At 60.9% G+C, this 56107-nt stretch carries 59 protein-coding genes and 4 tRNA genes (1 of these 63 cut by a window edge); 53 read left to right on the plus strand and 10 right to left on the minus strand.

Features of this window, described 5'->3' with window-relative positions:
* The first annotated feature begins 205 nt into the window (after positions 1-205).
* From QD280_RS16460 to rplQ, 47 genes are all read left to right on the plus strand, one after another.
* Positions 206-3169: a DUF2339 domain-containing protein gene (locus QD280_RS16460; RefSeq protein ID WP_279840036.1), complete on the plus strand. Its 2964-nt coding sequence runs from the start codon at positions 206-208 to the stop codon at positions 3167-3169.
* Positions 3170-3260: 91 nt separating this feature from the next.
* Positions 3261-4241, plus strand: a complete 981-nt coding sequence (locus tag QD280_RS16465; RefSeq protein ID WP_192839468.1) for a biotin--[acetyl-CoA-carboxylase] ligase — start codon at positions 3261-3263, stop codon at positions 4239-4241.
* Positions 4238-5077, plus strand: coding sequence for a type III pantothenate kinase (locus QD280_RS16470; protein ID WP_054556896.1), 840 nt, complete (start codon positions 4238-4240; stop codon positions 5075-5077). The genes QD280_RS16465 and QD280_RS16470 overlap by 4 nt, the downstream gene beginning before the upstream one ends.
* Before the next feature lie 109 nt (positions 5078-5186).
* Positions 5187-5270: transfer RNA gene (locus QD280_RS16475), tRNA-Tyr, on the plus strand.
* Positions 5271-5316: 46 nt separating this feature from the next.
* A tRNA-Gly gene (locus tag QD280_RS16480) sits at positions 5317-5390 on the plus strand.
* A gap of 35 nt (positions 5391-5425) precedes the next feature.
* Positions 5426-5500: transfer RNA gene (locus QD280_RS16485), tRNA-Thr, on the plus strand.
* Between the two features lie 163 nt (positions 5501-5663).
* Positions 5664-5739, plus strand: a tRNA-Trp gene (locus tag QD280_RS16490).
* Positions 5740-5816: 77 nt separating this feature from the next.
* Positions 5817-6185, plus strand: coding sequence for a preprotein translocase subunit SecE (gene secE, locus QD280_RS16495; RefSeq protein ID WP_043334897.1), 369 nt, complete (start codon positions 5817-5819; stop codon positions 6183-6185).
* 10 nt (positions 6186-6195) lie between these two features.
* The gene (gene nusG / locus QD280_RS16500) at positions 6196-6729 is read left to right on the plus strand and encodes a transcription termination/antitermination protein NusG (protein ID WP_043334895.1); all 534 of its coding nucleotides are present in this window, start codon (positions 6196-6198) and stop codon (positions 6727-6729) included.
* A 120-nt stretch (positions 6730-6849) separates the two neighbouring features.
* Entirely contained in the window at positions 6850-7281 is a 432-nt protein-coding gene (gene rplK, locus QD280_RS16505) for a 50S ribosomal protein L11 (protein WP_043334893.1), read from the plus strand.
* A gap of 2 nt (positions 7282-7283) precedes the next feature.
* Entirely contained in the window at positions 7284-7976 is a 693-nt protein-coding gene (rplA, locus tag QD280_RS16510) for a 50S ribosomal protein L1 (RefSeq protein ID WP_054556897.1), read from the plus strand.
* 261 nt (positions 7977-8237) lie between these two features.
* A complete protein-coding gene (rplJ, locus tag QD280_RS16515; protein WP_054556898.1) occupies positions 8238-8744 on the plus strand; it encodes a 50S ribosomal protein L10 in 507 nt (168 codons plus the stop codon).
* A 92-nt stretch (positions 8745-8836) separates the two neighbouring features.
* Complete coding sequence (gene rplL, locus QD280_RS16520) at positions 8837-9202, plus strand: 50S ribosomal protein L7/L12 (protein WP_054556899.1); 366 nt, start codon at positions 8837-8839, stop codon at positions 9200-9202.
* A 206-nt stretch (positions 9203-9408) separates the two neighbouring features.
* Positions 9409-13485: a DNA-directed RNA polymerase subunit beta gene (rpoB, locus tag QD280_RS16525; RefSeq protein ID WP_043334884.1), complete on the plus strand. Its 4077-nt coding sequence runs from the start codon at positions 9409-9411 to the stop codon at positions 13483-13485.
* A gap of 88 nt (positions 13486-13573) precedes the next feature.
* Complete coding sequence (gene rpoC / locus QD280_RS16530) at positions 13574-17815, plus strand: DNA-directed RNA polymerase subunit beta' (RefSeq protein WP_279834934.1); 4242 nt, start codon at positions 13574-13576, stop codon at positions 17813-17815.
* A 137-nt stretch (positions 17816-17952) separates the two neighbouring features.
* Complete coding sequence (gene rpsL / locus QD280_RS16535) at positions 17953-18327, plus strand: 30S ribosomal protein S12 (RefSeq protein ID WP_043334880.1); 375 nt, start codon at positions 17953-17955, stop codon at positions 18325-18327.
* 101 nt (positions 18328-18428) lie between these two features.
* Complete coding sequence (gene rpsG, locus QD280_RS16540) at positions 18429-18899, plus strand: 30S ribosomal protein S7 (protein ID WP_043334878.1); 471 nt, start codon at positions 18429-18431, stop codon at positions 18897-18899.
* Between the two features lie 18 nt (positions 18900-18917).
* Positions 18918-21035: an elongation factor G gene (gene fusA / locus QD280_RS16545; RefSeq protein WP_043334876.1), complete on the plus strand. Its 2118-nt coding sequence runs from the start codon at positions 18918-18920 to the stop codon at positions 21033-21035.
* A 29-nt stretch (positions 21036-21064) separates the two neighbouring features.
* On the plus strand, positions 21065-22258 hold the full coding sequence (tuf, locus tag QD280_RS16550; RefSeq protein WP_043334873.1) for an elongation factor Tu: 1194 nt from the start codon (positions 21065-21067) through the stop codon (positions 22256-22258).
* Between the two features lie 147 nt (positions 22259-22405).
* Positions 22406-22717 (plus strand): 30S ribosomal protein S10, encoded by a 312-nt coding sequence (rpsJ, locus tag QD280_RS16555; protein ID WP_024950650.1) that lies wholly within the window; start codon positions 22406-22408, stop codon positions 22715-22717.
* A 146-nt stretch (positions 22718-22863) separates the two neighbouring features.
* Positions 22864-23502 carry a 50S ribosomal protein L3 gene (gene rplC, locus QD280_RS16560; protein WP_024950651.1) on the plus strand — a complete coding sequence of 213 codons (639 nt, stop codon included), beginning with the start codon at positions 22864-22866 and terminating at the stop codon, positions 23500-23502.
* 13 nt (positions 23503-23515) lie between these two features.
* Positions 23516-24121, plus strand: a complete 606-nt coding sequence (gene rplD / locus QD280_RS16565; RefSeq protein WP_054556901.1) for a 50S ribosomal protein L4 — start codon at positions 23516-23518, stop codon at positions 24119-24121.
* Complete coding sequence (gene rplW / locus QD280_RS16570) at positions 24118-24414, plus strand: 50S ribosomal protein L23 (RefSeq protein WP_043334865.1); 297 nt, start codon at positions 24118-24120, stop codon at positions 24412-24414. Before rplD ends, rplW begins: the two co-directional genes overlap by 4 nt.
* Positions 24415-24430: 16 nt before the next feature.
* A complete protein-coding gene (gene rplB, locus QD280_RS16575; RefSeq protein ID WP_043334862.1) occupies positions 24431-25258 on the plus strand; it encodes a 50S ribosomal protein L2 in 828 nt (275 codons plus the stop codon).
* A 22-nt stretch (positions 25259-25280) separates the two neighbouring features.
* Positions 25281-25556, plus strand: a complete 276-nt coding sequence (gene rpsS, locus QD280_RS16580; protein WP_024950655.1) for a 30S ribosomal protein S19 — start codon at positions 25281-25283, stop codon at positions 25554-25556.
* A gap of 19 nt (positions 25557-25575) precedes the next feature.
* Complete coding sequence (gene rplV, locus QD280_RS16585; RefSeq protein WP_043334859.1) at positions 25576-25908, plus strand: 50S ribosomal protein L22; 333 nt, start codon at positions 25576-25578, stop codon at positions 25906-25908.
* A gap of 10 nt (positions 25909-25918) precedes the next feature.
* Complete coding sequence (rpsC, locus tag QD280_RS16590) at positions 25919-26611, plus strand: 30S ribosomal protein S3 (RefSeq protein WP_043334856.1); 693 nt, start codon at positions 25919-25921, stop codon at positions 26609-26611.
* Between the two features lie 11 nt (positions 26612-26622).
* Positions 26623-27036: a 50S ribosomal protein L16 gene (gene rplP / locus QD280_RS16595; RefSeq protein WP_043334854.1), complete on the plus strand. Its 414-nt coding sequence runs from the start codon at positions 26623-26625 to the stop codon at positions 27034-27036.
* Complete coding sequence (rpmC, locus tag QD280_RS16600; RefSeq protein WP_024950659.1) at positions 27036-27227, plus strand: 50S ribosomal protein L29; 192 nt, start codon at positions 27036-27038, stop codon at positions 27225-27227. Before rplP ends, rpmC begins: the two co-directional genes overlap by 1 nt.
* A gap of 1 nt (position 27228) precedes the next feature.
* The gene (rpsQ, locus tag QD280_RS16605) at positions 27229-27489 is read left to right on the plus strand and encodes a 30S ribosomal protein S17 (RefSeq protein ID WP_043334852.1); all 261 of its coding nucleotides are present in this window, start codon (positions 27229-27231) and stop codon (positions 27487-27489) included.
* Positions 27490-27539: 50 nt separating this feature from the next.
* Positions 27540-27911, plus strand: a complete 372-nt coding sequence (gene rplN, locus QD280_RS16610; protein ID WP_043334850.1) for a 50S ribosomal protein L14 — start codon at positions 27540-27542, stop codon at positions 27909-27911.
* 15 nt (positions 27912-27926) lie between these two features.
* Complete coding sequence (gene rplX, locus QD280_RS16615) at positions 27927-28244, plus strand: 50S ribosomal protein L24 (protein WP_043334846.1); 318 nt, start codon at positions 27927-27929, stop codon at positions 28242-28244.
* Positions 28245-28261: 17 nt separating this feature from the next.
* Positions 28262-28801 (plus strand): 50S ribosomal protein L5, encoded by a 540-nt coding sequence (gene rplE / locus QD280_RS16620; protein WP_043334844.1) that lies wholly within the window; start codon positions 28262-28264, stop codon positions 28799-28801.
* A 9-nt stretch (positions 28802-28810) separates the two neighbouring features.
* Positions 28811-29116 carry a 30S ribosomal protein S14 gene (gene rpsN / locus QD280_RS16625; protein WP_043334842.1) on the plus strand — a complete coding sequence of 102 codons (306 nt, stop codon included), beginning with the start codon at positions 28811-28813 and terminating at the stop codon, positions 29114-29116.
* A gap of 32 nt (positions 29117-29148) precedes the next feature.
* Entirely contained in the window at positions 29149-29541 is a 393-nt protein-coding gene (gene rpsH / locus QD280_RS16630) for a 30S ribosomal protein S8 (RefSeq protein ID WP_043334840.1), read from the plus strand.
* Between the two features lie 9 nt (positions 29542-29550).
* Complete coding sequence (gene rplF, locus QD280_RS16635; protein ID WP_216060035.1) at positions 29551-30081, plus strand: 50S ribosomal protein L6; 531 nt, start codon at positions 29551-29553, stop codon at positions 30079-30081.
* A 9-nt stretch (positions 30082-30090) separates the two neighbouring features.
* Positions 30091-30441 (plus strand): 50S ribosomal protein L18, encoded by a 351-nt coding sequence (gene rplR / locus QD280_RS16640; RefSeq protein WP_024950667.1) that lies wholly within the window; start codon positions 30091-30093, stop codon positions 30439-30441.
* Positions 30442-30452: 11 nt separating this feature from the next.
* The gene (gene rpsE / locus QD280_RS16645) at positions 30453-30953 is read left to right on the plus strand and encodes a 30S ribosomal protein S5 (RefSeq protein ID WP_054556902.1); all 501 of its coding nucleotides are present in this window, start codon (positions 30453-30455) and stop codon (positions 30951-30953) included.
* Between the two features lie 6 nt (positions 30954-30959).
* Entirely contained in the window at positions 30960-31142 is a 183-nt protein-coding gene (gene rpmD / locus QD280_RS16650; RefSeq protein WP_024950669.1) for a 50S ribosomal protein L30, read from the plus strand.
* Between the two features lie 3 nt (positions 31143-31145).
* Positions 31146-31580, plus strand: coding sequence for a 50S ribosomal protein L15 (gene rplO / locus QD280_RS16655; protein ID WP_043334834.1), 435 nt, complete (start codon positions 31146-31148; stop codon positions 31578-31580).
* Complete coding sequence (gene secY, locus QD280_RS16660; protein ID WP_043334831.1) at positions 31581-32915, plus strand: preprotein translocase subunit SecY; 1335 nt, start codon at positions 31581-31583, stop codon at positions 32913-32915. It begins immediately after the preceding gene.
* Between the two features lie 34 nt (positions 32916-32949).
* The gene (gene rpmJ, locus QD280_RS16665) at positions 32950-33063 is read left to right on the plus strand and encodes a 50S ribosomal protein L36 (protein WP_077373351.1); all 114 of its coding nucleotides are present in this window, start codon (positions 32950-32952) and stop codon (positions 33061-33063) included.
* Between the two features lie 131 nt (positions 33064-33194).
* Positions 33195-33551 (plus strand): 30S ribosomal protein S13, encoded by a 357-nt coding sequence (gene rpsM, locus QD280_RS16670; protein ID WP_024950672.1) that lies wholly within the window; start codon positions 33195-33197, stop codon positions 33549-33551.
* 30 nt (positions 33552-33581) lie between these two features.
* A complete protein-coding gene (rpsK, locus tag QD280_RS16675) occupies positions 33582-33965 on the plus strand; it encodes a 30S ribosomal protein S11 (RefSeq protein WP_043334827.1) in 384 nt (127 codons plus the stop codon).
* 12 nt (positions 33966-33977) lie between these two features.
* Positions 33978-34598: a 30S ribosomal protein S4 gene (gene rpsD, locus QD280_RS16680; protein ID WP_043334824.1), complete on the plus strand. Its 621-nt coding sequence runs from the start codon at positions 33978-33980 to the stop codon at positions 34596-34598.
* A 74-nt stretch (positions 34599-34672) separates the two neighbouring features.
* Positions 34673-35671, plus strand: a complete 999-nt coding sequence (gene rpoA / locus QD280_RS16685; protein ID WP_043334822.1) for a DNA-directed RNA polymerase subunit alpha — start codon at positions 34673-34675, stop codon at positions 35669-35671.
* A 46-nt stretch (positions 35672-35717) separates the two neighbouring features.
* Positions 35718-36104 carry a 50S ribosomal protein L17 gene (rplQ, locus tag QD280_RS16690; RefSeq protein ID WP_043334820.1) on the plus strand — a complete coding sequence of 129 codons (387 nt, stop codon included), beginning with the start codon at positions 35718-35720 and terminating at the stop codon, positions 36102-36104.
* A gap of 184 nt (positions 36105-36288) precedes the next feature.
* Here rplQ and uvrA read toward each other — a convergent pair whose 3' ends face one another.
* The gene (gene uvrA / locus QD280_RS16695) at positions 36289-39168 is read right to left on the minus strand and encodes an excinuclease ABC subunit UvrA (protein ID WP_279840037.1); all 2880 of its coding nucleotides are present in this window, start codon (positions 39166-39168) and stop codon (positions 36289-36291) included.
* A 207-nt stretch (positions 39169-39375) separates the two neighbouring features.
* Here uvrA and QD280_RS16700 point away from each other — a divergent pair, with 207 nt between their 5' ends.
* The 5 genes from QD280_RS16700 (at position 39376) to QD280_RS16720 (ending at position 46213) form a co-directional block, all read left to right on the plus strand.
* The gene (locus tag QD280_RS16700) at positions 39376-40791 is read left to right on the plus strand and encodes an MFS transporter (RefSeq protein WP_054556904.1); all 1416 of its coding nucleotides are present in this window, start codon (positions 39376-39378) and stop codon (positions 40789-40791) included.
* Between the two features lie 87 nt (positions 40792-40878).
* Positions 40879-41535, plus strand: coding sequence for a single-stranded DNA-binding protein (gene ssb, locus QD280_RS16705; protein ID WP_131432841.1), 657 nt, complete (start codon positions 40879-40881; stop codon positions 41533-41535).
* 443 nt (positions 41536-41978) lie between these two features.
* Positions 41979-44486 (plus strand): bifunctional diguanylate cyclase/phosphodiesterase, encoded by a 2508-nt coding sequence (locus QD280_RS16710; protein WP_279840038.1) that lies wholly within the window; start codon positions 41979-41981, stop codon positions 44484-44486.
* A gap of 62 nt (positions 44487-44548) precedes the next feature.
* Positions 44549-45433, plus strand: coding sequence for a sugar nucleotide-binding protein (locus QD280_RS16715; RefSeq protein ID WP_213114260.1), 885 nt, complete (start codon positions 44549-44551; stop codon positions 45431-45433).
* A gap of 60 nt (positions 45434-45493) precedes the next feature.
* Entirely contained in the window at positions 45494-46213 is a 720-nt protein-coding gene (locus QD280_RS16720) for a lysophospholipid acyltransferase family protein (RefSeq protein ID WP_279840039.1), read from the plus strand.
* A gap of 154 nt (positions 46214-46367) precedes the next feature.
* On the opposite strand, the gene fabB is transcribed toward QD280_RS16720, so the two are convergent.
* A complete protein-coding gene (gene fabB, locus QD280_RS16725) occupies positions 46368-47585 on the minus strand; it encodes a beta-ketoacyl-ACP synthase I (RefSeq protein ID WP_043334810.1) in 1218 nt (405 codons plus the stop codon).
* 13 nt (positions 47586-47598) lie between these two features.
* Positions 47599-48114, minus strand: a complete 516-nt coding sequence (gene fabA / locus QD280_RS16730) for a 3-hydroxyacyl-[acyl-carrier-protein] dehydratase FabA (RefSeq protein WP_043334808.1) — start codon at positions 48112-48114, stop codon at positions 47599-47601.
* Between the two features lie 297 nt (positions 48115-48411).
* Between fabA and QD280_RS16735 the strand changes: the two genes are divergently transcribed.
* Entirely contained in the window at positions 48412-50250 is a 1839-nt protein-coding gene (locus tag QD280_RS16735) for a GGDEF domain-containing phosphodiesterase (protein WP_279840040.1), read from the plus strand.
* A 5-nt stretch (positions 50251-50255) separates the two neighbouring features.
* Here QD280_RS16735 and QD280_RS16740 read toward each other — a convergent pair whose 3' ends face one another.
* From QD280_RS16740 to phrB, 7 genes are all read right to left on the minus strand, one after another.
* On the minus strand, positions 50256-50795 hold the full coding sequence (locus QD280_RS16740) for a DUF2878 domain-containing protein (protein WP_279840041.1): 540 nt from the start codon (positions 50793-50795) through the stop codon (positions 50256-50258).
* Positions 50783-52066 carry a cyclopropane-fatty-acyl-phospholipid synthase gene (locus QD280_RS16745; protein ID WP_279840042.1) on the minus strand — a complete coding sequence of 428 codons (1284 nt, stop codon included), beginning with the start codon at positions 52064-52066 and terminating at the stop codon, positions 50783-50785. The genes QD280_RS16740 and QD280_RS16745 overlap by 13 nt, the downstream gene beginning before the upstream one ends.
* Before the next feature lie 10 nt (positions 52067-52076).
* Entirely contained in the window at positions 52077-52895 is an 819-nt protein-coding gene (locus QD280_RS16750) for a DUF1365 domain-containing protein (RefSeq protein WP_279840044.1), read from the minus strand.
* A complete protein-coding gene (locus QD280_RS16755; RefSeq protein WP_279834910.1) occupies positions 52892-54238 on the minus strand; it encodes an FAD-dependent oxidoreductase in 1347 nt (448 codons plus the stop codon). Before QD280_RS16755 ends, QD280_RS16750 begins: the two co-directional genes overlap by 4 nt.
* 96 nt (positions 54239-54334) lie before the next feature.
* Positions 54335-55147: an SDR family NAD(P)-dependent oxidoreductase gene (locus tag QD280_RS16760; protein WP_279840045.1), complete on the minus strand. Its 813-nt coding sequence runs from the start codon at positions 55145-55147 to the stop codon at positions 54335-54337.
* A gap of 152 nt (positions 55148-55299) precedes the next feature.
* Entirely contained in the window at positions 55300-55800 is a 501-nt protein-coding gene (locus QD280_RS16765; protein WP_279840046.1) for a nuclear transport factor 2 family protein, read from the minus strand.
* A 66-nt stretch (positions 55801-55866) separates the two neighbouring features.
* On the minus strand, positions 55867-56107 hold the final stretch of the coding sequence (gene phrB / locus QD280_RS16770; protein WP_279840047.1) for a deoxyribodipyrimidine photo-lyase. The gene runs 1256 nt beyond the window's last position; the window shows 241 of its 1497 coding nt (coding positions 1257-1497); its start codon lies beyond the right edge, outside the window; its stop codon occupies positions 55867-55869.

Below are 56107 nucleotides of genomic sequence, written 5' to 3' on the forward strand. Positions count from 1 at the left end.
ATGTGAGAGTAGGTCATCGTCAGGCACTTATCCCGAACCGCCCCTGTAGCCTTGCTGCAGGGGCGGTTCTCTTTGTGCGCAGAAAAAGAAAGCCCGGCTCCCCCAGGAGTCGGGCTTTTTGCGTTCAATGTGCAAATACGGTGCCGAGAGACTGACAGCATGAGGTGCCAGGCAAAATGCCGTAGTCTCTGAGCACGACTCTTCGATGACGGGCTGGGCGATGGATGAGCTGATGTTGGTGGGCGTCATGATGGCGTTGCTGGTACTGGGTGGTTCCTTGATGGGGTGGCTCAGCATGCTGCGCATCAAGGCGCTGGAGCAGCGACTGCGCGATATGGAGGCCAGGCTTGCTCGCGAGCTTCCTGCTCATGGCGCTCCGGTTATGCACACCCCCTTGCAAGAAGGGGGTGTGGACAAATCGCCTGCCGAAGTGCCGCCCCGGGAAGGACTGGCAGCAGTCGATGCAACGCCATCGATCAGTGACTCGCGGACCACTGCATCATCCAGTGGCGGCCACTCTCTGTCCTACCGGCTACTTCAGCGCTTGTTGCATGGCGCTGCCTCCAGTCGTTCAGGCGAGAAGGGGCAGGGCGCAGATGCTGCAAGAAAGGCATCAGAGGTGCTGCCGGGGGGCATGCCACGTCTGCTGACGGTCCTTCAGGAACACTGGATGATTCTTGTGGGTGCCTTGTCTCTGGTGATGGCAGGCATCCTGCTCGTCGGGTACTCCCTTGAGCAGGGCTTGCTGGGGCCGGGGGTACGGCTGGCACTGGGTCTCGGGTTCGGCCTGAGCATGACGGTACTGGCCGAGTGGCTGAGACTGCGTACGTCCCAGTCATCGAGTCTGACAGGCGCCGTCAGCGGTGCCGGCAGTCTGGTGCTCGCGGCGAGCCTGCTGGCTGGTCACTTTCTGCTTTCGCTGGTGTCCATGCCGGTCACCTTCGCACTGCTGGCAGCCTTGAGCCTGTGGATGCTGGAGCGTGCGCGGCATCATGGGCCGTGGCTGGCAGCATTGGGCATGTTGGGCGGATATGCTCTGCCCTTGGCGCTGCCCATTCACCAGCAGTGGCAGGAAGCCTCGACCTTGCTGTTGCTGGGGTATGCGGGTGTGATAGCGGCAGCGTGTCGTGTGCTGTACCGCCAGGTCGCGGTGAGCTGGCTGTATTGGGGCGGTCTGGTGGGAGCGCTCGGCTGGTGGTTGCTGTTGATGCCCTTCGGTATCACCCCTGGTACGACATTGCTGGTGGGGCTGTTGCCCTGGGTGGGTGGTGTCTGGCTGGCCGTGCTGGCGTTGGGGTATCTGTGGGAGGAGGCGTGGGAGTCATCCACGGGCGCCGTAGAAAAGGATGAGCGACAGGCGCAGGCCTCACTTGCGACATGGTTGCCCTGGCGCGCATCTCTTGAGCTGCGCCGGCACTGGCTTGCCGGGAGCCTTGTCTCAGTGAGCGTCGTGCTGGGACTCTGGCTGCCCTGGCTGGGCAGTCTCGTGCATGGCGTCTCCTTTGGCTCATTGGTGGCGCCTTCCGATATGGCCGGCTCCGGTGTGTCCCTGTGGCATCGGGGGTGGCTGGCTAGCCTCATGCCGATGCTGGTGATTGCCTGGTCTAGTCGCCGCCATGCGGTGCTGTGGTCGATGGTGGTTGCTGGCAACGGACTCTGGTTGCTGGTGTGGGGGCTTGCTCTGACGGCATCGCTGTCGAGCAGCGCGATGTTCAGCCCGCTGATACTGAGTGTCGGCCTGTTGTCGCTGGCGAGTTGGCGACCACGTCATGATGCGGGTGAAGGAGCAGAGAGGCCGCTTGCAGCCTGCTGGTGGGCATTGGCGACCATGGTGCCGCTGCTGGCATGGGCTCTGGCCCTCTGGCAGGACGCCATGCCATGGGCGGCCGAGGCGAACGATGCAGGGAGGCTGATCAACACAGGGCTGGTCAACACAGGATTGCCGCCATTGGTCTGGGGGCTGGTGTGCTGGGCAGGTGCCATGCGCTTCCAGGCGCGCGAAGGCGCTCAGCTTGCCGCAGGACTGTGGCTGCCGGCGCAGGCCGGAATCTTCCTTGCCCTGGTGGCAGTGCTGGAGGGGCCATCGCTGACCCTGGCGCTGGCGTTGCAGCTATTGGGTTTGACCGCTTGTGAATGGCGCTGGTATCGCGAGGGGCATACCACGGCGCGCTCCGTGTTTGCTGAGCTGTCACGCTTGCTGGCGTGGGGTGTCGTGGCTCGCTTGATGTATGGCATGGCGCATGACGACTATGCCGATATCGCGCACTGGCCACTGCAGATACTGCTGCCGGTATTGGCCTGTGTTGCCATGACCAGTCTCGGCATGCGCCACCGACCGCGGACACAGCGCTGGCTGGAAGGTGCCGTTGTCCAGCTTGCCGTCGCGACGGTGGTGATGGAAATCCGCTATGTGTTGACCGGTGGAAAGCCCTTCGAGGGCAGCCTCACCCTGGCGGAGCTTTCCCTGCAGGTATTGGCGCTGGCCGGGGTGGCGGCAAGCTACGCCTGGCGTGCTCGTGGCGCCGGTGCTGAGGCGCGGAGAGGGACGCAGCTGTATCGCGTGCTGGCACTGGTGGTTGGCGGAGCGGCTGTGATCCTCTGGAGTGTCGGCGTGCTGGGCATCTTCAATCCGCTCTGGCACCCGGCGGATGTCGGGAGCTGGCCGCTGGTCAATTGGCTTCTGCCGGCATACGGCCTGCCTGCACTCGGCGCCGCTATGCTCTGGCGCATGACATCCAGGCGCGCACCGGACGTGGATACGGGAAGCGCCGCGTCACGCTCACGAATGCGCGGGCTGAGCGAAGTGCTCGGTCTGTTGTCAGCCGGCTTGTGGTTGGCGCTCAACTTGCGTCACTGCTGGCATGGCGCTGGGCTGGGGCTATGGCAGGGCATCGAGCAGGCGGAGCTATATGCCTACAGTGTGCTGATGCTGGTCGTTGCGGCGGCGCTGGTCGTGAGTGGTGCCAAGGTGGGGCAGCAACACTGGCAGCGTATCGGACAGGGCATTCTGATCCTCACCGTGATCAAGGTGGGGGTGTGGGATACCGCCACCCTGGAGGGGCTGTGGCGAGTAGGTTCATGGCTGGGACTGGGCAGTGTCCTGATGCTGCTTTCCGCCTTGTTCAATCGCCTGGCGGGGGCGGGAATGCGTGCAGGGGAGCGGAATTGACGAAAAGAGCGTTATCTTTGGTCGTTGTTCTTGGCTCGCAAGCCCATGAATCCGATAGAATGTGCGCTTTTGCACAGGGACAGGCCTCCGCATGACCATCCGTGATCTCATTCGTCTGCTTGGAGATGGTGGCTACCACTCCGGAGAGGCCCTGGGCGAAGAGCTCGGGGTGTCGCGTACGGCGGTCTGGAAGCAGCTCAAGAAACTTGAGGCGCTCGACATTCCGCTGGAAGCCATCAAGGGGCTTGGCTATCGACTGGCCAACCCCATCGAGTTGCTCGATGGTCAACAGATCATCGAGGCGCTGCCGCGCGAGACTCGCAAATACCTGACGCGCCTGTTCGTCGAGGAGTCGGTGGACTCGACCAATACCTTCATCCGCGAGCGCTTTCGTCAGGGAGCCGGTCATGCTGAGGTCTGTCTGGCGGAGGTGCAGTCGGCTGGGCGTGGCCGTCGTGGGCGTGAGTGGGAGACTCCCTGGGGGCGCAGCCTGGTCTTCTCGCTTGGCTGGCGCTTCGAATCAGGCGCCGCATCGCTTGAGGGCCTGAGTCTGGCGATCGGCGTGGCGGTGGCGGAGGTGCTCGAGGCCGATGGCCTGCCCGCGCGCCTCAAGTGGCCCAACGATGTCCTGCTGCAGATACAGAAGGATCAACCCAAGATCGCCGGTATTCTGGTCGAGGTCACAGGTGATGTGTCCGGTCCCTGTGACGTCGTCATCGGTATCGGCATGAACATCGAGTTGCCGGCCTCTAGGCGCGAGGCGATCACCCAGCCGGTGGCTGCGGTACGTGACATCATTCCCGGTGCTTCGCGCAATCGCTATGCCGCGCGTCTGATGGAGTCATTGCTGGCGCTGTTGCCCGAGTTCGAGTCGCAGGGCTTTGCCGGATGGCAGGCGCGCTGGAATGAGCGCAATGCCTTCAAGGGGCGTGATGTGGTGATTCTGCGCGGAGACAGACGAGAAGAAGCCGTGGCAGAAGGTGTCGATGTCAATGGAAATCTCGAGGTGCGCATGAATGGCGAAACCATCACTCTCGCCGGTGGCGAGATCAGTCTGCGCGCCGTCTCATGATTCTGGATCTTGATATCGGCAACACCTTGTCAAAATGGCGTCTCAAGGACACCGTTTCCAGCGAGATCCGCTCGCGCGGCGCCGTCTGGACGCGAGAGGAGTGGCGGCCGGGCGCGGACATTCCTGACCTGGATGTCGTCACGGCCGTGCGTATCTCCAGTGTGGCGCGCAAGCAGGTGCTGGATGAGACGGTGGAGTTGCTGCGCAAGCAGGTCGGCGTCGTGCATGTCGCGCACTCGACGCGGGAGGCGCTGGGCGTCACCTGCGGCTATGAAGAGCCGCAACGCCTGGGCGTCGATCGCTGGTTGGGCGCACTCGCCGGCCATCATCTCACCGGGGGCTGTTGCAGCGTCGATTGCGGTAGCGCGATCACGGTGGATTTCGTGCTGCCGGGTGGCAAGCATCTGGGGGGGTATATTCTCCCGGGACTGCGTCTGATGAAGGAAAGCCTCAAGCTGGGTACGCGCAATGTGGCCATCGACCCGGATACCGAGGTGGATACGCTGCTCGCGCCGGGTCGCAATACGGTAGAGGCCGTCAATCACGGCATCTACATGGCGGCCGTCAGTGCGGTCAATCGTCTCTATGCCGAGGTCTGCGATCGTGAAGGGGTAGCCTTGCCGCTGCTGCTGACCGGCGGTGACGCGCGGGTGGTGGCGCGCGGTCTGCGGGTGCCGCATGCGCTCTGGCCAGACATGGTGTACGCCGGCCTGGAGGCGCTGTATCCACTGACCGCTGCCGAGCGGGCAGGGCGCCTGTCAGGTGCGCCCGACCAGCCGCGAGTGCCTGATCTAGAAAAACTTCGCTCAGGGCTTGCGCTCACCCAGATGCTTTGACATACTACGTCCCGTTCTGAGGCGATACATTCCCTCAAGCGCTTGAAGTAGAATGAAATCAAGCACTTGACAGCGTATCCCAAGCGACGTAAGATGCGTCGTCACAGATGGTGGGGTTCCCGAGTGGCCAAAGGGAGCAGACTGTAAATCTGCCGCGAAAGCTTCGAAGGTTCGAATCCTTCCCCCACCACCAGATTCGCTTATGATGCCGCGTGCATCAGGGCAGCAAGAGTTGGAAAGCGGGCATAGTTTAATGGTAGAACCTCAGCCTTCCAAGCTGATGACGCGGGTTCGATTCCCGCTGCCCGCTCCAGTTCATCTCGCCAGTCGAGATTGCGCAAAGGTTTTGCTCGTGTAGCTCAGGGGTAGAGCACACCCTTGGTAAGGGTGAGGTCGGCGGTTCAAATCCGCCCACGAGCTCCATACAACGGAAAGGCGAGTCGTAGTTTGGCTCGTCTTTTTCGTTTCCGACGACCTCCCAGGTCGCGGTCAAAGATAAGGCTTGTCAGTTTGGGTTGTCTCAGCTATGATGGCGCCCGCTGTTCATTCAGCCTTGTTTTTAGTCTCTGGAACACGCAAGTGTTACAGGCCAGTAGCTCAATTGGCAGAGCAGCGGTCTCCAAAACCGCAGGTTGGGGGTTCGATTCCCTCCTGGCCTGCCATCCTTCCCCAGGATGGTATTCGACTTCTTACCGATTCTCGATTCTAGCGATCGCTGCACCCTTGAGGAGTCTCTTTGATGAAACAGAACGCCGAGGTGCAGGAAGCGCGCCACGACGGGTTCAAGTGGTCGGTCGTTGTCATTCTTCTTGTGCTGGCTGTTGCTGGCAACGCCTATTTTGCTGACCAAGCGCTGCTTTATCGCGTGCTTGGCGTCGTCGTGCTTGGTGTTGCAGCGGCTGCTCTGGCGATCACGACCAACAAAGGCCGTGATGTTGTCGAGCTGGCAAGTAGTGCGCGCCGCGAGATCCAGCGCGTCGTTTGGCCGACCCGACAGGAAACTGTCCAGACAACTGCCATCGTGCTGGGTGCCGTGCTTATCGTGGGCCTGTTGCTATGGCTCATCGATACCACCCTCGGCTGGCTGATGTCCGGCATCGTCAGTTAACGGAGTTTCCATGTCCAAGCGTTGGTATGTCATACACGCCTATTCCGGTTTCGAAAAGCAGGTCATGCGTTCGCTCAACGAGCGTGTGAAGCTTTACGCCATGGAAGATCACTTCGGTGAGATTCTCGTGCCGGTCGAAGAAATCGTCGAAATGCGTGACGGCAAGCGCCGCAAGAGCGAGCGCAAGTTCTACCCGGGCTACGTGCTGGTCGAGATGGACATGAATGATCAGTCCTGGCACCTGGTGAATGAAACCCCGCGCGTCATGGGTTTCATTGGCGGAACCCCGGAGAAGCCGGCAGCGATTACCCAGAAAGAAGCCGACGCCATGCTGCGTCGCGTTCAGGATGGCACCGACAAGCCGCGTCCGAAGACTCTCTTCGAGCCGGGTGAAACGGTGCGTGTCACTGATGGTCCGTTCGCGGACTTCAATGGCGTAGTCGAAGAAGTGAATTACGAAAAGAGCCGTCTGCAGGTCAGCGTGCTGATCTTCGGGCGTGCTACGCCGGTGGAGCTCGAGTTCTCCCAGGTCGAGAAGGACTGATCTCAGGATCATCATCTCACCTGTTTGAATACGAGCATCACGGCAACACGACGGGTCGCCTGAGGCGGCCCGGTTTTACGGGGAGCCGCAAGGCGCTACCACCCATACTGGAGTCCTATCATGGCCAAGAAAGTACAGGCTTACATCAAGCTGCAGGTTGCAGCCGGTAAAGCTAACCCGAGCCCGCCCGTGGGTCCTGCCCTCGGTCAGCACGGTGTCAACATCATGGAGTTCTGTAAAGCGTTCAACGCCGCTACCCAGAACGTCGAGCCGGGTCTCCCGACTCCCGTGGTCATCACTGTCTACTCCGACCGTAGCTTCACTTTCGTCACCAAGACGCCGCCTGCGGCCGTCCTGCTGCTGAAAGCGGCTGGTCTGAAGTCCGGTTCTGGCGAGCCGAACAAGAAGAAGGTCGGTACCGTGACTCGCGCTCAGCTCGAAGAGATCGCGACCACCAAGGAACCGGACCTGACAGCTTCCAATCTGGACGCTGCTGTTCGCACCATCGCCGGTACTGCCCGTAGCATGGGCCTGAACGTGGAGGGTCTTTGATCATGGCCAAGATTTCAAAGCGCGCCCAGGCGATCAACGCGAAAGTTGAATCCGGCAAGGTCTACAGCGTCGAAGAAGCTGTTGCTCTGCTGTCCGAGCTGTCCACCGTCAAGTTCAAGGAGACCATCGAAGTCTCTCTGAACCTGGGTGTTGACCCGCGTAAATCCGATCAGGTCGTTCGCGGCGCTACCGTGATGCCGAATGGCACCGGTAACGAAGTGCGCGTCGCTGTCTTCACCCAGGGCGCCAACGCTGAAGCAGCGAAGGAAGCCGGTGCAGACGTGATCGGCATGGATGACCTGGCAGAACAGGTCAAGAAGGGCGTGATGGACTTCGACGTCGTCATCGCCTCTCCGGATGCCATGCGCGTTGTCGGTCAGCTGGGCCAGATCCTCGGTCCGCGCGGCCTGATGCCGAACCCGAAAGTCGGTACCGTGACCCCTGACGTCGCGACTGCCGTGAAGAATGCCAAGGCTGGTCAGGTGCGTTTCCGTACTGACAAGAACGGCATCATTCACGCCGGTATCGGCAAGATCGACTTCAGTGCTGACTCCATTCAGGGTAACATTGACGCTCTGGTGGCCGAAGTCAAGAAGCTGAAGCCGAGCACTTCCAAGGGTATCTACCTGAAGAAGATCACCCTGTCCAGCACCATGGGCCCGGGTCTGACTGTCGATCACGCCAAGTACGCGTAAGGCAGTCTCAGAATGTTTCACTTTGCGGTCCCCGTGCTCAGCCGCGGGGCGCCGTCAAAGACCGCAGGCGCTGGCCTTGTCACCTCGGTGACAGGGCCGGCTTAATCGCGCCGCGATGCTTGCATTGCGCGTAGCCTGCGCAGATGGTGTCCCAGCCCTGCTGGTGGCAGCCATCCTCCAAGACTCTCCCGCGCAGTTCTGGTGAGAGAGATGGTAAACCACTGGGGAATTCGTTCCCCGGCACGAAATGGAGTCAACACCGTGGCTTTAGGTCTCGAAGACAAGAAGGCAATTGTTGCTGAGGTCAGCGAAACCGCCAAGGGTGCTCTCTCCGTAGTCGCTGCCGACTCTCGTGGTGTAACTGTTGGTGCAATGACCGAATTGCGCAAACAGTGCCGCGAAGCGGGCGTCCAGCTGCGTGTTGTTCGCAACACTCTGGCTCGTCGTGCGCTGTCCGGTACCTCTTACGAGGTGCTGAACGAGTCCTTCGTCGGCCCGACTCTGCTTGCATTCTCCATGGAACACCCGGGCGCTGGCGCTCGTCTGTTCAAGGAATTTGCCAAGCAGGTCGAGGCGTTCGAAGTCAAGGCATTGGCCTACGAAGGCGAGTTCATCCCGGCGGCGAATATCGACCGTCTGGCATCTCTGCCGACCCGCGATGAAGCACTGTCCAAGCTGCTGTCTGTCATGAAGGAAGCTTCTGCAGGCAAGCTGGTCCGTACTATCGCAGCACTGCGCGATCAGAAGGAAGCCGAAGCCGCCGCGTAAGCAGCGCTTTGACCTCCTGGCTGTCTCGTGCAGCCTGAATCGATTTCCGTTTGACTGAGCATCTTTGCTCCGCAAAGTTTAGGATTGCTAAAATGGCACTGACCAAAGAAGACATCATCAACGCCGTCGCTGACATGACCGTCATGGAAGTGGCTGAGCTGATCGAAGCAATGGAAGAGAAGTTCGGCGTTTCTGCCGCTGCCGCCGTCGCTGCTGGCCCGGCTGCCGCTGAAGCTGTTGAAGAGCAGACCGAGTTCGACATCGTTCTGACTGCTGCTGGTGACAAGAAAGTCAACGTCATCAAGGCTGTTCGTGAACTGACTGGCCTGGGCCTGAAAGAAGCCAAGGCAGCTGTTGACGGCGCTCCGGCCACCCTGAAAGAAGGCGTGAGCAAGGAAGACGCAGAAGCAGCTAAGAAGAAGCTGGAAGAAGCTGGCGCGTCCGTGGAACTCAAGTAACTCGTGTTCCAGGCTGCGCACGCTGCGTAAGCTTCCTGGCTGGTGGCGGACTCCGCCACCAGCCTTTTTCTGTTGCAAGACGAATTATGACGGCGAGCCAGCCCGCAAGGGAGGCTTGCCGTCCGCGCCTGATGGACATCGCCGCGCCATCAGGTATGAGCCGACCACGCATCGGTCACCCAAGGTGAACAAGCTGGGGAATACAGATGGCTTACTCATACACTGAGAAAAAACGCATCCGCAAGGATTTTGGCAAACTGCCCCAAGTGATGGATGTGCCTTACCTGCTGGCCATCCAGCTTGATTCCTACCACGACTTTCTCCAGCAGGACAGGGCGCCAGAACAGCGCCTGGAAGTCGGCCTTCACGCTGCCTTCAAGTCCGTGTTCCCGATTGCCAGCTTCTCTGGCAACGCAGCGCTCGAGTATGTCAGCTACCGCTTCGGTACGCCGGCGTTCGACGTCAAGGAATGTCAGCTGCGCGGAGTCACTTACTCTGCACCGCTGCGCGTGAAAGTGCGCCTGATGATCTATGACAAGGAATCGTCGAACAAGGCGATCAAGGACATCAAGGAGCAGGAAGTCTACATGGGGGAAATCCCCCTGATGACAGAGAACGGTACCTTCGTCATCAATGGTACCGAACGTGTCATCGTGTCACAGCTGCACCGCTCGCCGGGTGTGTTCTTCGACCACGACAAGGGCAAGAGCCACTCGTCCGGCAAGCTGCTGTACTCCGCACGTGTAATTCCTTACCGCGGTTCCTGGTTGGACTTCGAGTTTGATCCGAAGGACAACGTCTACGTCCGTATCGACCGTCGTCGCAAGCTGCCGGCTTCCGTTCTGCTGCGTGCCATGGGCATGACCAGCGAAGAGATTCTCGGTACGTTCTTCGACACCACGATGTACCACATCGAGCGCAGCGGCTTCTCCGTTGAGCTGGTGCCGGCACGTCTGCGTGGCGAGACCGCCGCCTTCGACATCAAGGATGCCGACGGTAGCGTGATCGTGGAGGAAGGTCGTCGTATTACACAGAAGCACGTCCGTCAGATGGAAGCCTCCGGCCTCGAGCGTCTCGAAGTGCCGATGGACTACCTGTACGGCAAGGTGCTGGCCAAGGATCAGATCGATCCGGCCACTGGTGAGCTGGTCTGCGAAAGCAACAGCGAGATCACTCCGGAACTGCTGGAGAAGATGGCTCAGGCCAAGATCACCCAGTTCGAAGTCATCTACACCAACGACCTGGATTGCGGTCCGTTCGTGTCCGATACCCTGAAACTGGATACCACGCGTAACCAGCTCGAGGCATTGGTCGAGATCTACCGCATGATGCGTCCGGGCGAGCCGCCCACCAAGGATGCAGCAGAGTCACTGTTCCAGAACCTGTTCTTCAGCGAAGACCGCTACGACCTGTCGGGCGTGGGCCGCATGAAGTTCAACCGTCGCCTGCGTCGCGAAAGCGATACCGGCAGCGGCGTGCTCGATCAGGACGATATCCTGACCGTCATGAAGGAGCTGATCAGCATCCGTAACGGCAATGGCGATGTCGATGACATCGACCACCTGGGTAACCGTCGTATTCGCTCTGTGGGCGAAATGGCGGAAAACCAGTTCCGTGTCGGCCTGGTCCGCGTCGAGCGTGCGGTCAAGGAGCGTCTGTCCATGGCCGAGAGCGAAGGCCTGATGCCGCAGGATCTCATCAACGCCAAGCCGGTTGCGGCGGCGGTGAAGGAATTCTTCGGTTCCAGCCAGCTCTCCCAGTTCATGGATCAGAACAACCCGCTGTCCGAAGTGACGCACAAGCGCCGTGTCTCCGCGCTTGGCCCGGGTGGTCTGACCCGTGAGCGCGCCGGCTTCGAAGTTCGTGACGTTCACGCCACGCACTACGGCCGTCTGTGCCCGATCGAAACGCCGGAAGGCCCGAACATCGGTCTGATCAACTCGCTGGCGACCTACTCCAAGACCAACAGCTATGGTTTCCTCGAGACGCCGTACCGCAAGGTCGTGGATTGTCAGGTCACCGACGATGTCGTCGATCTGTCCGCGATCGAGGAAGGCGATTTCATCATCGCCCAGGCCTCCGCGACCGTCGACGAGAACGGCCGTCTGGTCGACGACCTGGTTCAGGTTCGTCACCGTGGCGAGACCACCTTCATGGCGCCGGAAAAGGTCACCATGATGGACGTGTCTCCGCGTCAGGTCGTCTCTGTCGCTGCCGCACTGATCCCGTTCCTCGAGCACGATGATGCCAACCGCGCCTTGATGGGTGCGAACATGCAGCGTCAGGCCGTTCCGACTCTGAAGGCTGACAAGCCGCTGGTCGGTACCGGCATGGAGCGCTTCGTGGCGCGTGACTCCGGCGTCTGCGCCGTGGCACGTCGTGGCGGTGTCATCGATTCCGTCGATGCCAAGCGCATCGTCGTACGTGTGCGGGAAGAAGAGATCATCGGCGGTGAAGCCGGCGTTGATATCTACAACCTGACCAAGTACGTGCGCTCGAACCAGAATACCTGTCAGAACCAGCGCCCGATCGTGCGTCCTGGCGACGAAGTCGCCATCGGCGACATCCTGGCCGACGGTCCGTCCGTCGACATGGGTGATCTGGCCCTGGGTCAGAACATGCGTCTGGCGTTCATGCCCTGGAACGGCTTCAACTTCGAGGATTCCATCCTGTTCTCGGAGCGTGTGGTGCAGGAAGATCGCTTCACCACCATCCACATCCAGGAACTGACCTGTGTCGCGCGTGACACCAAGCTCGGGCCGGAAGAAATCACTTCCGATATCCCGAATGTCGGCGAATCCGCACTCTCCAAGCTGGATGAGTCCGGTGTCGTCTACATCGGTGCCGAGCTGAACCCGGGCGACATCCTGGTCGGCAAGGTCACGCCGAAGGGCGAGACCCAGCTGACGCCGGAAGAGAAGCTGTTGCGTGCCATCTTCGGCGAGAAGGCGTCCGACGTTAAGGACACCTCTCTGCGTGCCCCGACCGGCATGAAGGCCACCGTCATCGACGTTCAGGTCTTCACCCGTGACGGCGTCGAGAAGGATCAGCGTGCGCTCTCCATCGAGCAGATGCAGCTGGCCGAGGTCCGCAAGGACCTGCAGGAAACCTACCGCATCGCGGAAGAGGCGACCTTCGAGCGCATGCAGCGCAACCTGGTCGGTCAGGCCGTCAACGGTGGTCCGAAGCTCAAGAAGGGCGACGTGCTGACCGATGACTACCTGGAAGCACTGCCGCGCCAGGAGTGGTTCAAGCTGCGTCTGCAGGACGAGTCTCTCAACGAACTGCTGGCTCAGGCCGATGAGCAGCTCGAGATCCGTCGTCGCGAGATGGACGAGCGCTTCGAAGACAAGAAGCGCAAGCTCACCCAGGGCGATGATCTGGCACCGGGCGTGCTCAAGATCGTCAAGGTATACGTCGCCGTGAAGCGTCGTATCCAGCCGGGTGACAAGATGGCCGGTCGTCACGGTAACAAGGGTGTCATTTCCGCGATCATGCCGGTCGAAGACATGCCGTTCGATGGCAATGGCGAGTCGGTTGACGTCGTGCTGAACCCGCTGGGTGTTCCGTCGCGCATGAACGTCGGTCAGATCCTCGAGACCCACCTCGGCATGGCCGCGCGTGGTCTGGGCGTGAAGATCGAGCACATGCTGCGCGAAGAGCGTGCCGAGCAGGTCAAGCAGATCCGCGAATTCCTCGACAAGGTGTACAACACCGTCGGCGGTCGCCAGGAAGACCTCTCCGTGCTCAGCGATGATGAAATCATCACCATGGCGCACAACCTGAAGAAGGGCGTGCCGATGGCAACGCCGGTCTTCGATGGCGCCAAGGAACACGAGATCAAGCAGTTGCTCACGCTGGCCGGTATCCCTGATTCCGGACAGATGGACCTCTACGATGGCCGCACCGGCGAGAAGTTCGATCGCAAGGTGACCGTCGGTTACATGTACATGCTCAAGCTCAACCACCTGGTGGATGACAAGATGCATGCGCGTTCGACCGGCTCCTACTCCCTCGTCACGCAGCAGCCGCTGGGTGGTAAGGCGCAGTTTGGTGGTCAGCGCTTCGGTGAGATGGAGGTCTGGGCCCTCGAGGCGTACGGCGCTGCCTACACCCTCCAGGAGATGCTCACGGTCAAGTCCGATGACGTGGAAGGCCGTACCAAGATGTACAAGAGCATCGTAGATGGCGATCACACCATGCAGGCGGGCATGCCCGAATCCTTCAACGTGCTGGTGAAGGAAATCCGCTCGCTGGGTATCGACATGGAGCTGGAAGGCTGACGCCGAAAAGCCACAAGTATTGACGGTCCGCAAAGCCTGGTGTCAGCAGCCAGGCTTTGCCCATGACAACTCCGCAACGGAGCGACCCATGAAAGATTTGGTGAAAGTTCTCAAATCGCAGGCGCAGTCCGAAGAATTCGACGCCATCAAGATTACCCTGGCGTCTCCGGACATGATTCGCTCGTGGTCTTTTGGTGAAGTGAAGAAGCCTGAAACCATCAACTACCGGACATTCAAGCCGGAACGTGATGGTCTTTTCTGTGCCAAGATCTTTGGCCCGGTGAAGGACTACGAGTGCCTGTGTGGCAAGTACAAGCGGATGAAGCATCGCGGCATCATCTGTGAGAAGTGTGGCGTTGAAGTGACCAAGGCGGCAGTGCGTCGTGAGCGTATGGCTCACATCGAACTGGCGAGCCCGGTCGCGCATATCTGGTTCCTGAAGTCTCTGCCGTCTCGTATCGGCATGCTGCTCGACATGACTCTGCGTGATATCGAGCGCGTGCTGTACTTCGAAAGCTTCGTGGTCATCGATCCGGGCATGACGACTCTCGAGAAGGGTCATCTGCTCAACGATGAGCAGTACTTCGAAGCGCTGGAAGAATTCGGTGATGATTTCGATGCCCGCATGGGTGCCGAGGCCATCAAGGCGCTGCTCGAGGACATCGAGCTGGAAGAAGAGGTCGAGCGCCTGCGTGAAGAGATTCCGCAGACCAACTCCGAGACCAAGATCAAGAAGCTGTCCAAGCGCCTCAAGCTGTTGGAAGCCTTCTACTATTCCGGCAACAAGCCGGGCTGGATGATCATGGAAGTGCTGCCAGTGCTGCCGCCGGACCTGCGTCCGCTGGTACCGCTGGACGGCGGCCGCTTCGCGACCTCGGATCTGAACGATCTGTATCGTCGTGTGATCAACCGCAACAACCGCCTCAAGCGTCTGCTCGACCTCAATGCGCCGGACATCATCGTGCGCAACGAGAAGCGCATGCTGCAGGAATCCGTGGATGCACTGCTCGACAACGGTCGTCGCGGTCGCGCCATCACCGGTTCCAACAAGCGTCCGCTGAAGTCGCTGGCCGACATGATCAAGGGCAAGCAGGGTCGTTTCCGTCAGAACCTGCTGGGCAAGCGTGTCGACTACTCCGGTCGTTCCGTCATCACCGTCGGCCCGACCCTGCGTCTGCACCAGTGTGGTCTGCCGAAGAAGATGGCGCTTGAGCTGTTCAAGCCGTTCATCTACGCCAAGCTGCAGGCCTCCGGTCACGCCAGCACCATCAAGGCCGCCAAGAAGATGGTCGAGCGCGAAGCCCCGGAAGTCTGGGATTTCCTCGCCGACGTCATCCGCGAGCACCCGGTGCTGCTGAACCGTGCCCCGACTCTGCACCGTCTGGGTATCCAGGCGTTCGAGCCGCTGCTGATCGAAGGCAAGGCCATCCAACTGCACCCGCTGGTCTGCGCTGCGTACAACGCCGACTTTGATGGTGACCAGATGGCTGTCCACGTACCGCTGACGCTGGAAGCCCAGCTGGAAGCGCGTGCGTTGATGATGTCGACCAACAACGTGCTGTCGCCGGCCAACGGCGAGCCGATCATTGTGCCGTCCCAGGACGTCGTGCTGGGTCTGTACTACATGACCCGCGAGAAGATCGGTGCCAAGGGTGAGGGCATGGCCTTCGCGAACCTGGGTGAAGTCGAGCGTGCCTTCGGTACGCACAGCGCTCACCTGCACGCGATGGTCAAGGTCCGTCTGACCGAGACGCTCAAGGACGAAGAGTCCGGCGAGCTGTACGAGAAGACGTCCCTGCACGACACCACCATCGGTCGCGCACTGCTGTTCCGCATTCTGCCGAAGGGCATGCCGTTCGAGCTGATCAACCAGGTGATGAAGAAGAAAGCCATCTCCGGTCTGATCAACGAGGCGTACCGTCGTGTCGGTCTGAAGGACACCGTCATCTTCGCTGACCAGCTGATGTACACCGGCTTCCGTCTCGCGACCTGGTCCGGCGCCTCCATCGGCGTCAACGACTTCGTCATCCCGGACGCGAAGAAGGTCATCATCGACGCGGCCGAAGACGAAGTGAAAGAGATCGAAGACCAGTTCTCCTCCGGTCTCGTGACTGCGGGCGAGAAGTACAACAAGGTCATCGATATCTGGGCGCGTGCCAACGACCGTGTCGCCAAGGAGATGATGGCAGGTATCTCGAAAGAGACCGTCGTCAACTGGAAAGGCGAAGTGGTCAATGACGAAGACGGCAAGCCGATGGAGCAGGACTCCTTCAACAGCGTCTTCATCATGGCCGACTCCGGTGCGCGTGGTTCCGCCGCACAGATTCGTCAGCTGGCTGGTATGCGTGGCCTGATGGCCAAGCCGGATGGCTCGATCATCGAGACGCCGATCACCGCCAACTTCCGTGAAGGTCTGAACGTACTCCAGTACTTCATCTCCACGCACGGTGCCCGTAAGGGTCTGGCGGATACGGCACTGAAGACCGCCAACTCCGGTTACCTGACCCGTCGTCTGGTCGATGTTGCCCAGGATCTGGTCATCACCGAAGCGGATTGCGGCACTCAGGAAGGTCTGATTCTGCACCCGGTCATCGAAGGCGGCGACATCATCGTCCCGCTGTCCCAGCGTGTGCTGGGTCGTGTCGTGGCGCAGGACGTGGTCGATCCGGTCTCTGATGAGGTCCTGATCGCACGCGGCACGCTGCTCGACGAAGCCTGGTGTGCACAGCTCGATACCATGGGCGTCGATGAGATCATCGTGCGTACCACCATCGGTTGTGAAACCGTGCACGGTGTCTGCTCGGCCTGTTACGGTCGTGACCTGGCGCGTGGCCATCAGGTCAACGTCGGTGAAGCCATCGGTGTCATTGCGGCACAGTCCATCGGTGAGCCGGGTACCCAGCTGACCATGCGTACCTTCCACATCGGTGGTGCCGCTTCGCGGGCATCTGCCGTGGATAGCGTCCAGGTCAAGCATGGTGGCAGCGTACGTCTGCACAACATCAAGTCGGTTGAGCGTGCCGATGGCAAGCTGATTGTCGTCTCGCGTTCCAGCGCACTGGCAGTGGCGGATGACCACGGCCGTGAGCGCGAATTCTACAAGCTCCCGTACGGTGCTGAACTGTCCGTACGTGACGGCGATCCGGTGGCCTCTGGCCAGTCCGTCGCCAAGTGGGATCCGCACACTCACCCGATCGTCGCGGAAGTCGCGGGTCAGGTGCAGTTCACGGACATGGAAGATGGCCAGACCATCAACCGTACCACTGACGAAATGACCGGCCTGTCCTCCATCGAGGTTATCGAAAGTGCTTCACGTCCGTCCGCGGCCCGTGACAAGCGTCCGATGATCATGCTGGTAGACGGTAGCGGCAAGCACGTGACACTGCCGGGCTCCAACACGCCGGTCCAGTACCTGCTGCCGGGCAATGCCGTGGTGTCCGCCGAGAATGGCGCGGCCGTCGGCGTGGGTGACGTCATCGCACGTATCCCGATGGAAGCGTCCGGTAACAAGGACATCACCGGTGGTCTGCCGCGTGTTGCCGACCTGTTCGAAGCACGTCGTCCGAAAGAGCCGGCCATCCTGGCCGAGATCTCCGGCACCGTGACCTTCGGCAAGGAAACCAAAGGCAAGCGTCGTCTGACCATCACGCCGGTGGAAGGTGATCCGTTCGAGCTGTTGATCCCGAAATGGCGCCAGATCAGTGTCTTCGAAGGTGAAACGGTCGAGAAGGGTGAAGTCATCTCCGATGGCCCGAGCAACCCGCACGATATCCTGCGTCTGCTCGGCGTCGCGGAAATGACCAAGTACATCACCACCGAAGTCCAGGAGGTCTATCGCCTCCAGGGTGTCGGCATCAACGACAAGCACATCGAAGTCATCGTGCGTCAGATGCTGCGCAAGGTCGAGATCACCGATTCTGGCGATTCCACCTTCATTACAGGCGACCAGGTGGAATACGCCCGCGTCGTCGAAGAAAACATGCGTCTCGAGGCCGACGGCAAGTTCCCGGCCAAGTTCGATCGCATCCTGCTCGGTATCACCAAGGCGAGCCTGGCAACTGAATCGTTCATCTCCGCGGCGTCCTTCCAGGAAACCACGCGAGTTCTGACCGAGGCATCTGTCACCGGCAAGCGCGATTATCTCCGTGGTCTGAAGGAGAATGTCGTGGTCGGTCGCCTGATTCCGGCGGGTACTGGCCTGGCCTATCACGACGAGCGTCGCCGCCGTCGCGATGGCCTGCCGCTCGCACCAGCCCCGTCGGCACAGGACGTCGAGCAGGAATTGGGCGCTCAGCTCACTGCCCTCGACGCGGACGACGACGACCTCTGAGGTCTTGCGCCCCGCCGTCTCTGACGGCGGGGTTGACGCCCTTGTGGCCCAAGCCCTAGAATATGCAGCCTTTAACAGTAGGGCAGGTGCATCCTGCCCTGTTGTTGGAAGGCAGTACAACCCATTGGAGCAAGCAAATGGCAACCGTTAACCAGCTCGTGCGCAAGCCGCGCAAGCGTCAGGCGTCCAAGAGCGACGTCCCTGCGCTGCAGGCATGTCCGCAGAAGCGTGGCGTGTGTACCCGTGTATACACTACTACCCCGAAGAAGCCGAACTCCGCACTCCGTAAGGTTTGCCGTGTTCGCCTGACCAACGGCTTCGAAGTCACTTCATACATCGGCGGTGAAGGTCACAACCTTCAGGAACACTCTGTTGTTCTGATCCGTGGCGGTCGTGTGAAGGATTTGCCGGGTGTCCGTTACCACACCGTTCGTGGTGCACTGGATACCTCTGGCGTGCAGAACCGTAAGCAGGGCCGTTCCAAGTACGGCGCCAAGCGTCCGAAGGCGTAATTCAAAGTTTAATATCGGTCTGATAAGAGTAAGGTCGGGCGTCGCGTCCAACGCGAGGCGTCCCGGGTTTACCTGAAGGACCCTTCTACTGAGGGCTTATCATGCCTAGAAGACGTGTAGCAGCTAAGCGCGAAATCCTGCCGGATCCGAAGTTCGGAAGCGAGCGCCTGGCCAAGTTCATGAACCACCTGATGATCAGCGGCAAGAAGTCTGCAGCTGAGCGCATCGTTTACGGTGCTCTCGATCGTGTTGCCGAACGCTCCAATGACGAGCCGCTGGACCTCTTCGACAAGGCGCTGGAAGCCATCCAGCCGATGGTCGAAGTGAAGTCCCGTCGTGTTGGTGGTGCAACCTACCAGGTGCCGGTTGAAGTTCGTCCTTCCCGTCGTCAGGCACTGGCCATGCGTTGGCTGGTGGACGCTGCGCGCAAGCGCGGCGAAAAGACCATGGTGCAGCGCCTCTCTGGCGAGATCCTGGATGCCGCTGAAGGCAAGGGTTCTGCTGTGAAGAAGCGTGAAGACGTGCACCGCATGGCAGAAGCCAACAAGGCCTTCTCCCACTACCGCTTCTAAACAACGGGGATACTCACCGTGGCACGCAAGACTCCACTTAAGCGTTACCGCAACATCGGTATCTGTGCCCACGTCGACGCCGGTAAGACTACCACTACCGAGCGCGTCCTGTTCTATACCGGCCTGTCTCACAAGGTCGGCGAAGTCCACGATGGTGCTGCCACCATGGACTGGATGGAGCAGGAACAGGAACGTGGCATCACGATCACCTCTGCGGCGACCACCTGCTTCTGGCAGGGCATGAGCAAGCAGTTCGACGAGCACCGTATCAACATCATCGATACTCCGGGGCACGTTGACTTCACTGTTGAAGTCGAGCGTTCACTGCGTGTTCTCGATGGCGCGGTCGTGGTGCTGTGTGGTTCTTCCGGTGTCCAGCCGCAGACAGAGACTGTCTGGCGTCAGGCCAACCGTTACGAAGTTCCGCGCATGATCTTCGTCAACAAGATGGACCGCGCTGGCGCGGACTTCTTCATGGTCGTCGAGCAGGTGCGCAAGCGCCTGGGCGCGAACGCCGTCCCGATCCAGATCAACTGGGGTGCGGAAGACGAGTTCAAGGGCGTCATCGACCTGATCAAGATGAAGGCCATTGTCTGGGACGAAGACAATCACGGCATGAACTACGAGCTGATCGACATTCCGGCCGAGCTGCAAGATACAGCTGCCGAATGGCGTGAGCACATGCTCGAGTCTGCTGCTGAAGCGTCCGAAGAGCTGATGGACAAGTACCTTGAAGAAGGCGAGCTGTCCGAGGAAGAAGTCAAGGCTGCGCTGCGTCAGCGTACCCTGGCCAATGAAATCTGCCTCGTGACCTGTGGTTCTGCCTTCAAGAACAAGGGTGTCCAGGCGGTTCTGGATGCGGTCATCGAATACATGCCGTCTCCGCTTGAAGTCAAGGCCATCGAAGGTGAGCTTGACGACAAGGACGGTACCATCGAGACCCGCGAAGCTGACGACAAGGCTCCGTTCGCGGCGCTGGCGTTCAAGATCGCGACCGATCCGTTCGTTGGTACCCTGACCTTCATTCGCGTCTACTCGGGCGTGCTGAAGTCTGGTGATGGCGTCTTCAACTCCGTCAAGAGCAAGAAGGAGCGTGTCGGTCGTATCGTCCAGATGCACTCCAACTCTCGTGAGGAGATCAAGGAAGTCTATGCTGGCGATATCGCCGCATGTATCGGTCTGAAAGACGTGACCACCGGTGACACCCTGTGTGACCCGGATCACAAGATCGTGCTTGAGCGCATGGAATTCCCTGAGCCGGTCATCTCCGTCGCTGTCGAGCCGAAGTCCAAGGCCGACCAGGAAAAGATGGGTGTTGCACTGGGCAAGCTGGCCCAGGAAGATCCGTCCTTCCGCGTCGAGACCGACGAAGAGTCCGGTCAGACCATCATCTCCGGTATGGGTGAGCTTCACCTGGACATCCTCGTCGACCGCATGCGTCGCGAGTTCAATGTCGAGGCGAACATCGGCAAGCCGCAGGTGGCTTACCGTGAGACCATCCGTACCAAGGTCGAGCAGGAAGGCAAGTTTGTTCGTCAGTCCGGCGGTCGTGGTCAGTTCGGTCACGTCTGGCTTCGCATTGAGCCTCTCACTGCAGAGGACAAGGGTGACGACGAAGAAATGACCTTCAAGTTCGAGTCCGAGATCGTCGGTGGTGCGGTTCCGAAGGAATACGTACCGGCCGTCGAGAAGGGCGCCGCTGAGCAGCTCAAGAATGGTGTCATCGCCGGTTATCCGATGATCGACGTCAAGGTCACGCTGTTCGATGGTTCCTACCACGACGTCGACTCCAACGAGACTGCGTTCAAGGTCGCCTCTTCCATGGCGATCAAGGCCGGTGCCCCGAAAGCGGGTGCAGTGCTGCTTGAGCCGCTCATGAAAGTCGAAGTCGTCACGCCTGAAGATTTCATGGGTGACGTCATGGGCGACCTGAACCGTCGTCGTGGCCTCGTTCAGGGCATGGATGATTCTTCCACTGGCAAGATCATCAATGCACTGGTGCCGCTGGGTGAGATGTTCGGTTATGCGACCGACCTGCGCTCACAGACCCAGGGCCGCGCAAGCTACTCCATGGAGTTTGCGAAATACGACGAAGCACCGAACAGCATCGTCGAAGCCGTCATCAATCAGAAGTAACCGATTAGCTAACGAAAGAGGTTATAGCAGTGGCTAAGGAAAAATTTGAGCGTTCGAAGCCGCACGTCAACGTCGGCACCATTGGTCACGTCGATCACGGCAAGACCACTCTGACTGCGGCTCTGACTCGCGTCTCTGCAGAAGTCTTCGGTGGTGACGCGCGTGCGTTTGACTCCATCGATAATGCCCCGGAAGAGCGTGAGCGTGGTATCACCATCTCCACCGCTCACGTGGAATATCAGTCCGAAGTGCGTCACTACGCGCACGTCGACTGCCCGGGTCACGCCGACTACGTCAAGAACATGATCACCGGTGCTGCCCAGATGGACGGCGCTATCCTGGTCTGTTCCGCTGCTGACGGCCCCATGCCGCAGACTCGCGAGCACATCCTGCTGTCCCGTCAGGTCGGCGTTCCGTTCATCGTTGTCTTCCTGAACAAGGCTGACATGGTCGATGACGAAGAACTGCTCGAGCTGGTCGAGATGGAAGTTCGTGAACTCCTGAGCGAGTACGACTTCCCGGGCGACGACACTCCGATCATCATCGGCTCTGCCCTGATGGCTCTGGAAGGCAAGGACGACAACGGCATGGGTACTACCGCCGTTGCCAACCTGATCAAGGCCCTGGATGCGTACATCCCGGAGCCGGAGCGTGCTATCGACCAGCCGTTCCTGATGCCGATCGAAGACGTCTTCTCCATCTCTGGCCGCGGTACCGTCGTCACTGGCCGTATCGAGCGTGGTCTGGTCAAGACTGGCGAAGAGATCGAGATCATCGGCGTGCGTGACACCACCAAGACTACCGTTACCGGTGTCGAGATGTTCCGCAAGCTGCTGGACGAAGGTCGTGCTGGCGAAAACGTCGGCGCCCTGCTGCGCGGCACCAAGCGTGATGACGTCGAGCGTGGCCAGGTTCTGGCCAAGCCGGGCTCCATCAAGCCGCACACCAAGTTCGAAGCCGAAGTCTACGTCCTGTCCAAGGAAGAAGGCGGTCGTCACACTCCGTTCTTCAAAGGCTATCGTCCGCAGTTCTACTTCCGTACCACTGACATCACTGGTACCTGTGAGCTGCCGGAAGGCGTCGAGATGGTCATGCCGGGCGACAACGTCCAGATGGTCGTGTCTCTGATCGCTCCGATCGCCATGGAAGATGGTCTGCGTTTCGCTATCCGTGAAGGCGGTCGTACCGTCGGCGCTGGCGTCGTGGCCAAAATCGTCGAGTAAGGTTCTCCTTACCTGACACAGAAGGGGGCCCTGATGGGCCCCCTTTTCTCGCATGTTTGACACCTGATGTCAGTCTGCCTATAATGCGCATCCTTTGAATGCGTGGGTGACGGCCTACGCCGTCGACATCCATTGGAGTTTTGGGCAATGCAAAACCAGAAGATTCGCATCCGGTTGAAAGCATTCGACCACCGTCTGATCGACCAGTCCTCTGCAGAGATCGTTGAAACTGCAAAGCGTACCGGTGCTCAGGTTCGTGGCCCGATCCCGCTGCCGACCCGTCGCGAGCGTTACACCATCCTGGTCTCTCCGCACGTCAACAAGGACGCGCGTGACCAGTATGAGATTCGTACCCACAAGCGCGTTCTCGACATCGTCGAGCCGACAGAGAAGACTGTCGACGCGCTGATGAAGCTTGACCTGGCTGCCGGTGTGGACGTCCAGATCAAGGTTGACTGATACCTCACTAGTCACTGCGGCCCAGCGCTCTCACTGATAGAGCAGCAGCCGCCACGCCGGGATGGCGTCATACAATGTGCTAGTGGAATGCTCTGGAAAGGGCAGCCATAGCGGGTGACAGCCCCGTACACTAAAGGAGACTGAACATGTCTATCGGTTTAGTCGGTAAGAAGGCCGGGATGACCCGTGTCTTCACCGAAGCTGGCGCCTCTGTGCCGGTTACCGTGATTGAAGTTGAGCCGAACCGCATCGTGACCATCAAGTCTCTCGAGACTGACGGCTACAATGCTATTCAGGTGACAACTGGCTCTCGTAAAGCCAAGCACCTCACCAAGGCAACTGCTGGTCAGTATGCCAAGGCAGGTGTTGAGGCTGGCCGTACCCTGATGGAATTCCGCCTGAACGAAGGCGACGAAGCTCCTGCAGTGGGCGGCGAACTCACCGTATCCCTCTTTGAAGCTGGTCAAAAGATTGACGTGACCGGCACCTCCAAGGGTAAAGGTTTCCAGGGCGCAGTTAAGCGCTGGAACTTCCGCACCCAAGACGCTACCCACGGTAACTCACTGTCGCACCGCGCGCCGGGTTCCATCGGTAACTGTCAGACCCCGGGCCGCGTCTTCAAAGGTAAGAAGATGGCTGGCCAGATGGGCAACGTCCGTTCCACCGTCCAGAGCCTGGAAGTGGTCCGCGTCGACGCTGAACGCAATCTTCTGCTGGTCAAGGGTGCCGTTCCAGGTGCTCCGGGCGGCGAAGTGATCGTGCGTTCCGCTGTGAAAGCTCGCTGAGGGGAATTAACCGATGAATCTTAATCTTGCAGGTGCAGGCGGCGCAGTAGACGTCTCCGATGCCACCTTTGGTAAGGACTTCAACGAGGCTCTGGTTCACCAGGTCGTCACCGCCTATCTGGCTGGTGCACGTCAAGGTACCGTGGCTCAGAAGACCCGTTCTGACGTGTCCGGCGGTGGCAAGAAGCCGTGGCGTCAGAAAGGTACTGGTCGTGCACGTGCCGGTACTATCCGTTCCCCGCTGTGGCGTTCTGGCGGTGTGACCTTTGCAGCGCGTCCTCAGGACCACTCGCACAAGGTCAACCGCAAGATGTATCGCGCTGCCATGCGTTCCATCCTGTCCGAGCTGGTCCGTCAGGATCGCCTGGTCGCGGTCGACGCTATCAGCGTCGAAGCTCCGAAGACCAAGCTGCTGATCGCCAAGCTCCAGGAACTGGGCCTTGAGAAAGCGCTGATCGTCACTGAAGAGCAGGACGTCAACCTGTACCTGGCCGCGCGCAACATCCCGTATGTTGACGTCGTCAATGTCGCTGGCGCTGACCCGGTCAGCCTCGTCGGTTACGACAAGGTGCTGATGACTGTCGCTGCCCTGCGCAAGTTCGAGGAGAACCTGGGATGAATCAGGAACGCGTATTCAAGGTCCTGCTTGGTCCTCACATGACCGAGAAGGCCGCGGTCGCTGCCGAGAACAACCAGTACGTGTTCAAGGTTGCCAGCGACGCGACAAAGCCCGAAATCAAGAAAGCCGTCGAAGCGCTGTTTGGTAAGAAAGTCGATCGTGTTCAGGTTCTGAACATGAAAGGCAAGACCAAGCGCACCGCTCGCGGTGTTGGTCGTCGCGCTGGTTATCGCAAGGCCTATGTAACTCTGGCCGCCGGCGAGACCATCGAAGACTTCTCTGGCGCCGAGTAAGGCAGGAGTACGGAACATGGCAATTGTTAAGACAAAACCTACCTCCGCCGGTCGCCGCCACCTGGTAAAGGTCGTCAATGACGAACTTTTCAAAGGTCGCGCGTACGCTCCGCTGCTTGAAAAGCAGTCAAAGTCCGGTGGTCGTAACAATAATGGTCGCATCACTACTCGCCACATCGGCGGTGGTCATCGTCACCATTACCGTCTGGTCGATTTCAAGCGCAACAAGGATGGCATTCCGGCCATCGTTGAGCGTCTGGAGTACGATCCGAACCGTAGCGCGAACATCGCGCTGGTGAAGTACCTTGACGGCGAACGTCGCTACATCATTGCACCGAAAGGTGTCTCTGCTGGCGATCGTCTCGAGTCTGGTGTTAACGCACCGATCAAGAAAGGCAACGCTCTGCCGCTGCGCAATGTCCCGGTGGGTTCCACCGTTCACTGTGTAGAGCTGAAGCCAGGCAAGGGCGCCCAGATCGCTCGTAGTGCAGGTACCAGTGCCCAGGTCGTGGCACGTGACGGTAACTACACCACGCTGCGTCTGCGCTCTGGCGAGATGCGTAAGGTGCTGTCCGAATGCCGTGCAACTCTCGGCGAAGTGGGCAACTCCGAGCACAGCCTCCGTCAACTGGGCAAGGCCGGTGCTAAGCGTTGGAGAGGCGTGCGCCCGACTGTTCGCGGTGTCGCGATGAACCCGGTCGATCACCCGCATGGTGGTGGTGAAGGTCGTACCTCTGGTGGCCGTCACCCGGTCAGCCCGTGGGGCGTCCCGACCAAGGGTCACAAGACTCGCAAGAACAAGCGCACCGATAAGCTTATCGTCCGTCGCCGCAAGGCCAAGTAACAGATATTGAGGGGTAACGGCTGTGCCACGTTCACTGAAGAAAGGTCCTTTTATTGACCTTCATCTGCTGAAGAAGGTTGAGACAGCAGTGGAAAAGAACGACCGCAAACCGATCAAGACCTGGTCGCGTCGTTCCATGATCCTGCCGAACATGGTCGGGCTCACCATTGCCGTCCATAACGGTCGCCAGCATGTCCCGGTTCTCGTTTCTGAGGAAATGGTCGGTCACAAGCTCGGCGAGTTTGCTGCCACCCGCACATACCGCGGGCACGCTGCAGATAAAAAAGCCAAACGGTAAGCCAGAGAGGATTTAAGAGATGGAAGTAGCTGCTAAGCTGCGCGGCGCTCGTTTATCCGCCCAGAAGGCCCGTTTGGTGGCTGACCAGGTGCGCGGTAAGCCGGTCGCCGAGGCGCTGAATCTGCTCGCTTTCTCACCGAAGAAGGCCGCGAAGATTGTTCGCAAGGTTCTGCAGTCCGCGATCGCGAATGCGGAAGAAAACAACGGCATGGACATTGACGAGCTTCGCGTCTCGACTATCTGTGTCGACGAGGGCATGACGCTCAAGCGCATCCAGCCACGTGCCAAAGGCCGTGCGGATCGTATCTTGAAGCGCACTTGTCATATCACCGTCAAGGTAGCCGAGAAGTAGGAGACGACCAATGGGTCAGAAAGTTAATCCGACAGGTTTCCGACTGGGTATTGTCAAGGATCATACCTCTGTCTGGTACGCCGAAGGCGCTACCTATGCCGACAAACTGAACAACGATCTGCAGGTGCGTGGATTCCTGGAAGAGCGTCTGAAAAGCGCTTCCGTGAGCCGCATCAGCATCGAGCGTCCGGCAAACAACGCCCGTATTACCATTCACACCGCCCGTCCGGGTATCGTGATCGGTAAGAAAGGTGAAGATGTCGACCGCCTTCGTCGTGAAGTTTCCGAGATGATGGGCGTTCCCGTCCACATCAACATCGAGGAGATTCGCAAGCCGGAACTCGATGCCAAGCTGGTTGCTGCCAATGTGGCAGGTCAGCTCGAGCGTCGTGTCATGTTCCGTCGTGCGATGAAGCGTGCTGTGCAGAACGCAATGCGTCTGGGCGCCAAGGGCATCAAGATTCAGCTCTCTGGTCGTCTCGGCGGTGCCGAAATCGCCCGTACCGAATGGTACCGCGAAGGCCGCGTTCCGCTTCACACCCTGCGTGCTGACATTGATTACTCCACCTTCGAAGCTCACACCACCTACGGCATCATTGGTGTCAAGGTCTGGATCTTCAAAGGCGAGATCCTCGGTGGCATCGAAGAGGTGCGAGCCAAGGCGAAGCAGCCCGCGTCCGCACCCAAGAAGAAAGGCAAGTAAGGGGGTAATCGATGTTACAGCCCAAGCGTATGAAATTCCGCAAGATGCAGAAAGGTCGCAACCGTGGCCTGGCGCATCGCGGAAGCAAGGTAAGCTTTGGTGAGTTTGGCCTGAAAGCCACCGGCCGTGGTCGTATCACCGCTCGTCAGATCGAAGCTGGCCGTCGTGCCATCACTCGTCACGTCAAGCGTGGCGGTAAGATCTGGATCCGTGTCTTCCCAGACAAGCCGATCTCCAACAAGCCGTTGGAAGTTCGTATGGGTAAAGGTAAGGGTTCTGTCGAGTACTGGGTCGCTCAGATCCAGCCCGGCAAGGTCCTCTACGAGATCGAAGGTGTATCCGAAGAGCTGGCCCGTGAAGCATTTAGCCTGGCCGCTATGAAGATGCCGATCTCCACCACCTTTGTTAAGCGGACGGTGATGTGATGAAAGCCCAAGAACTCCGTGAAAAGTCAGTCGAGGCGCTCCAGGAGCAGTTGTTCGAACTGCTGCGTGAGCAATTCAATCTGCGCATGCAGAAGGCAACAGGCCAGCTGAGCCAGGTTCACCTGCTCAAGCAGACTCGTCGCCAAATTGCTCAGGTTAAGACTGTGCTCAACCAGAAGTCAGGTGAGTAAAATGGCCGAAGAAACTAAAGCACGCACACTCACCGGCAAGGTGGTGAGTGACAAGATGGAAAAATCCATCGTTGTCATGGTCGAGCGCCGTGAGCGTCACCCGATCTATGGCAAGTACCTGAGACGCTCCACCAAGCTGCACGCCCATGATGAGGCGAATCAGGCTCGGATCGGTGACACCGTCTCTATCGCCGAGACTCGTCCGCTGTCCAAGAAGAAAGCCTGGACCCTGGTCGAGGTGGTTGAACAGGCCAAGGGTTAATCCCTAGGCCAGTTCCCACCAGGCAGTCAGATTAGGTTTGGAGAAAACCGATGATTCAGACTCAGACAATGCTGGATGTCGCCGACAACAGTGGCGCGCGCCGGGTGCAATGCATCAAGGTGCTGGGTGGTTCACACCGCCGTTACGCTCGTGTTGGAGACATCATCAAGGTCACCGTCAAAGAAGCTATCCCGCGTGGCAAGGTCAAGAAAGGCCAGGTCATGAAGGCAGTGGTCGTTCGTACCAAAGCCGGTGTCCGTCGTAATGACGGTTCCGTGATCCGCTTCGACGGTAATGCGGCCGTTCTGTTGAACAACACCAACGAACAGCCGATCGGTACCCGTATCTTCGGCCCGGTTACCCGTGAACTTCGTAGTGAGAAGTTCATGAAGATCATTTCCCTGGCGCCCGAAGTGCTGTAAGGAGCGGAAGCGGATATGCAAAAGATCAAACGTGACGATGAAGTCATCGTCATCGCCGGGAAGGACAAGGGCAAGCGCGGTACCATCAGCAAGGTGCTGAAAGGTGAGCGTCTGCTCGTGTCCGGTGTGAATATGATCAAGCGTCACACCAAGCCCAACCCGATGCTGGGCACCCAGGGGGGTATCGTCGAGCGCGAGGCTCCGATTCACGCGTCCAACGTGGCCATCTTCAACCAGGAGACCGGCAAGGCGGATCGTGTCGGAATCCAGGTACAGGAAGACGGTACTAAGGTACGCATCTTTAAGTCGACTCAGAAGCTGATCGACGCCTAACGCGAGTCGGGTACAACATGGCGAACTTGAAAGAACGTTATCAGAACGAAGTGGCCGCCCAGCTTAAAGAGCAGTTCGGCTACGCCAATGTGATGCAGGTTCCCCGCATCACCAAGGTGACCCTGAACATGGGTATCGGTGAAGCCACCGCTGACAAGAAGCTGATCGACAACGCGTTTGCCGATCTCCAGATGCTTTCTGGTCAGAAGCCCATCGTCACCAAGGCACGCAAGTCCATCGCTGGCTTCAAAGTCCGCGAAGGATGGCCGATCGGTGTTAAGGTGACCCTGCGCAGCGATCGTATGTGGGACTTCCTGGACCGTCTCGTGAACGTGGCTATCCCGCGCGTTCGTGACTTCCGTGGTCTGAACCCGAAGTCCTTCGATGGCCGTGGAAACTACTCCATGGGTGTGCGTGAGCAGATCATCTTCCCGGAGATCGAGTATGATAAGATCGACCGGATTCGTGGCCTGGACATCACCATCACCACTAGCGCCAACACCGATGATGAAGGTCGTGCGTTGCTGGGCGCGCTGAACTTCCCGTTCAAGAAATAAGGGTGGATCATGGCAAAGAAAAGCATGGTTGAGCGCGAGCTCAAGCGCACCAAGCTGGTCGCTAAGTACGCCGCCAAACGCGACGCACTGAAGACCATCATCAACGACGTCAACGCTTCTGAAGAAGAGCGCTTCGACGCACAGCTGAAGCTGCAGCAGCTGCCGCGTGATGCCAGCCCGGTCCGTCAGCGTAACCGCTGCCGTATCACTGGCCGTCCGCACGGCTACTACAACAAGTTCGGCCTGAGCCGCAACAAGCTGCGTGAAGCCGCTATGCGTGGTGACGTGCCTGGTCTGACCAAGTCCAGCTGGTAACACCACTGCAAGAATTCAGGAGCGCAACGTAAATGAGCATGCAAGACACTCTGGCGGATATGTTCACTCGTATCCGCAATGCGCAGATGGCCACCAAGGAGACGGTTACCATGCCGTCTTCCAAGCTCAAGGTTGAAGTGGCCCGCGTATTGAAGGAAGAGGGTTATATTTCCGAGTTTGCCGTCGCAGAAGGCGCCAAGCCGGAACTGACCGTGACCCTCAAGTACTTCGAAGGCAAGTCGGTTATCGAGAGCATCAAGCGTATTTCCAAGCCGTCCCTGCGCCAGTACAAAGGCAAGGGTGAGCTTCCGAAAGTCGCAGATGGCCTGGGTATTGCGATCGTTTCCACCTCCCGGGGCGTGATGACCGATCGTGCGGCCCGTCAAGCTGGTGTCGGCGGCGAAGTCCTCTGCACCGTATTCTAGGAGTTTGGAATGTCCCGCGTAGCCAAGTATCCGGTTAAATTGCCGAACGGCGTCGAGGCAAAGCTCGACGGCGACAAGCTGACCGTGAAGGGCAGCAAAGGCCAGCTGGAACTGACCGTCCACCAGGACGTGGTCATCTCTATGGAAGAAGGTCAAATGACCTTCGTTCCGTCCGAGACCGCCAAGAACTGGGCGATGGTTGGTACCACTCGTGCTCTGGTCAACAACATGGTGTCTGGTGTTTCCGAAGGCTTCACCAAGTCTCTGGAAATCAATGGTGTGGGTTATCGTGCCCAGGCCAAAGGCCAGACAATCAACCTGACACTGGGCTTCTCACACCCGGTCGACTATGAACTGCCGGCAAGTGTTACGGCTGAAACGCCGAAGAACACTCAGATCGTCCTCACGTCTGCTGACAAGCAGGCTTTGGGTCAGGTCGCCGCAGAGATTCGCGCATTCCGTCCGCCGGAGCCCTACAAGGGCAAAGGTATTCGGTACAGCGACGAAGTCGTCCGTCGTAAAGAAGCCAAGAAGAAGTAAGGCAGGGTTATGAACGCGAAGAAAGAATCTCGTCTCCGTCGTGCCCGCCGCGCTCGTGCGAAAATCCGCGAGCTGGGCGTGTTTCGCCTGTGCGTGAACCGCACCCCGCGTCACATCTACGCGCAGATCATCTCGCCGGATGGCGGCCAGGTCCTGGCCACCGCATCCACGCTCGACAAGAGCCTGCGCGAAGGTTCTACCGGTAACTCGGACTCCGCCGCCAAGGTGGGTGCTCTGATTGCCGAGCGCGCGAAGGAAGCGGGTATCAAGCAAGTGGCTTTCGATCGCTCCGGGTACAAGTACCACGGTCGCGTGAAGGCCCTGGCCGATGCCGCACGTGAAGGCGGCCTGGAATTCTAAAGGGTTTTACGATGGCGAATATCGAACAGAAGGGCGGTGACCTGCAAGAGAAGCTCGTGCAGATCAACCGCGTCGCCAAGGTAGTCAAGGGCGGCCGTATCTTCGGTTTCACCGCTCTGACTGTCGTTGGTGACGGCAATGGTCGTGTTGGCTTCGGCCGTGGCAAGGCGCGTGAAGTGCCGGTCGCGATCCAGAAGGCAATGGACCAAGCTCGTCGCAACATGATCAAGGTTGACCTGAAGGGCCACACCCTGCAGTACCCGGTGAAGGCTCGTCACGGCGCATCCAAGATCTACATGCAGCCAGCGTCCGAAGGTACCGGCATCATTGCCGGCGGTGCGATGCGTTCCGTGCTCGAACTGGCAGGCGTCCATGACGTCCTGGCCAAGTGCTACGGTTCCACCAATCCGGTCAACGTGGTGCGCGCGACCATCAACGGTCTCGCTGCCATGAAATCTCCGGAAGACATCGCCGCCAAGCGTGGCCTGTCTGTCGACAAGATTGCGGGGTAAGGCACCATGGCAGCTAAGATCACGGTAACCCAGATCCGCAGCACCATCGGCGTCCTCGAAAAGCACAAGGCCACTATGAAAGGTCTTGGCCTGCGCCGCATCGGTCACACTGTCGAGCTGGAAGACACCCCCGCGGTACGCGGCATGATCAACAAGGTTCACTACCTTGTCCGTGTTGAGGGAGAGTAATCCATGAAATTGAATACCCTGAGTCCGGCCCCGGGCTCCAAGCACGCTGCAAAGCGTGTCGGTCGTGGTATCGGCTCCGGTCTTGGTAAGACCGGCGGTCGTGGCCACAAGGGCCAGAAGTCCCGTTCCGGTGGCAGCGTCAAGCCGGGCTTCGAAGGCGGTCAGATGCCTATGCAGCGTCGCCTGCCGAAGTTTGGTTTCACTTCCGCGAAGTCTCTGATTTCTGAAGAAGTGCGCCTGAGCGAACTGGCACTGGTAGACGGCGAGATCGTCGACCTCGAAACGCTGAAGAAGGCCAACGTGCTTCGTGATTCCACGAAGTTCGCGAAGGTCATGCTCTCCGGCGAACTGGACAAGGCAGTCACGGTTCGCGGCATTAAGGTCACCAAAGGTGCCCGTGCTGCGATCGAAGCTGCCGGTGGCAAGGTAGAGGACTAAATGGCTAAGTCAGGAAACGTACCGGCGATGCAGGGAAGTGGGTTGAGCGAACTCTGGGCGCGTTTGCGCTTCGTGTTCATCGCCATCGTGGTGTACCGAATCGGTGCACACATCCCCGTTCCCGGTATCAATCCTGACCAGCTTGCTGCCTTGTTCAGGGAAAACCAGGGCACCATCCTGAGCATGTTCAACATGTTCTCCGGTGGTGCACTGGAGCGAATGAGTATCTTCGCGCTGGGCATCATGCCCTACATATCCGCGTCGATCATCATGCAGCTCCTGACGGTGGTCTCGCCTCAGCTTGAGCAGTTGAAAAAGGAAGGCGAGGCCGGCCGTCGCAAGATCAGCCAGTACACGCGCTACGGCACGGTAGTACTGGCCCTGGTCCAATCGATCGGCATGGCAGTCGGACTGGTCGGAAACGGTGTCGCCTATTCCGCTGACTTCAGCTTCTACTTCACCGCCGTGAGTACGTTCGTGGCTGGTGCAGTGTTCCTGATGTGGCTGGGAGAGCAGATCACCGAGAAGGGTATCGGCAACGGGATCTCACTGATCATCTTTGCTGGTATTGTCGCCGGGCTGCCGAGTGCCATCGGCCAGTCTTTCGAACTGGCGCGCAATGATGGTGCCTGGAATGTGCTTCCGCTGCTGGCGCTGACGCTGCTCGCAGTCATTACCGTTGCCTTCGTGGTGTTCATCGAGCGCGGCCAACGCCGCATCACGGTGAACTATCCGCGCCGTCAGGTTGGCAACAAGATGTATGCAGGTCAGAGCAGCTACTTGCCGATGAAGGTCAACATGGCCGGGGTCATCCCGCCGATCTTCGCGTCAAGCATCCTGCTGTTCCCTGCGTCGATGGGTCAATGGTTTGGCCAGAGTGAAAGCATGCAATGGTTGCAGACGGCATCTCAGGCTCTCGGGCCGGGTCAGCCACTGTATATCTTGCTTTTCGCTGCCGCTGTAGTATTCTTCTGCTTCTTCTACACGGCGCTGGTCTTCAATCCGAAGGATGTTGCTGACAACCTCAAGAAGTCAGGAGCGTTTCTGCCGGGTATTCGCCCAGGCGAACAGACCGCCCGTTACATCGATAAGGTGATGACTCGCCTGACGCTGTTCGGCGCCCTCTACATCACCCTAGTCTCCCTGATGCCTCAATTCCTCGTTGTTGCATGGCAGGTTCCGTTCTATTTCGGCGGCACCTCTCTGCTCATCGTGGTCGTGGTGGTCATGGACTTCATGGCCCAGGTGCAGTCGCATCTGATGTCAAATCAGTATGCGTCGGTGATGAAGAAGGCCAACCTCAAAGGCTATGGCAGCGGTGGCATGATGCGCTGATTGCGCAGCCCCTGTTAGCAAACTGGAGAGAACGATGAAAGTTCGAGCTTCCGTCAAGAAAATTTGCCGTAACTGCAAGATCATTCGGCGTCGTGGCGCAGTGCGGGTCATCTGCACTGAGCCCCGCCACAAGCAGCGTCAGGGTTAATTCCCTCGACCCGCTTAGCTGAATACAAGCTCGGGTGCTGGCATACCCCCTTGTTCCCAATGGGATCAAGGGGTATGCTATTGCGCCCTTTGTGGATGTAAAATCCGCCGCTAACCTTTCGGAGAAAACTGATGGCCCGTATTGCTGGCGTCAATATCCCGGACAACAAGCACGCGGCGATCTCGCTGACTTATATCTTCGGGATTGGCCGTACGCGTGCACAGCAGATCTGCGCCGCTCTCGGTTTAGAACCGAGCGTCAAGATCGCTGATCTGTCTGTTGAACAACTGGACCTGGTTCGTGCCGAGGTGGGTAAGTACACCGTCGAAGGCGACCTGCGTCGTGAGATCACGCTGAACATCAAGCGTCTCATGGACCTCGGTTGCTATCGTGGCCTGCGCCATCGTCGTGGTCTTCCGTTGCGCGGTCAGCGCACCAAGACCAACGCACGTACACGCAAAGGTCCGCGTAAACCGATTCGCAAGTAAACGAACTGGCGTTTAGACAGGAAACATCTAATGGCTAACCCGAGTAAGCGCAAGAAGGTTAAAAAGCAGGTAGTGGATGCCATCGCGCATATCCACGCCTCTTTTAACAACACTATCGTGACGATCACAGACCGCCAGGGCAATGCTCTTTCCTGGGCAACTGCCGGTGGTTCGGGTTTTCGTGGTTCTCGCAAGAGCACCCCGTTCGCTGCGCAAGTCGCAAGTGAACGTGCAGCGACCGCTGCAGCCGAATATGGTGTGAAGAACGTCGACGTGCTGGTCAAGGGCCCGGGTCCGGGTCGTGAGTCCGCCGTGCGTGCTCTCAATGCCGCAGGCTTCCGCGTGCAAAGCATCACCGACGTGACCCCCATCCCGCATAATGGGTGCCGTCCGCCGAAGAAACGCCGCGTTTAAGGAGACAGACTCATGGCTCGTTATATTGGACCGAAGTGCAAACTGTCTCGTCGTGAAGGCACCGACCTCTTCCTGAAGAGTGGCGTGACTCCGTTCGAGAAGAAGTGCAAATCCGAACAACCCCCGGGTGTTCATGGCCAGCGCCGTCAGCGTCTTTCAGACTACGGCCTGCAGCTGCGTGAAAAGCAGAAGGTACGTCGCATGTACGGCGTGCTGGAAAAGCAATTCCGCAACTACTACAAAGAAGCCGCTCGCCTCAAGGGTGCGACCGGTGAGGTTCTGCTCCAGCTCCTCGAGACTCGTCTCGACAACGTCGTCTACCGCATGGGCTTCGGCTCCACGCGTTCCGAGGCACGTCAGCTGGTCAGCCACAAGGCGATCGCCGTGAACGGCCGTACCGTCAACGTTGCTTCCTTCAAAGTGAAGGCTGGCGATGTGGTCACCGTTCGTGAGAAGGCCAAGAACCAGGCTCGCATCCAGCAGTCTCTGGCACTCGCTGCCAACCGCGGTGATGTCTCCTGGGTCGACGTCGACTCCAAGAAGATGGAAGGCACTTTCAAGGCTGTCCCCGAGCGTGGCGACCTGTCTGCCGATATCAACGAAAACCTGATCGTCGAGCTGTACTCCAAGTAATGTAACGCCGGGCCGATTCGTCGGCCCGGCTGGAGTACCCAGATTATCCGTTTGGCAGCCTTAAAGGTGTTCTTATGCAGCGCTCAGTGACAGAGTTTCTCCGTCCTCGCGATATCAAGGTCGAGGAAGTCAGCGCCCATCACGCGCGAATCGTCCTCGAACCCTTCGAGCGTGGTTTCGGCCACACCCTGGGGAATGCTCTGCGTCGCATCCTGCTTTCTTCCATGCCCGGCTGTGCCGTCGTGGAAGCTGAGATCGAAGGCGTTCTGCACGAGTACAGCGCCATTGAAGGGGTGCAGGAGGATGTAATCGAAATCCTGCTGAACCTCAAGGACGTGGCCATCAAGATGCATGGTCGCGACGAAGCTGTGCTGGCGCTGAACAAGAAGGGCCCGGGTATCGTGACTGCTGGCGACATCGCTGGCGACCACGATCTCGAAATCGTGAATCCGGATCACGTCATCGCTCACCTCAATGATGGTGGCGAGCTGAAGATGCAGCTCAAGATCGCTCGTGGCCGCGGCTACGAAGCGGCAGATGCTCGCATCTCTGCTGATGACGAATCACGTGCCATTGGCCGCCTCCAGCTGGATGCGACCTTTACCCCGGTTCGTCGGGTCTCCTATGCCGTCGAGGCTGCGCGTGTTGAACAGCGCACCAACCTCGACAAGCTGGTGATCGACCTGGAAACCGACGGCACACTGGATCCGGAAGAAGCGATCCGCCGCTCCGCAACTATCCTGCAGGAGCAGCTGGCCGCCTTCGTTGATCTGGAAGCAGACAAGGAACAGGAAGTCGAAGAAGAGGAAGATCAAATCGATCCGATCCTTCTCCGTCCCGTAGACGATCTTGAGCTGACTGTTCGCAGTGCGAACTGTCTCAAGGCCGAGAATATCTATTACATCGGTGATCTCATTCAGCGCACCGAAGTTGAGCTGCTGAAGACCCCGAATCTCGGCAAGAAGTCCTTGAATGAAATCAAGGACGTGCTGTCCGCGCGTGGTCTGTCCCTCGGCATGCGGTTGGAAAACTGGCCGCCCGCAAGCCTGAAGGACGACAAGGCTTCCGCTTAAGGAAGCCCGGTCGGCTCAAGCCCCAGACTGGTAAGGAATCACAACCATGCGTCATCGTAAGAGTGGTCGTCACCTGAACCGTACCAGCTCTCACCGTGAAGCCATGTTCAAGAACATGTGCATCTCTCTGGTAGAGCACGAAGTCATCAAGACTACCCTGCCGAAAGCCAAGGAACTGCGTCGTCATATCGAGCCGCTGATCACCCTGGCCAAGCAGGACACCGTTGCGAACCGCCGTTTGGCGTTCTCTCGCACGCGCTCCAAGGAAGCGGTCGGCAAGCTCTTCAACGAGCTCGGCCCGCGCTACACCTCCCGTCCGGGCGGTTACCTGCGCATCCTGAAGTGCGGCTATCGCGCCGGTGACAATGCCCCGATGGCATTCGTCGAGCTGGTCGATCGTCCGGTTGCCTCCGAGGCAGCGGGCGAAGAGTAAGCTTCGGCTTGCTTCGTCCACAAGAAAAGGCCAACCCTCACGGGTTGGCCTTTTTTTATGCCTGGCGGTTGGCCGGGTGACACGGGCGTGTCATTTGCCGAAAGGTTCACCTCGCCCCGGGGTGTGTTGAGAGTGTGCTGGGGCGAGGTGATTCAGAGGAGCGGAAGGGGGCGTGAGCCGGCGCCTAGCTGCTGGTCTCGGCCTTCTTCTTGCTGCTCGCGGTGCCACTGGTGGCTTTCTGGCGCTCCAGCAGCGGGGCCAGGAAGCGACCGGTGTGCGAGATCTCCTGCGTGGCCAGTTGCTCCGGCGTGCCTTCGGCGATGATCTGGCCGCCGCCTGAGCCGCCCTCCGGGCCGAGGTCGATCAGCCAGTCGGCGGTCTTGATCACATCCAGGTTGTGCTCGATCACGACCACGGTGTTGCCGTGATCACGTAGGCGGTGCAACACGACCAGCAGCTGGCGAATATCCTCGAAGTGCAGACCGGTGGTCGGCTCATCGAGAATATAGAGCGTCTTGCCGGTATCGCGCTTGGCCAGCTCACGCGCCAGCTTGACGCGCTGGGCTTCACCGCCGGACAGCGTGGTCGCGCTCTGGCCGAGGCGGACGTAGGAGAGGCCGACATCCATCAGCGTCTGCAGGCGGCGGGCGATGGCCGGAACCGGCGAGAAGAACTCCAGCGCCTCCTCGATGGTCATCTCCAGCACTTCGTGAATGTTCTTGCCCTTGTACTGCACTTCAAGCGTCTCGCGGTTGTAGCGCTTGCCCTTGCAGACATCGCAGGGCACGTACATGTCGGGCAGGAAGTGCATCTCGACCTTGATCAGGCCGTCGCCCTGACAGGCCTCGCAGCGGCCGCCCTTGACGTTGAAGCTGAAGCGGCCCGGCTTGTAGCCACGGGCGCGTGCTTCCTGGGTGCCGGAGAACAGCTCACGGATCGGCGTGAAGATGCCGGTATAGGTCGCCGGATTGGAGCGCGGCGTCCGCCCGATGGGGCTCTGGTCGATATCTACCATCTTGTCGAACAGGTCCAGCCCTTCGATGGTGCCGTAGGGCGCGGGCGTCAGGGTGGTGGCCCGATTGAGCTCACGCGCCGCCAGCGGCATCAGGGTGGCATTGATCAGCGTCGACTTGCCTGAGCCCGAGACCCCGGTGATGCACGTCAGCAGGCCTGTCGGCAGCGTCAGCGTCACATCCTGCAGGTTGTTGCCGGTGGCACCGGTCAGGCGCAGCACCTTGTCAGGGTTGGCCGGAAGGCGGTAGGGCGGCACGGCGATCTCGCGCTCGCCGCTCAGGTATTGCCCGGTCAATGAGCCCGGCGTGGCCTCGATCTGCTCCGGCGTGCCCTGGGCGACAATCTCGCCACCATGCACGCCGGCGCCCGGGCCGATATCCAGCACGTGGTCGGCGGCGCGAATCGCGTCCTCATCATGCTCGACCACGATCACGGTGTTGCCCAGGTCGCGCAGATGGATCAGCGTCTTGAGCAGGCGATCATTGTCGCGCTGATGCAGGCCGATGGACGGCTCATCGAGGATGTACATCACCCCGACCAGGCCGGCACCGATCTGGCTGGCGAGACGGATACGCTGCGCCTCACCGCCAGACAGGGTATCGGCGCTGCGCTCCAGGGTCAGATAGTCGAGGCCGACATTGACGAGAAACTCGAGGCGCGCCTGGATCTCATGCACGATCTTGGCGGCGATCTCGCCCTTGCGTCCCGGCAGGCTCAGCTTGCCGAACTCTTCCCATGCTTCACCGATCGGCTGACGCACGACCTCGGAGAGCGTGCGGTCATCGACATAGACGTTGCGCGCTTCACGGCGCAGGCGCGAGCCGTCGCAGCTCGGGCACGGCTGGACCGCCAGATAGCGGGCGAGGTCCTCGCGCACCATGTTGGATTCGGTCTCGCGGTAACGACGCTCCATGTTGGGTAGCACGCCCTCGAAGGGGTGCTCGCGGGTCACCTTGCGGCCACGGTCATTCACGTAGCTGAAGGCGATGTCCTCGCGGCCACTGCCATTGAGCACGGCGTCACGCGCTTCATCGCTGAGCGACTCCCAGGCCGCTTCCAGCGCGAAGCCGTAATGCTCGGCAACGGCCTGCAGCTGGCTGAAGTAGTAGACACTGCGGCGGTCCCAGCCCTTGATGACGCCTTCGGCCAGTGACAGCTCAGGGTGGCTGATCAGCTTGTCGGGATCGAAATACTGCTTCACGCCGAGGCCGTCACAGGTCGGGCAGGCACCCGCCGGGTTGTTGAAGGAGAACAGGCGCGGTTCCAGCTCGGCCAGCGCATAGCCACACACCGGACAGGCGAAGCGCGAGGAGAAGACGAGGTCTTCCTGTTCGCCATCCATGAAGTGCAGGCGTGCGCTGCCGTCGGCCAGATTCAGCGCGGTCTCGAAGGATTCGGCCAGGCGCTGCTTGAGGTCTTCGCGCACCTTGAAGCGATCGACGACGACGTCGATGTCATGCTTCTTGTTCTTCTCCAGCGGCTTGAGGTCATCCAGCTCGACGATCACGCCGTCGATGCGTGCCCGCACGAAGCCCTGGGCGCGCAGCTCTGACAGCAGCTGGAGGTGCTCACCCTTGCGGCCACTGACCACGGGAGCCAGCAGCATCAGCTTGCTGCCTTCCGGCAGGGCGAGCGCCTGATCAACCATCTGCGAGATGGTCTGGGCTTCCAGATCAATCGCGTGGTCCGGGCAGCGCGGCGTACCGGCGCGTGCATACAGCAGGCGCAGGTAATCGTAGATCTCGGTAATGGTGCCGACGGTGGAGCGCGGGTTGTGCGAGGTCGATTTCTGTTCGATGGAAATCGCCGGTGACAGACCTTCGATATGGTCGATGTCCGGCTTTTCCATCATCGACAGGAACTGACGTGCGTAGGTGGACAGTGATTCGACGTAGCGCCGCTGTCCCTCGGCATAGAGAGTGTCAAAGGCAAGTGATGACTTGCCGGAACCGGAAAGTCCGGTCACCACGATCAGCTTGTCACGCGGCAGTTCGACATCGATGTTCTTGAGGTTGTGGGTGCGCGCACCCCTCACCTGAATCCTGTCCATTGCCACCTCGGGCTGCGTCGATAAAAGCAACGATTATAAGGCGCGGGTGAAACACCCGGCAAAGGCTGCATGCTTTCAAAGCCGCCTAGCGGGCCTTAGAATATGCAGTCCACTGGTGGGCGACCACCGTTGGACGTCACATCTCGGCGACCCACGTGGTCGGCCTCCCTCTTCTTGACTGTCATGCTCCGGAGCCCGCCGCCGCCCATGAAAACCTCTCGACTGCTCGCGCCGGAACGCCGCGCCATCGTCGGCCTTGCCAGCCTCTATGCGACTCGCATGCTGGGGCTGTTCATGGTGTTGCCGGTGCTGGCGCTCTATACCCGTGACCTCGCCGGAGCCACACCGACACTGGTCGGCGTGGCGCTGGGTGGCTACGGGCTGACCCAGGCATTGCTGCAGATTCCGTTCGGCTGGCTGTCAGACCGACTGGGGCGCAAGGCCGTGATCGGCTTCGGACTCGGGTTGTTCATTCTGGGCTCGCTGGTCGCGGCGACGGCCGACAGCATCGAGATGATCATCCTCGGGCGCTGTCTGCAGGGCAGCGGCGCCGTGGCGGGAGCGATCATGGCACTGCTGGCCGATCAGACCCGGGAGGAGGTTCGCACCATGGCGATGGCCTCCATCGGCATGTCGATCGGGGTCGCCTTTGCACTGGCGATGGTCGCAGGGCCACTGGCCGCAGATGCCTTCGGCCTGTCGGGGGTCTTCTGGTTGACCGCCGTGATGGCCGTCGCGAGCCTGTTCGTGCTCTGGAAGCTGGTGCCAGCTGCGCCCAGGCGTCAACATCAGGATGTGGGGCTTGATAGGCGCCAGCTCAAGGGTATCCTCGCGAATTCCGCATTGTTGCGCATGGATGTGTCGATCTTTGCGCTGCACATGATCCTGACCGCCTGCTTCGTGGCTATTCCCCAGCAGCTGGTCAATTTCGGCATCGCCCCGGCGCATCACGGCTGGATCTACCTGCCATTGATGGGGCTGGCCTTTGTCGCCATGCTGCCGCTTGTCATCGTGGCCGAGAAGTATCGGCGCATGAAGCCCGTCTTCCTGGGGGCCGTCGCGACCATCGCGACAAGCTTGCTGCTACTGGGAGTCGATGGCATCGAGCATGCCGGGCTGGCGATGTTCCTCGGCCTGCTGTGGCTGTTCTTCGTCGCCTTCAATCTGCTTGAGGCGACCTTGCCGTCGATGATCTCAAAGCTGGCCCCGGCCGGTGCCAAGGGCACGGCGATGGGGGTCTATTCCACCAGTCAGTTCCTGGGCGCCTTCGTGGGCGGTGTCGGGGGCGGCTGGTTGACCGGGCATTTCGGTCTGAGCGGCGTGTTCTTCGCCATGGGGCTGGTCGCCATTCTGTGGTTGGCCGTGGTGTGGGGCATGCAACCGCCGCGACATCTGGGCAGTGAAGTGATCGGCCTGTCACCCGAGGCCGCGCAATTGTCGGCCGTCGAGCTGCAGACACGCCTGCTGGCGATCGCCGGCGTGGAAGAGGCGCTCGTGGTGCGTGAGGAACGGGTCGCTTATCTCAAGGTCACACGCGATACACTGGATGACAAGGCGCTGGCCCGTTTCACTCGCCAGCGTGATGACGAAACTCCGGCAGGCGCGGAAGTGCCTGCCAGCTGAACCCTGACATCGGCAACACATTGCCGGTGCACTCGATACCTTCTCCGGTGCCCATGGCGCGCCGGTCTATTTGCAGGAGTAATCTTCATGGCTCGTGGCGTAAACAAGGTCATTCTGATCGGTAATCTCGGTCAAGACCCGGAAGTTCGCTTCACCCCGTCCGGTAGTGCGGTGTGCAACCTGAACCTCGCGACGACGGACACCTGGAATGATCGCCAGAGCGGTCAGCGTCAGGAACGTACCGAATGGCACCGTGTGGTGATGTTCAACAAGCTGGCTGAAGTGGCCCAGCAATACGTCAAGAAAGGCTCACGCCTGTATATCGAAGGCCGCCTGCAGACGCGCAAGTGGCAGGATCAGAACGGCAATGACCGTTACAGCACCGAAATCGTGGCCAACGACATGCAGATGCTGGATACGCGTGGTGAAGGTGGCGGCGGCAACTTCGCTGGTGGTCGCCCGCAGCAGGCGCCTCAGCAGGGCGGCCAGCAACCGGCCGCAGCACCCCAGCAGGGTGGCCAGTTCGGTGGTCAGCAGCCGGCCCCGCAGCAAGGTGGCCAGTTCGGTGGTCAGCAGCCAGCCCCTCAGCAAGGCGGGCAGTTCGGTGGTCAGCAGCCGGCACCTCAGCAGGGCAACAACTTCGGTGGCCAGCAGCCTGCCCAGCAGAACAACTCCCAGAACAACAATTTCGGTGCGCCGCCCGCGGGCAGCTTCGATGATTTCGATGATGAAATCCCGTTTTGAATAAAGTTTTTCGCCTGTGCGCCGATAGAACGCGCAAGCGATAACGATGAAAAGGCCCTCGTTCAGCGAGGGCTTTTTTTTGAATTAACCATAAGATGTTCGCGTTTTTGTTTATGTAAGCGTTTGTTTTTCATGAATTATTGCTGATCATGAAAAATGGTGCCGAGCGCGACATCCAGTGGCTTGTGCCGCGCGTAAGGGAGGTTGAGCGCCGGTCCATTGCGGCTCATACATGCGTTGCAAACGAGCGTTGTGCAAAAACGCTTCATGGCCGTATTCTCTTGGTATCTCGCCGTTGGACTGCCAGTGTTGTCGGGTGGCAATCCATGGCCTGAGAAGCCTGTCGTGGTACTCCAGAGGGAGTGCTGGCGACATGACGCCGTTGTCGGATTTCCGCCCCTATCTTGCCGACTGTGGCATGCCCCTGATGATTGAGGTTATTCATGCATGGCAGTTATTCCTACCCACTGGTCGCCCTGTCAATCGTGGTCGCCGTGCTGGCTTCACATGCAGCGCTGCAGCTGATTCGTCAGGTCGCGCTGGCCCCTTCGCGCGCCACCAGCCTCGGCTGGCTGGTGGGCGGAGCCGTGGCGATGGGGCTGGGTGTCTGGGCCATGCATTTCATCGGCATGCTGGCGTATGAAAGCCCGGCTTCGGTCACCTATGCGCCCGGCCTGACGGCGTTGTCGGTGCTGATCGCGATGCTGGCCTCGGGGCTGGCGCTCTGGGTGAATACGCTGCCACGCCTGACGCCGATGCTGTTGATGACGAGCGGGACCATCATGGGCGGCGGCATCGCCACGATGCACTACACCGGCATGGCGGCGATGCAGATGCACATGCCATACCGCTATGACCCGCTGCTGTTCGCGGGGTCCATCGTGGTGGCGGTGGTGGCCGCGACGGCGGCCCTGTGGCTGGGAGGTTTCTTCTTGCGCCAGCGCCGCCCCAATCGCATCTATCAGGCCCTGGCGGCCGGCGCGATGGGACTTGCCATCGCCGGCATGCATTACATCGGCATGGCGGCGATGGAGATGATGCCGCTGACCACGCCCATCATCTCTCCCGCCGGGGCGGGCATGAACTCCGGGCAGAATCTGTGGCTGGCCCTGGCCATCGCGATCGCGACCCTGGCCGTGCTGGGGCTGGCACTCCTGGCCATCAGTGCCGAGCAGCGCATGCGTCGCAGTCGCCATTACCGCTCGCGTCTGGATGGCCTGCTGGAGTATCGGACCCGGGAGCTGCGTCATGAGCGCGATCAGGTGGCGGTCATGCTGGATTCCATCGATGAAGGAGTGATCAGCCTCGATCGCGAGGGCCATATCCAGCACATCAATCCCATCGCTGCCGAACTGTGTGGCTGGGACCCGTCGTTGGCCCGCGGGCGTCCCTGGGCGCGCATCTTGCAGCTGCGCCATGAAGGTACGTTGCAGTCGGTTGCCAGCCAGCTGGAAGGGGTCTTGCAACGTGGCGAAGTGGTGCACATGTCCAGCCAGACGCTGCTGGTGGCACGTGATGGCAGTGAATGTGCTGTGGAACTCAAGGCCTCGCCCGTGCGCCGTCGCAGTGGGGATGTCGAGGGGGCCGTTCTGGTCTTCCGCGACATCAGCTATCGCCAGGCCATGATTCGGCGTCTCAACTTCCAGGCGCATCACGACAGTCTGACCGGCCTGCACAATCGCACCGCCTTCGATGACTCTCTTACCGCGGCGCTGGCCGATGGCGGCTTTCACCAGCTGCTGTACCTGGATCTCGACTTTTTCAAGGTGGTCAACGACACCTGCGGTCACGCGGCCGGAGACACCGTGTTGCGCGAGCTCTCCGCGCTGATGCGAGCACATGTGCGGGAAACGGATGTACTGGCACGCCTGGGGGGCGATGAATTCGCCGTGCTGCTCTATCGCTGTTCTCGCGAGCAGGCCATCGAGCGTGCCGAAGCGCTGTGCGCGGCCGTCAGTGCCTATCGCTACTACGATGAGGGGCGGCCATTCCAGTTGGGCGTCAGTATCGGGGTCGCGCCGGTCGAGGGCGGTGTCCAGGCCTCCGAAGTCCTGCGTCAGGCGGATGGGGCCTGCTACATGGCCAAGCAGAGCGGGCGCAATCAGGTGCATGCCTACCATGACGGAGATGCGGGATTCGAGCGCGCCCAGCGCGAGGTGCAATGGCTGCCGCTGCTGCACGAGGCGCTGGAGAATGATCGCTTCACGCTGTACATCCAGCCGATCCGCTCGCTGAGTGATGCCACCAGCAAGCCCTACTATGAGGTGCTGCTGCGCTACGTCAACGACTCGGGCGAGCACCTGGCCCCGGCGCACTTCATGGCGACGGCGGAGCGATTCGGCCTGATGCCCGAGATTGATATCTGGGTCGTCACCCAGGCGCTGCAGGTGCTGGAGTCCGATGATGGCCGCATCGAATCGGATGCCGTGCTGGCGATCAACCTCTCCGGTCAGAGCATGGGTGACCTGCGCATGCGCGATCAGCTGGCGGCGCTGGTCACGCAAAGCTCCGTCATGCCACAGCGGCTGTGCTTCGAGATCACCGAGACGGCGGCCATCAGCAATCTGGCCCAGGCGCGCGAGTTCATCTATAGCATGCGACGGCTCGGCTGCAGCTTCGCCCTGGATGACTTCGGCAGTGGCATGTCGTCCTTTGCCTACCTCAAGGAGCTGCCGGTCAATCAGCTCAAGATCGACGGCGCCTTCGTGCGCAACCTGACTCGCGATAGCCTCGACGCCGCCATCGTCTCCGCCATCTGTGGCATCTGTGCCCAGATGGGCATCATCACGGTGGCGGAATATGTCGAGCGTCTTGAGCTGATCCCCGCCCTCGAGCTGATCGGTGTCGACTTCGTGCAAGGCTACGGCATCGGCCGTCCTCACCCGATCGGCGCCCCTTTGATCCCCATCACTCCACGCAACAACGGGCCTGCAGCCAGTCTGCAAGGTTGATAGAATGACACCTTTGCATCGTCGCCTCTTGCGGCGATGCGCCTGTTTGCTGGAGCCTGCCTGTGAAACTCTTGCTGCTAGATGCCGGGCATTGTCTTGGCCTGGGTCTGATTCGTGCTGCCGGTACGCGCGCCGATCTTGAGCTCAACGCCGTCGAGTCTGACCGTATTGGCGCCGATGACATCCGCGCCAGCCAGGCGGATGTCGTCATCGTGCCGCCGTTCGCACGCCCGGCCGATTCCGCACCTGCCGAGGTGATGGCGCATGCCGAGGCGGTGGAGCAAGTGCTGGCCGCCTGCATCGAGACCGGCACACCGCTGGTGTGGTGCGTGGCAGATCAGATGTTCGAGCAGGGCGGCGAAGGCTTGCTCGACGAGGACGAGGTGCCCTCGCCGATCGATACGGCGCTGCGCCGCGTCATCGCGACCGGTGACCGCATCCGTGCCGAGCTGCCGAATCACCTGATCGTGCGTCTGGGCCCGCTGTTTGGTCCGGAAGGGCGTGATGCCTGGCTGCCGACGCTGATCGAGCGCCTGCTGGCGGGGGAAGAGGTACGTGCCGCCGAGGACGTCATCCTGTGCCCGACCAGTGTCGATGCCGTGGCGATGGCGTTGATCGGCATGCTCCAGCAACAGCGCTGCGGTGCGGGTGCCTGGGGGGCCTACCATCTGGCCGGCACCGAGCCCATCAGCACCTACGCCTTCGTCAGTGTCGTACGCACCCAGTTGATCACTCGCCTCGAGGGGCTGGGCGAGACGGTGGCCGCGGGCCCGCTCAAGGCGCTGACCCTCAACGCCGGTACGCCGCTGCGGCGTGTGCTCAACTGCCGTCGCGTGCTGGACACCTTCGGTGTGCATCAGAAGCCGTGGCGCCTCGAACTATCCCGCCTGATGGATGACTGGATCGCGCAGCGCGCCTCCGGCTCATCTCGCCCTGATTCGATCTGACCTGTGGAGACTGTGCCTGTGAATGCGCTGCGTAGCGTGCTGTTTTATGTAGGTTATTTCATGGCGTTGCTGCTCAGCGCCGTGGTGCTGGTGCCGCTGGCGGCCTGCCTTCCGCTACAGGCGCGCTACCGTGTCCTGCATAGCTACAACCATATCGTGCTGTGGTGGTTCCGTCTGACCTGCGGCGTGAAGGTGCAGGTGACTGGACGTGACGCCTTGCCTGAGGGGGCCTGCGTGCTGCTGGCCAACCACCAGAGCGAGTGGGAAACCATCTATCTGCAGGTGGCCAAGCGCCCGCTATGCACCGTGCTCAAGCAGGAGCTGCTGAAGATTCCGGTCTTCGGCTGGGGGCTGAAACTGCTGGAACCGATTCCGCTGGATCGTACTCAGCCGTCCAAGGCGCTCAAGCAGGTGCTGTCAGTGGGCACCCAGCGCCTCAAGGACGGTTTTACCGTGCTGATCTTCCCGGAAGGCACGCGCATCGCGCCGGGGACGCGCAGGAAGTTCAACAAGTCCGGTGCCGCGATTGCCTGCCGTGCCGGCGTGCCGGTGGTGCCGGTGGCGCACAATGCCGGTGAGATCTGGCCCAATGACAGCTGGATCAAGCGCCCGGGCACCATCCATGTCGCCTATGGCCCGGCCATCGAGACGACGGGGCGCAAGCCGGATGCGGTGATCGCCGATGTCGAGGCCTGGGTCGAGACCAAGCTGCAGGAAATCTCCAGCGTCCAGCGTCCGCCGCTGGAAGAGGAAGCGGCGGCCGATAGCGTCGGCGCCTGACGGTCTGGCGCTTTCTCTTTTGCTCATCTGCTGCATCCGGTGCCCGCCAGCGAGCACCGGACAGCCACCAAAAAGGCCGCCCCGAAGGGCGGCCTTTTCGTGTCTCACACCAGCGCATATCCGCAGACTGCATGTCTGCTGAACGCGTGCTGAATCAGTCCTGGAAACGTTCCAGAATCAGGCAGGCGTTGGTGCCACCGAAGCCGAAGCTGTTGGACAGCACACGGTCGATCTTGACGCCATCACGACGGGTCGTGACGATGTCGAGGCCTTCGGCGCGGTCATCCAGCTCGCTGACATTGGCAGACGCGGCAATGAAGTCGTTCTCCATCATCAGCATGGAGTAGATGGCTTCCTGCACGCCAGTGGCGCCCAGCGAGTGACCCGTCAGCGACTTGGTCGAGCTCATTGCCGGGCTGGCGGCGCCGAAGACTTCCTGGATGGCCTTGAGCTCGGCCACATCGCCCACCGGCGTCGAGGTGCCGTGGGTGTTGATGTAGTCGATATCGCCATTCACGGTCGCCATCGCCTGACGCATGCAGCGTGCTGCACCTTCGCCGGACGGTGCCACCATATCGTGGCCATCGGAGGTCGCGCCATAGCCGGTCACTTCGGCGTAGATCTTCGCGCCGCGTGCCTTGGCGTGTTCCAGCTCCTCGAGCACCAGCATGCCGCCGCCACCTGCGATGACGAAGCCATCACGGGTCTTGTCGTACGGGCGAGACGCGGTTTCCGGCGTGTCGTTGTAGCTGGTGGACAGGGCGCCCATGGCGTCGAACAGGCAGGACAGGGTCCAGTGCTCTTCTTCACCACCACCGGCAAACACGATGTCCTGCTTGTTCAGCTGGATCTGTTCCACGGCGCTACCGATGCAGTGGGCAGACGTGGCACAGGCCGAGGAGATCGAGTAGTTGATGCCCTTGATCTTGAACGGCGTGGCCAGACAGGCAGAGACGGTCGAGCCCATGGTGCGAGTGACGCGGTAGGGACCGACGCGACGCAGGCCCTTGGCGCGCATCACGTCTGCGGCCTCGACCTGGTTCGCGGAGGAAGCGCCACCGGAACCGGCGATCAGGCCGGTACGCTCGTGGGAAACCTGCTCTTCGGTGAGACCGGAATCGGCAATCGCCTGCGCCATGGAGATGTAGGCATAGGCCGCAGCATCCCCCATGAAGCGCAATTGCTTGCGATCGATGTGGTCTTCGAGATTGATGTCGACAACGCCGGCCACGTGGCTACGGAAGCCCAGCTCGGCGTATTCCTCTTTGCGGCGGATACCAGAACGTCCTTCGCGGAGCGATTCCAGGACCTGCTGGCGATCATTGCCCAGGCAGGAAACAATGCCCAGCCCGGTGACTACCACTCTACGCATGGGAGCCTCCCGTTCAGAAGTTCGCAGTGGAGGTGAACAGACCGACGCGCAGGTCGTTGGCCTGATAGATGTCGCGACCGTCAACTGTCACTGTACCATCGGCGATGCCGAGGATCAGCTTGCGAGTGATGACTCGCTTGATGTTGATGGTGTAGGTCACTTTCTTGGCGGTCGGCAGCACCTGGCCAGAGAATTTGACCTCGCCGCAGCCCAGCGCGCGGCCACGGCCCGGATTGCCCAGCCAGCCGAGGTGGAAGCCTACCAGCTGCCACATGGCATCGAGGCCCAGGCAGCCCGGCATCACCGGATCACCCGGGAAGTGGCAGTCGAAGAACCACAGGTCCGGAGAGATATCCAGCTCAGCAATCAGCTGACCCTTGCCGTGGCTACCGCCTTCCTCACTGATGTGAGTGATGCGATCCAGCATCAGCATGTTGGGAGCAGGCAGTTGCGCATTGCCCGGGCCGAAGAGTTCGCCCTGGCCACAGGCCAGCAGCTCGTCGCGAGTAAAGGAGTGTTGCTTGGTCACTGAGTCATTCCGAGTAGCGGGATGGTAATGCCGTACGAGGCACCTGAGCGCCTGAATGGGGCTAGTCTAATGGCTGGCACCCCTGAATGCACGTGGGGGCCAGACTAAAGGGCAGCAAGGGCGGGTGCAAATAAGTCCTACAGCTGGGGGGAAAGTGGTCGATAGGAGCTAGTGTGTGATTCGCGCGCGATTCCCTTTGCCTGCATCGGTCGCAATCCGCTGGAGTCGTGCCGAGAGTGGCCCGCTGCCTGCAAATGCAGGATCATCCCCGATGACCCCTTCCACCGAGAGCTGCTTATGTGGCCGCAAGCCCACTTCAATCGGCCCCTGATCATCGGGGCGCTCGTTGCCTTGATAGCGCTGCCCTGGTTGCCGGGGCTCGAGCTGCGTCTTGCCGCGTTGCTGCCCGCCGTTCTGGCGGGGCTGGACATCGCGCGCCAGCGTCGTCGCCAGCTGCTGCATCGCCAGCTGCTGGAAGCCGCCGTGCACCTGAGCAGTGATGGTCTGGTGATCAGTGATCGCCACAATCGGGTGCTGGCCGTGAACGCCGCCTTCAGTCATATCACCGGTTACGCACCGGAAGAGATCATTGGTCGCAACCCTTCCCTGCTGTCTTCCGGGCGCCATGACGAGGAGTTTCACGCCCGTTATCGCCAGGCGCTCGAGGTCAATGGCCACTGGGAGGGCGAGGTCTGGAACCGGCGCAAGCAGGGGGATGAATACCCCGAGTGGCTGCGGGCACGCCGTATCGAGCAGGGCGGCGACGTCTTTCATGTCGCTCTCTTTACCGATATCACCCGCCACAAGGCGCGCGAGCAGGACCTGCAGCGTCTGGGGCTGGAAGACTCCCTGACGGGCCTGCCCAATCGCCGACGGCTGGGCGACCTGCTGGTCAGTCGCCTCAATGGCCTGCGCGCCGGGGAGGCGATGGACCTGGCACTGATCGATATCGATGCGCTCAAGAGCATCAATGATGCCCTGGGCGCGGAAGGGGGCGATCGTCTGCTGCAGCAGTTCTCCCAGCGTCTGACGGCGCTGGCGCGGGGCGGCGTGGTCGGACGCATCGGCGGCGACGAATTCGTGATTCTGCGTTCCACGGCGGGTGGCGAGCATACCGCCTGGGTGGATGAGCTGCGCCAGGTGCTGACCAAGCCCTTCGAGATCGGCGATCAGGCGCTGCACCTTGCGCTGTCGATCGGCAGCTGCCGCGCCCCGGAGGATGGCGCTGATGCCGATGTGCTGATGCAGCGTCTGGAAAGTGCCCTGTATGCCGCCAAGCGACATGGCCGCAATACCGACATGCGCTTTCAACCCGCACTGGATGCGGGCGGTGACCTGCAACTGGGGCTGGCGAATGACCTGCGGGTCGCCATCGAGAGCCAGGGGCAATTGCAGCTGCACTATCAATGTCAGCACGACGCCAGCACCGGCAAGGTCGCGAGTGTCGAGGCGCTGTTGCGCTGGAAGCACCCGCTGCGGGGGGGAATCTCACCGGCCGAATTCGTGCCGCTGGCCGAGCGCCACGGCCTGATGCTGCGCCTGGGCAACTGGGTACTGCGCGAGGCAGTACAGCAGCAGGCCAGCTGGCGGCGTGCCGGTCACCGCCTGTGCATCTGGGTCAATGTCTCGGCCTTGCAGCTGATCCAGGGTGGCTTTGAGGCCTCGCTGGCGGGCCTGTTGATGGAGTATGACGTGCCTGCCAGCTCCATCGGGCTGGAGCTGACGGAATCGGTATTGCTGGATGAGCGTGCCGGCGACGTCTCACGGCGCCTGGCGGCACTACGCGCTCGCGGCCACCAGATCGCGGTGGATGACTTCGGTACCGGCTATTCGTCACTCGCCTATCTGAAGGACCTGCCGGTGGACAAGCTCAAGCTGGATCGCGCCTTCATCCGCAGCCTGCCCGGTGAGCGTGCGGATGCCGCCATCACCATGGCGGTGCTGGCGATGGCCAAGGGCCTGGGCATGGAGATGATCGCGGAAGGCGTCGAGACCGCCGAGCAGCGTGAATATCTGGTATCGAATGGCTGCGGCTGGATCCAGGGGTTCTACTTCTCGCGGCCGGCGCCTGCGGGGGAGGTCATCGAGCGGCTCAACGGTTACGAGGCCGGCAATCTGGCCATCAAGGCCGCCTGAGGCGCTCAGACGCGCTCGGCATGTCCCTGCAGGCGTGCGATACCCAGACACAGACAGCCCCAGATCAGCGCCTGGGCCGGTAGCAGCCAGTCGGCGAGGGTCACATTGGCGAGCTGCCCCCCGCCGTAATAGGACAGCGGCGCACTGATGGCACCGCCAGCCGCCGCAAGCCAGGGCCTCTGCCACAGCCAGCGCAGCGCATGATGGATCGTGCTGGCGAACAGCGGCCACAGACACCACATCCAGACAGGCAGGGGCAGCCAGTGCGCCCAGTCAGGCGTGTCCGAGGTGATGGTGTAGCCGCCGGCCAGTGACAGGCTGCCATCCACCACCATCCCCAGCGCCACGAAGGCGGCCAGCCAGCGCAGCTCGCGCAGGCGCTCACCCATCGGCACGATCAGCCACAGATGCACGGCCAATATCAGCGGCGTGGCCAGCAGGGCGGCCGTCGAGCCGCCCAGCACGCAGCAGAACCAGCCGAGCTGGAAGAGCCCGGCATTGAGCAGTGCTCCAGGGCGCTCGGACAGCAAGTTCAGGCGTCCCAATCCTGGAGCCCCGCCTGTACCGGACGCGCCCCCGGTCCCCCCAGCAGCAGCTGACAGGTGCCGATGGTGCGCTCGCGGAAGCCCCCCTCGCAGTACGCCAGGTAGTAACGCCACATGCGCACGAAGCGCTCGTCGTAGCCTTGCGCATAGACCTCCCTGAGACGCGCCTCGAAGCGCTGCCCCCAGGCCTTGAGCGTGGCGGCGTAGTGCAGGCCGATATCCTCGAGCTGCAACAGGTTCAGCTGGGTGTCCTGCTGCATGGCGCTGAGAATCGCCGCATGGGACGGCAGGAAGCCGCCGGGGAAGATGTAGCGCTTGATGAAGTCCATCTCGCGGCTGGCGGCCACGAAGCGCTGATCGCGAATCGTGATGGCCTGCAGCGCGATCAGGCCTTCCGGCTCGAGCAGGCGCTCGAGGGTCTTCAGGTAGGTCGGCAGATACTGATGGCCGACCGCCTCGATCATCTCCACCGAGACGATGCGATCGAAGCGGCCTTCCAGTGCCCGGTAGTCTTCCTTGAGCAGCGTGATGCGATCCTCCAGCCCTTCCGCGGCGATACGCGCCTTGGTATAGGCGTGCTGCTCATCGGAAATGGTCGTGGTGGTCACGCGGCAGCCACGTGTTCTTGCGGCATGGATCGCCAGCCCGCCCCAGCCGGTGCCGATTTCCAGCAGGTGATGCTGCGGCCCGAGTTCCAGCAGGTTGAACAGCTTCTCCAGCTTGTGGGTCGAGGCCGCCTCCAGACTGGCCTCGGGATAGGGGAACACCGCCGCGGAATACATGCGGTGCTCGCGATCGAGAAACAGCTCGAAGAGATCATTGCCGAGATCGTAATGTGCCGAGATATTGCGCTTCGAACCCGCCAGCGTATTGCGCGCCAGCGCGTAGGCGACGCTCAGCGCCCACTTGGACAGGCGCGACGTCCCGCTGTCCACCGAGTCATTGACCTGTTCGAGGTTGTAGGCGAACAGGCGCACCAGCCCGACCAGATCATCCGTCTCCCACTGGCCATCCATGTAGGCCTCCGCCGCCGCGACGGTGCCACCCAGCGCCATGCGCCGCCACGCGCGTGAGTCATGGATACGCAGCGTGACGTTGCGCGCGCCGCCCTTGCCCAGCACGTGGCGCTCACGGCCTTCCAGCACCGTCAGGCTGCCACCCTCGAGCTTGTCGAGCATGCGCAGCAGGCGTGGCCGCAGCAGCCGAGTCAGGCGGTCTGCCTGCGCCCGGGTCGTGGCCAGTGTGGGGGGAGCGGGTTCGAATTGGCTCATGATGAGTTCCTCATGATGAAGACGGCGAGCGCGGATGGTCGAAGATCGGCACGCGCTTGAGCGCCAGACGCAGCGCCTCGAAATGAATGCCTGCGACCGTCTTGAGCGTCATCCAGGGGAAACGCAGCAGCAGGCGATGAAAGGCGCGCGGGGTAGCCGGTTCCAGATGCAGGCTCAGGCTGGCATCGAACAGCGAGTGCTGCGCTTTCCGCGCCGTATCCCCGGTGAGGGGATGGTTTTCCATGTGCAGCAACAGCTCATCCGCGCTGGGGTCGTTGAAGCGCCAGTGATAACGCATGCCCATCGGCATGAAGGGCGAGACATGCATGCGCTTGTCGAACTGCGCCGCCTGCATGCGTCGCTGCGGGTCCGTGCGGGCGGCATACAGTACGCGCTCTCCCCAGGGGATATTGGTTACCTCACCGAGCACGGCGCCCAGCTGGCCTGAGGCGTGATAGAGGTAATAGAGGCGGATCGGGTTGAAGCCGATCCCGAAGTGGCGCAGCTGGGTCAGCAGGAAGATGCGCCCCTGCGGCAGCGGTGCGTGATCGCCATTGCGGGCAAGCTCGCGCTGGCAGGCGGCGCGCACCCGTTCCTCGAGTGGGCCATCGGCAATGTCGTGGACCGCGGCCGGCAGATGGTCACTGTCGCGAAAGGCCAGTGGCGCGGCGTGACTGGCACTCACCAGACGCTTGCCGGCCATCAGCGTCGGCAGCTCATCCAGTGCCAGCCACGCCATGGCGACGCGATAGCGAAAGGCATGCTGGCGTGGCGCGTGGCGACGGTGGCGCAGCGTGCCATAGCCGATGCGGCTGGCGGGCGCCTTCAATCGTCTGCCTCGCGCGCACCCAGTGCCTCGGCGACCCGCAGCGCACTCCATACACCATCCTCGTGAAAGCCATTGCGCCACCAGGCGCCACAGAAATGGGTGCGGCCCACCGCGCCCTCCGCCTTGGCCTGCGCGCCGGAAATCTGCGTGAAGCGTGCCTTGGCGGCTTCGGCGGCCAGCGTGAAGCGCGGGTGGTCGTAGGCATAACGGCCCAGCACCCGAGCGGGATCAATCGCGTCGCTGTCATTGAGCGTGATGCAGAAGGTCTCGCGGGGCGGGTGCTCGCGCTCATCAAGGCGTTGCAGGATGTTCATGTCGTAGGTGACGCTGGCCCGCTGGGCGTCGTCGCGTCCGTCGAGGCGGTAGTTCCAGCTCGCCCAGGCCGCCTTGCGCCTGGGCAGCAGCGAGGTGTCGGTATGCATCACCACCTCATTGCGCTGGGTCGTGATCGCCCCCAGCACCGCGCGCTCCTGCTCGCTGGCATCGCCGAGCAGCGCCAGTGCCTGCGGCGCATGACACGCCATCACCACCTGGTCGAAGCGTTCACGGTGGCCATCGGCATGCTCAAGCGTCACGCCGTCGACGTCGCGCAGGACCCGGGTGATCTTGCTGTTGAGGCGAATGCGCTCGGCGTAGCCTTCGGTCAGCGGTGCGATATAGGCGCGCGAGCCACCGACCAGCGTGAACCACTGTGGGCGGTCATTGACCGACAGCAGGCCGTGATGGCGGAAGAAGCGCACGAAGAACAGCAGCGGGAACTGCGCGATATCCGCGATGCTGGCTGACCAGATCGCCGCGCCCATCGGCAGCAGGTAATGCTCACGGAAAACCTGCGAGTAGCCATTGGCATCCAGGTAGCTGCCCAGGGTCGCGCCCTCGGCGAGCTTGCCGTCGTCCAGATCGGCGGCAGCCTGCTTGTTGAAGCGCAGGATGTCGCGCAGCAGGCGATAGAAGCGCGGGCGCAGCAGATTGCGCTTCTGGGCGAACAGCGACAGCAGGGTATGGCCGTTGTACTCGAAGTCCTCGGCGGTGGTGTGCACCGAGAAGCTCATCTCGGTGGGCTGATAGGCCACGTCGAGACGTTCCAGCAGGCGCTGGAAATGCGGGTAGGTGCGGTCATTGAAGACGATGAAGCCGGTGTCGATGGCCCAGTCGCTGCCATCGGCGCACTGCACATCCATGGTGGCGGTGTGGCCGCCCAGGCGCTCGGCTGACTCGAAGACATGCACTTCATGCTTACGACTCAGGTAGTAGGCCGCTGACATGCCGCTGATGCCGCTGCCGATGACGGCAATGCGCTGGCGGGGTAGAGGCGCTGTCGCGTAGGTCGTTGTCGTGTTCATGCCACTCCAGAAGAAGAACGCACCATGTCGTCATGAGCAGAAGCGTTGCCGGGTATTCGGCGCGGGCAGGCCTCGTCGGGTTTGCCTGCCGCGCACTCAGTCGCGGGTCATGCGTAGACCGATGCTGCGTCGCAAGGGGGCGGGCAGGATGCCCAGCAACTTGACCAGCAGCGTGAAGCGGCGCGGGAAATGGATGTCGAGCCGATGACGCGCGAGCCCCGCCACGATCGCCTCGACCGCCTGATCGACAGTGACCTGCATCGGCATCGGGAAGTCATTGCGCTCGGTCAGCGGTGTCTTGACGAAGCCGGGGTGAATCACGCTGACATCGATGCCCTGATTGTCGAGGTCCAGTCGCAGCGACTCCAGGAAGTAGCTCACCGCGGCCTTGGAGGCGCCATACGCCTCCGCGCGTGGCAACGGCAGGTAGGCCGAGGCACTGGAGACCGCTGCCAGCTGCGGTCGCTCACCGCCGTCTGCCGCTGCCATGCGCAGTAGCGGCAAGGCGCTTTCGATCACATCCACGGCGGCCTGGAAGTTGGTCGCGAACACGCGGTGGACCAGGTCTGCCTCGAATTCCCGTGCATCCAGATATTCGCAGGTGCCAGCGTTGAGCAGTGCAAGGTCGAGTCCACCAAAGCGGGCCTCTATCTGGCTGGCCGCCGCGCGGATGGCCTCACGGTCGGTGAGGTCGAGCGTCACGACCAGCGCTTCCCCGGGGCCTTGCTCGGCATCGGCTGCGATAGCCTCCAGCTTGTCGGCGGAGCGCGCGCTCAGGGCGACCCGGTGGCCATCCGCTAGTAGCCGGCGTGCCAGCCCTTCGCCGATGCCGGAGCTGGCTCCGGTCAGCCAGATGCGTTTGCGAGCCTTTGCGGTCGTCGATGTGGTGCTCGAACCATGACTGGCCATTTCCCCTCCTTGGCATGTGTGTGTCTGGCGTGCCTGACTGTGTCTGCGTGTCTGCGCCTTGCCTGCCTGGCCTGGCGAATCTGCATGGCACTGACTCAGAGAACGCCGGGCGTGTCCGTATGGATGTCGCCAGGGCTCAACCCTCTTGCTGCTCAGTCCATGCGACGTTTCAGCAGGCCGATCACGTTGCGCAGTACGGGCACCTGCTCGTAGAGCAGCTCACCGGCATCGAAGAAATCACGGTGCTGGATGACCTTCCCGTCTCGGAACTCGAGGCGTGAGGCGCCCTGCACGCTGATGTCCTTGCCCCCGTTCAGACGGGGATGGCGATAGGTCATCGTCCAGCTGAGCCAGGCAAGTCCCTGTTCATTGCCTTCATCCGCATTGCCTTCATCCGCAGGGCCGGCGTCTTGCGCTTGCATCGGCCCCAGCGGGTGATGAAAGACGAAGTCGATGGCGGCGACATTCATGTACAACCCTGAGAAATAGGCGTTGAGTGCCGTCAGGCCGCGGACTTCATGCAGGGGGTCGCGAAAGACGATATCGTCACTGTAGACTGATTTGAGCAGTTCTGTAGAGGTTTTGTCCAGCTTTTCGTAAAGACGACATACCCGAGTCAGGGCCGGGCTCATCTCGTCGGGTAGCGATTGCATGGCAATGCTCCTGAAGGGGCGGGATACAAGAGCGGCCTGCTGAAGATCAGCAGGCCGCTTGAGGGGTCATTCGCTTTTTGACAGCGCCTTGAAGGTATCCAGCGCCCGCTGGCGGGCGGCCTTGTGGTCGACGATCGGTCGTGGATAGCCCGTCTGTTGGCAGTCATCCGCACTGGGCTGGTGGCGCCGCTTGGCCGGCAGCTCGGCCAGCTCCGGCACCATGCTCGCGATGAACTCGCCGTCCTTGTCGAAGCGCTGGCCCTGGGTGGTCGGATTGAAGATTCGGAAATAGGGCGCGGCATCGGTG

It is taken from the genome of Cobetia sp. 1AS1 (genome assembly GCF_029846435.1).
GTDB classification, from domain to species: Bacteria; Pseudomonadota; Gammaproteobacteria; order Pseudomonadales; family Halomonadaceae; genus Cobetia; species Cobetia amphilecti.

Coding starts and splice junctions, on each gene's coding strand:
- QD280_RS16460 (WP_279840036.1), top strand. CDS start 206: ATGACGGGCTGGGCGATGGATGAGCTGATGTTGGTGGGCGTCATGATG.
- QD280_RS16465 (WP_192839468.1), top strand. CDS start 3,261: ATGACCATCCGTGATCTCATTCGTCTGCTTGGAGATGGTGGCTACCAC.
- QD280_RS16470 (WP_054556896.1), top strand. CDS start 4,238: ATGATTCTGGATCTTGATATCGGCAACACCTTGTCAAAATGGCGTCTC.
- secE (WP_043334897.1), top strand. CDS start 5,817: ATGAAACAGAACGCCGAGGTGCAGGAAGCGCGCCACGACGGGTTCAAG.
- nusG (WP_043334895.1), top strand. CDS start 6,196: ATGTCCAAGCGTTGGTATGTCATACACGCCTATTCCGGTTTCGAAAAG.
- rplK (WP_043334893.1), top strand. CDS start 6,850: ATGGCCAAGAAAGTACAGGCTTACATCAAGCTGCAGGTTGCAGCCGGT.
- rplA (WP_054556897.1), top strand. CDS start 7,284: ATGGCCAAGATTTCAAAGCGCGCCCAGGCGATCAACGCGAAAGTTGAA.
- rplL (WP_054556899.1), top strand. CDS start 8,837: ATGGCACTGACCAAAGAAGACATCATCAACGCCGTCGCTGACATGACC.
- rpoB (WP_043334884.1), top strand. CDS start 9,409: ATGGCTTACTCATACACTGAGAAAAAACGCATCCGCAAGGATTTTGGC.
- rpoC (WP_279834934.1), top strand. CDS start 13,574: ATGAAAGATTTGGTGAAAGTTCTCAAATCGCAGGCGCAGTCCGAAGAA.
- rpsL (WP_043334880.1), top strand. CDS start 17,953: ATGGCAACCGTTAACCAGCTCGTGCGCAAGCCGCGCAAGCGTCAGGCG.
- rpsG (WP_043334878.1), top strand. CDS start 18,429: ATGCCTAGAAGACGTGTAGCAGCTAAGCGCGAAATCCTGCCGGATCCG.
- rpsJ (WP_024950650.1), top strand. CDS start 22,406: ATGCAAAACCAGAAGATTCGCATCCGGTTGAAAGCATTCGACCACCGT.
- rplC (WP_024950651.1), top strand. CDS start 22,864: ATGTCTATCGGTTTAGTCGGTAAGAAGGCCGGGATGACCCGTGTCTTC.
- rplD (WP_054556901.1), top strand. CDS start 23,516: ATGAATCTTAATCTTGCAGGTGCAGGCGGCGCAGTAGACGTCTCCGAT.
- rplW (WP_043334865.1), top strand. CDS start 24,118: ATGAATCAGGAACGCGTATTCAAGGTCCTGCTTGGTCCTCACATGACC.
- rplB (WP_043334862.1), top strand. CDS start 24,431: ATGGCAATTGTTAAGACAAAACCTACCTCCGCCGGTCGCCGCCACCTG.
- rplV (WP_043334859.1), top strand. CDS start 25,576: ATGGAAGTAGCTGCTAAGCTGCGCGGCGCTCGTTTATCCGCCCAGAAG.
- rpsC (WP_043334856.1), top strand. CDS start 25,919: ATGGGTCAGAAAGTTAATCCGACAGGTTTCCGACTGGGTATTGTCAAG.
- rplP (WP_043334854.1), top strand. CDS start 26,623: ATGTTACAGCCCAAGCGTATGAAATTCCGCAAGATGCAGAAAGGTCGC.
- rpmC (WP_024950659.1), top strand. CDS start 27,036: ATGAAAGCCCAAGAACTCCGTGAAAAGTCAGTCGAGGCGCTCCAGGAG.
- rpsQ (WP_043334852.1), top strand. CDS start 27,229: ATGGCCGAAGAAACTAAAGCACGCACACTCACCGGCAAGGTGGTGAGT.
- rplN (WP_043334850.1), top strand. CDS start 27,540: ATGATTCAGACTCAGACAATGCTGGATGTCGCCGACAACAGTGGCGCG.
- rplX (WP_043334846.1), top strand. CDS start 27,927: ATGCAAAAGATCAAACGTGACGATGAAGTCATCGTCATCGCCGGGAAG.
- rplE (WP_043334844.1), top strand. CDS start 28,262: ATGGCGAACTTGAAAGAACGTTATCAGAACGAAGTGGCCGCCCAGCTT.
- rpsN (WP_043334842.1), top strand. CDS start 28,811: ATGGCAAAGAAAAGCATGGTTGAGCGCGAGCTCAAGCGCACCAAGCTG.
- rpsH (WP_043334840.1), top strand. CDS start 29,149: ATGAGCATGCAAGACACTCTGGCGGATATGTTCACTCGTATCCGCAAT.
- rplF (WP_216060035.1), top strand. CDS start 29,551: ATGTCCCGCGTAGCCAAGTATCCGGTTAAATTGCCGAACGGCGTCGAG.
- rplR (WP_024950667.1), top strand. CDS start 30,091: ATGAACGCGAAGAAAGAATCTCGTCTCCGTCGTGCCCGCCGCGCTCGT.
- rpsE (WP_054556902.1), top strand. CDS start 30,453: ATGGCGAATATCGAACAGAAGGGCGGTGACCTGCAAGAGAAGCTCGTG.
- rpmD (WP_024950669.1), top strand. CDS start 30,960: ATGGCAGCTAAGATCACGGTAACCCAGATCCGCAGCACCATCGGCGTC.
- rplO (WP_043334834.1), top strand. CDS start 31,146: ATGAAATTGAATACCCTGAGTCCGGCCCCGGGCTCCAAGCACGCTGCA.
- secY (WP_043334831.1), top strand. CDS start 31,581: ATGGCTAAGTCAGGAAACGTACCGGCGATGCAGGGAAGTGGGTTGAGC.
- rpmJ (WP_077373351.1), top strand. CDS start 32,950: ATGAAAGTTCGAGCTTCCGTCAAGAAAATTTGCCGTAACTGCAAGATC.
- rpsM (WP_024950672.1), top strand. CDS start 33,195: ATGGCCCGTATTGCTGGCGTCAATATCCCGGACAACAAGCACGCGGCG.
- rpsK (WP_043334827.1), top strand. CDS start 33,582: ATGGCTAACCCGAGTAAGCGCAAGAAGGTTAAAAAGCAGGTAGTGGAT.
- rpsD (WP_043334824.1), top strand. CDS start 33,978: ATGGCTCGTTATATTGGACCGAAGTGCAAACTGTCTCGTCGTGAAGGC.
- rpoA (WP_043334822.1), top strand. CDS start 34,673: ATGCAGCGCTCAGTGACAGAGTTTCTCCGTCCTCGCGATATCAAGGTC.
- rplQ (WP_043334820.1), top strand. CDS start 35,718: ATGCGTCATCGTAAGAGTGGTCGTCACCTGAACCGTACCAGCTCTCAC.
- uvrA (WP_279840037.1), bottom strand. CDS start 39,168: ATGGACAGGATTCAGGTGAGGGGTGCGCGCACCCACAACCTCAAGAAC.
- QD280_RS16700 (WP_054556904.1), top strand. CDS start 39,376: ATGAAAACCTCTCGACTGCTCGCGCCGGAACGCCGCGCCATCGTCGGC.
- ssb (WP_131432841.1), top strand. CDS start 40,879: ATGGCTCGTGGCGTAAACAAGGTCATTCTGATCGGTAATCTCGGTCAA.
- QD280_RS16710 (WP_279840038.1), top strand. CDS start 41,979: ATGCATGGCAGTTATTCCTACCCACTGGTCGCCCTGTCAATCGTGGTC.
- QD280_RS16720 (WP_279840039.1), top strand. CDS start 45,494: ATGGCGTTGCTGCTCAGCGCCGTGGTGCTGGTGCCGCTGGCGGCCTGC.
- fabB (WP_043334810.1), bottom strand. CDS start 47,585: ATGCGTAGAGTGGTAGTCACCGGGCTGGGCATTGTTTCCTGCCTGGGC.
- QD280_RS16735 (WP_279840040.1), top strand. CDS start 48,412: ATGTGGCCGCAAGCCCACTTCAATCGGCCCCTGATCATCGGGGCGCTC.
- QD280_RS16745 (WP_279840042.1), bottom strand. CDS start 52,066: ATGAGCCAATTCGAACCCGCTCCCCCCACACTGGCCACGACCCGGGCG.
- QD280_RS16755 (WP_279834910.1), bottom strand. CDS start 54,238: ATGAACACGACAACGACCTACGCGACAGCGCCTCTACCCCGCCAGCGC.
- QD280_RS16760 (WP_279840045.1), bottom strand. CDS start 55,147: ATGGCCAGTCATGGTTCGAGCACCACATCGACGACCGCAAAGGCTCGC.
- QD280_RS16765 (WP_279840046.1), bottom strand. CDS start 55,800: ATGCAATCGCTACCCGACGAGATGAGCCCGGCCCTGACTCGGGTATGT.